Here is a 57,671-nt window from a genome sequence, read left to right on the forward strand (position 1 = left end):
GTTTGTGAAAACTAAGGAACCGCCTAGTACTGAACGGTATGCTAGGTGGTGTGAGAGGTCGGCTAATCAATTAATGATTAGCCTCCTACTCGATTGCGGTTCTATTTGTGCTTGCAGGATGCTGTGTGTCTAAAGCCGCTCAGAACATTAAGAAGAAAACTGAGAGTATTTCTTCGGTGAGATGCCGACTGCCTTTGTAAATGTCTTCAGGAAGTTACTGTAATCGTTGAACCCGCATTCTTCACATACCTCATTGACCGATTTCCCTTCAGCAAGCAATGACTTTGCGATCGTGATTCGTTTGGCAGTAATATATTTGTTGATCGTTGTCCCGGTCGCAGATTTGAAAATACGGCACAGGTAGGAAGGACTCAGATAGAAATTTTCGGAGAGTTCTTCGATTGTCAGTGGATTCTGAATGTGCTGGTTGATATAAGTCAGAATCCGGTCAACCTGTTGGTGCTGCGTCGAGCGAAAAGAAGATGTGACAGGGAGGTTGTTGTCAGAGAAAATTTTATTCAAAAATACCATTAATTCTGTGAACGTGGCTTTCTCTATAAGATCTGCGCCGAATCCGTCTGTGCTGACAAGTTTATGAATGAAGTACTGAAAGAGCTTTTGCTCCTCGGCATTCAGAGAGCGCTTGTGCAGGTTTGGATTGGAAGCATCACGAGAAGAAAAGCAGTTATCCAGATTGGTCTGCCCAGAAGAAAGCTGTTTTAAAAAGTCTGGAAAGATAGATAAAACAATCCGCTCATGGACTTTCTCGTCAATATAAGTTAAATGGTGGCTTTCATACTGATTAATGAAGAAAATATCCCCTGGTTCGATGCTGTAGAACCGGTTATCAATGAGAAACTGTTTGCCGCCGGAAATAGAAAAATAAATTTCATAGCTTTCGTGAATATGTACATCCATGGTCTTTTCATCATTGTATAAGTGGGCAACAGCAAAAGTTTTCTGATCTAAACAAGAAGCGATTGCTTCTTTACATGAACGTTGTAATTCCATATCAAACCTCCTCAAAATTTGATAAAATTATAACAGATTTTGTGAATTTTTACAATTCGTCTTTGGATGATTGTACTCTTTTAAAAAGTATTTGCTGCCTTTTTCGGAAAACACCTACCGCCGTATATTGACATTCCAGGAGCGTCAATTTATAATCAATAATTAGGGGACTAACAAATGGAGGATAATATGGAACGGGACATTGCGATTGGCAGAATAATCGGCATTTTGTCAAATCAGATCAAGAGACAATTTGACAGTTCTGCCTCAAAGACAGGTGTGACCGGAGTGCAGGGACGGGTGTTGCATTATCTTTTGGGACAGCCAAGAGAACAGGAGATTTTTCAGAAGGATCTGGAGGAAGAGTTTAATTTAAGAAGATCTTCAGCTACGGGTATCTTACAGCTTATGGAGAAGAACGGATATATCGAACGGGTTCCGGTGGAATATGATGCGAGATTGAAGAAAATAGTAGTACTTCCGAAAGGGCTGGAGGCAAGTGCGGCAGTGGATGAGGATATCCGATATGTAGAATCTAAGCTGCAAGATGGACTGACAGAGGAAGAATTGGAAATTTTTCGACGGGCAGCAAAGAAGATGCTAAGAAATCTCCAACAGTCGAGGGATGGAGAAGAAAAAGGATAATTTTATCTTGCAAGGGAAAAGAGCGGATAGCTGCAAGGCTAAAAATAGAATTGACAAGTGGAAATAACCGTGCTATTCTGTTACGGTGTAAAATAAAGTGCCGGATGGGCTATAAATTTTTTCTGTTTCTGATTTAAACAGAAAAGATTTATAGCCTTTTTGTGTACTAAAAAAGGAAAAGATAAAGGAGGAGTTGTTAAATGAAACAATCAGAAAATCAAATGGGAACGAAAGCAATTTTTCCTCTCTTGATGGGGATGTCTGTTCCGCCGATGATTTCGATGCTGATTCAATCTTTATACAATATCGTAGACAGTATTTTTGTAGCTAAGCTGGGAGAGGAGGCGCTTACAGCAGTCTCTCTCGCTTATCCGCTTCAGAATTTAGTACTTGCCGTGGCGGTAGGACTTGGTGTAGCAACGAATGCAGCGATTGCAAGAAATCTTGGAGCAAAAAAAAGTGAGGAGGCAAATGATGCGGCGGCACATGGGCTTGTGCTGACAGGTATTCATTCGATATTTTTTATTTTGCTTGGAATCTTTTTTACAAAACCATTTTTGCAGATGTTCACAGATAATCCGACGGTGCTGGAGTGGTCCTGTCAGTATTCTTATATTGTGATCTGCCTTTCGTTTGGATCGCTCTTTCATATTGAGATTGAAAAGATGTTTCAGGCGACAGGAAATATGTTTTTACCGATGATCATGCAGGGGGTGGGAGCGATTGTGAATATTATCCTTGATCCGATCATGATCTTTGGACTGTTTGGATTCCCAGCGATGGGAGTACGGGGAGCAGCGACAGCGACGATTCTTGGACAGTTTTCCGCGTGCATGTTATCCATCATCTTGTTTTGCAGACACAGTGGAGGACTTCAGATTCATATGAAGGGATTCCGCATGAAAGGAAGGATTGTCAGACAGCTGTATCTTGTAGCGGTTCCATCTACCGTGATGATGTCCCTTCCGTCTATCCTGATCGGTGTTTTAAATGGAATTTTAGGAGCTGTTTCCCAGACAGCAGTTGCGGTACTTGGAGTGTATTTTAAACTTCAGATGTTTGTCTATATGCCGGCAAATGGAATCATTCAAGGAATGCGTCCGATCATCAGTTACAATTATGGAGCAGGGGCCAAGAAGAGACTTCATGAGACAATTAAGGTCAGTGTGCTGGTGACAGCGGTCATTATGGCAGTGGGAACGATTCTGTTTATGGGATTTCCAGAGCCGGTTCTTTCTTTGTTCAGTGCCACAGAAGAAATGCAGAAGATGGGAGCACAGGCGCTTCGGATCATCGGAACTGGATTTATTGTATCTGCATTGGGAACAGTATTTGCCGGTGTGTTTGAGTCGATGGGAAAAGGAATTGCGTCTCTGATCGTATCTCTGTTACGACAGCTGGTCATCATTGTTCCATGTTCTTTGATGCTGATCAAGGTGATGGGAGTTGCGGGAGTGTGGTTGACATTTCCAGTATCAGAGGCAGTGGCAGCAGTTGTTGCCTCTATTCTTCTGTACCGTATGATGAAGAAAATTTAGCATGCATAGTTTAGGGCGGCGGATAGCACCTGTCCACAATCTTAAAGAAAGATTCAGAAAAACAAGGTGGAATTTTTCAGAAAAAAGTAGTAAAATATAGGAAAGATACAGAAAATAAAACCGATACGCACAAGAAGGGGGCGTCAGTATGAATCAGGAATTGATCAGACAGTTAAAATATGTGAAGCAATGCATCGTAAACAAAGAAATGCGTGGAAATGACTGGGAGGAACAACAGGAGGCTGTCAACAAGTTGGAAGAAGTCATTAATTATCTCAAAGATGAAGAAGGGAAAGCGGTCGAGTTCGATTCTTGATCGGCGAGACGTGGCAGCCGACTTAAAGAATGTGAATCGTATATAGAAGAAAGTAACGGCAGAGAAGGGAAGACCGATTTTGCCGGATGAAAAATCCCCCCTGGGCAGACAAGGCGATAAGCGGAAATCTGCTCAGGGATTTTTTGTTCCTGTTTTCAGTTGTGGACAGGAACAATTTTTATTTGCGGAGGAAATTGCTGAGATATTGCTATTCACTTTCTGGATATGATATAGTTGTTGTGGAAAAGGAATATACTGACCATTTTTGGAAGGACAAAACAGAAGAGAATAAGGGAGAGACATATGGCACAGAAGAAGATAACAGCATTGATTTTTGATATGGACGGACTGATCTTTGACTCAGAGCGCGTTGTGCAGCGTTCCTGGAACCGAGCAGGAGAGGTGCTCGGAATTCCCGAAATGGGAGAACATATTTATCATACGATTGGATTTAATGTGGTGAGAAGAGAACAATATTTTCGCACAGCCATCCGGGAAGATTTTCCGATGGATAGGTTTAATGAACTGACAAGAGCATTTTTTAAAGAAATCGTAGCATCTGAAGGTCTGGCGATGAAACCGGGGGTGAAAGAGCTGATTGCCTATGCAAAAGAGAATGGGTATAAGCTTGCGGTCGCCTCGTCTTCGAGAAGAGAACATGCGGTGAACTTGTTGACAGAAGCAGGAGTATACTCGTATTTTGACGGTAGTGTTTTCGGGGATATGGTAAAAAATGCGAAGCCGGATCCGGAAATTTATCGGACTGCCTGTGAAGTGATCCAGGCAGTGCCGGAGGAGACGGTAGCATTGGAGGATGCACCGGCGGGTGTGAAATCTGCATCAGGGGCAGGTCTGCGGGCGATTATGATCCCTGATCTTGTACAACCAGATGAGGAGACGATGAAGGATGTCTGGAAAAAGTACAATACACTTCTGGATGTCTTGGAGTTATTAAAAGAACAAGAGGCAGATAACAAAAGGAATATGTCCGGGGGGAAGGAATAAAAAGAGAAAAAGGAGAGGGAGATGAAAATGAGAGAAAAATCAAGAGAAAATCATAGTGGAAGTCAGGCTTTGGCAGGACATCGCAAAGCACTTTTTCTGACGATTCTGGCGCTGGCATGGCCGACACTTTTGGAACAGATGCTGCAGACACTTGTACAGTATATTGATGCGGCGATGGTCGGAAGAATCGGCGCAGAAGCCACGGCAACGGTCGGGATGAGCACGTCGGTCACATGGCTTGTGAACGGACCGTTGTTTGCAATGGGAATTGGATTTATGGCATTTATTTCAAGGGAAATGGGAGCAGAAGCATTTGATAATGTGAAGAGGGCATCTGTGCAGGCAGTGATCGTTACCGTGGTGACCGGAATCGGAGTTGGGGTATTGACACTTGCTGTCAGTCCGATTCTTCCAACGTGGATGGGAGTAGATCCGGCGATCAAAAAGGATGCGTCCCTCTATTTTGCGATCATCTGCCTTCCGATGCTCTTCCGCAGTGCGATCATTATTTTCGGAGCGCTGCTTCGGGCAGTGGGAGATACAAAGACACCAATGTATGTCAATGTTTGTATGAATCTTGTGAATATCGTCCTGAATTACCTTTTTATCTATGATACAAGAATGATCAAAATCGGTGGAGCCAGTGTGAAAATGTTTGGATTCGGATATGGGGCAGTCGGAGCCGGAATCGGAACGGCAGTCTCCTTTGTAGTTGGCGGAATCTTTATGACGATCGCACTTTATAAAAACCGATATGTATCTCCGGCGGGATGTGAAATCCGCCCGGAGAGGGAAATTATGGAACCTTGTATTCGCGTTGGATTTCCGGTTGCGATGGAACGCATGGCTACCTGTCTTGGTCATGTCGTGTTTGCATCGCTTGTGACAGGACTTGGAACAGTGGCTTTTGCGGCGCACTCGATTGCACTGACAGTAGAACAGGCGTTTTACATCCCGGGATATGGAATGCAGGCCGCAGCAGCTACTTTGGCAGGAAATGCCATTGGTGCAAAAGACCAGAAACGGCTGCACGAATTGACAAGGATGTTGATCGTGATCATTCTTGTGATTATGACTGTATCCGGAGCGCTCTTGTTTTTCATGGCACCACAGCTTTTGCAGCTGTTTACGAAGGAAAGTGATGTCATTGCACTTGGAACGGTTGTCCTTCGTATGGTTGCAGTATCAGAGCCACTATTTGGTGTATTGATTATCCTCGAGGGAATTTTCAATGGGGTAGGAGATACGGTAAAGCCGTTTTACTATGCGCTATTCAGTATGTGGTGTGTGAGAGTGTTAGGAACATTCTTCTGTGTCAAAGTATTCCATCTTGGACTGTATGCAGTGTGGGGATGCATGATCGCTAATAATGTCTGTCTGGGAAGTTTGTTTATCCTGCGATATCTGCGGGGAGGCTGGAATCCACTGAATAAAGAGAAAAGTAGAAAATAAAAATAGTAGTAGGAATCGTGATAAGTTCAGGAAGGCAATGTGGTAGTGAGGCGATCATATGAAGAAAATTGTAATAATCCCAGATTCTTTTAAGGGAACGATCAGCAGCCAGGAGGCAGGCAGAATTATTGAGGAAGAGGCAAAAAAGAGATGGCCGGATGTGGAAACAGTTCGGATGGAAATAGCGGACGGAGGGGAGGGAAGCGTGGATGCTTTCCTCTCTGTTTTAGATGGGGAGAAAAAACAAGTAAAGGTGAGGGGACCTTATGGCGAGCAGGTGGAAAGTTTTTATGGAAAAATAAAAGAAACAGCAGTCATTGAAATGGCAGCAGCGGCAGGACTTCCTCTTGCAGGGGAGCGCTTAAATGCCGGGGAAGCTACAACTTATGGGGTTGGAGAGTTGATTTTAGATGCGCTTCAGGGAGGAGTGAAGAAAATCATATTAGGACTTGGGGGAAGTGCTACAAACGAAGGGGGTGCTGGTGCGCTTGCGGCATTGGGAGTTAAATTTTTGAATGAAAGAGGAGAAGAATTTATTCCGGTTGGGAATACTTTGCATTGTATTAAAAAAATTGATCTGTCAGAGCTTGACCAACGAATAAAGGAAACGGAAATTTTGGTTATGTGTGATGTCAGTACCGTTTTGTGCGGAGCAAACGGAGCAACTGCAATATTTGGACCACAGAAGGGGGTAGAACCGGAGGACGTTTCCAGATTAGATGACGGATTGAGACATTTTGCAGAGAAAATATATGAGGTGACCGGAAAGGAAATTTTGCAATTAGAAGGAGGCGGAGCTGCTGGAGGAATGGGAGCTGGTATCGCAGCGATTCTTGGGGGAAAGCTGATGAGTGGAATTGATGTTATGCTGGATACGATCACATTTGAGGAGGTTTTGAAAGATACATCCATGGTAATTACTGGGGAGGGAAAGATTGATGGACAGAGTTCCTATGGAAAAGTAATTTCAGGGGTAGCGAAACGGGCAAAGAAATATCAGGTTCCGGTGATCGCACTTGCGGGGGCAGTCACAGAAGATGCAGATCTGTTGTATGAGATGGGAGTCAGTGCAATGTTTGGGATTAATAGAAGAGCATTGTCATTTGAGGAACTAAAAGCGACAACGAAAATAGATTTGAGAAAGACAGCAGAATCGATCTTCCGTTTGATGGATCTGTCCTCAAAAGTTTAGTTTTTTTTCACTTGACGATGAATGAAATTTGACAGATAATAGAGTTCGATTTAGAGAGAGGAACATAGCAGGACGAAACAGGCGCACTTGCGGCTGTCGGAAGAGGAAAGAAGAAAAAGTATATTGAAATAGAATAAAAGAAGAGGAGAATTTATGAAGAGTTTTTATACAAATGGAACGATTTTGACCATGGAAGATGACGTACTGTATGCAGAGGCAGTGTGTGTGGAGAATGGGCGGATCAAGGCGGTCGGAACAGCCGGGGACGTGTTGAAGCTTCGGGAGGATGCAGATGAGATGATTGATCTGAACGGTGCGGTGCTGATGCCGGGATTTATTGATGCACATTCTCATTTTGTCGGTGCAGCCAATGCGATGACGCAGTGTGATCTGTCTCTTTGCAAGGATTTCGGAGAGATCATAGAATTGATGAAAGCGTTTAAAGAAAAGAGAAATCTGCCGGGGGATGCATGGATCATCGGATGTAATTATGACCAGAACTTTCTTGCAGAAGGAAGACATCCGGATAAGACGGTGTTAGATCAGATCAGCAGTGAGAATCCAGTTCTCTTAATCCATGCATCTTCTCATATGGGTGTGACAAACAGCCGTGGACTGGAGGTTCAGGGGATTACGGAAGCGACAGAGGACTGTCCGGGTGGACGTTACGGAAGAGTCGCAGAAACGAGAGAACCGGATGGTTATATGGAAGAGAAGGCATTTCTGGCATTCCAGGAAAAGCTTCCGATGACATCGATGGAGGAGTTGATGCGACTGATCGGGGAAGCGCAGAAGATGTATGCAAGCTACGGGGTGACAACGGTACAGGATGGAATGGTTGCAAAGCCGTTGTTTCAGCTGTTAAAGTATGCATCGGGTGCAGGACTTCTGAAGCTGGATGTCGTTGGCTATGCTGATGTAATGACTGCAGCAGACTTGCCGGAGACGGAGCCGGAATATGCGGGACAGTATAAAGATCATTTTAAAATGGGCGGCTTTAAAGTGTTCCTTGATGGTTCTCCGCAGGGAAGAACAGCGTGGATGACAACACCTTACGAGGGAGACGACACATACTGTGGATATCCGATCCACAGCGATGAGAAATTAAGAGAGTATATTGCAGTCGCTTTGGATAAAAAGCAGCAGCTTCTCGCACATTGTAACGGGGATGCGGCGGCAGAACAATATATCTCACAGTTTGAGAAAGAATTAGAAGCAAGAGGAGAGAAAGACAGCAACCGTGCAGTGATGGTACATGCGCAGCTTGTCAGAAAAGATCAGCTGGGGCGAATGAAAGCAATCGGGATGATTCCGAGTTTTTTCGTGGCGCATACTTACTACTGGGGAGATATCCATATCAAAAATTTTGGAGCGCAGAGGGGAAGCCAGATTTCACCGGTAAAAGATGCGCTTGAGGATGGAATGAAGTTTACATTTCATCAGGATACACCGGTAGTTCCGCCAGATATGATGCGGACAGTTTCCTGTGCAGTGAACCGTGTGTCAAGAACCGGTCAGGTGATTGGGGAAAATCAGAGAATCCCGGTGCTTGATGCGCTGAAAGCGATCACAAGTTATGCGGCATACCAGTATCACGAGGAGCAGGAAAAAGGAACAATCGCTGTTGGAAAATATGCGGACTTTGTCGTGCTTGATAAGAATCCTCTGGAGACAGATGTGAAAGCACTTGCGGATATCCAGGTGCTTATGACATTGAAAGAAAATGAAGTAGTCTATCGCAGAGAAGAAGTGCAAAAAGAGAACGTAAGAGAAGGAGAGGCAAGTCATGAATAAGCGCAGCAAAGGGATTGCACTGGCAGTGATCACTGCAGTTATGTGGGGGATTATGGGGATTTTCGTGAGAGATCTCTCGAAATACCAGTTTTCCAATATTGAGATTTCTTTCTTTCGATGTGCTCTGGCGGGGGCGGCGTATTTTGTATTCCTTCTGATCACAAAGCCGGCAGCGCTTAAAATCAATCTGAAAGGGATTATTATTTGCATCGTGTATGGGGCAGTCGCCTACAGTATCAGCTTTGTCAGCTATAGTGTGGCAGTATCGAGAATTCCGGTTGGGGTTGCGACAGTACTGATGTTTATGAGCCCAATCTGGGTTGCAATCCTTGGAAGGTTTATGTTTGGGGAAAAACTCGAGAAAAGCAAGATTATCACGATCTTTGTCTGTCTGATTGGCGCTATACTTGTGGCAAATCTGATCGGAGGAGGAAATATCAAACTGGATGCGATCGGTATTCTTGCGGGAGTGGTCAATGGAATCGGTGTCGCGTTGCAGATCTTGCTTCCAAAGTTTTTCGCGAAAGATTATGACCGAGATACACTGCTTGTCTACGGATTTCTTGGAGCGGCAGTGGTTCTGTTGTTTGGAATGGATTTTGGTGCAGTTGCAGGACATTTTGCGGCGGCTCCGGTGACCAATCTTTTGTGGGATCTGTTTGGGATTGGAATCCTCTGTACGATGGTGGCGAATGTGGCATGTGTGAAATCTACTCAGTATGTAGAGGCGACAACAACGAGTATTTTATCTGCGCTGGAAGTTGTTGTAGGGACATTGGTTGGATTCCTTGTGTTCCATGAGCATCTGACTATTTTGCAGATGATCGGGGCGGTCATTATCGTTGTAGGTGCGATTGGATCTGAGCTGGTTCAGGGAAAGAAGAAGACGGAATTAAAAAAGTAGAGGGTTCTATAATACCATTAATTTAATTATTGACGATTGAGAAGAAACAAAACGTCCAAGAAGCTTGTGTGTTTACAAGCTTTTGGACGTTTTTTGGGTTCTAAGTACAGTATCATGGATTTTGGACAGACTCGTATTCAGTGTGTTAAAGTCTTAAAACGATATAGGCAAATGAGAATAAAAACATCTATGTGCTTGTAGTGTAATAGCAAGAGAATACCTTGACAAGTATATACTTTATCTCGTATGCTTTTAGAAAGCCCTTTCACGGGGAAATGTAATAAGGAGAGGAAATGGAATCAAGAAACATGAACATTTATGATATAGCAAAAGAAGCAGGAGTCTCAATCTCTACGGTGTCGAGAGTGCTCAATCATAAGGGTAACGTAAATCCTGCGACGAGAGAGAGAGTAGAGGAGGTACTTGAACGCAATCACTATACACCAAGTGCCATTGCACGAGGCATGGTCAGTAAGTCTATGCGTACGGTTGCAGTGCTTACGGTGGATATTCGTGTGCCGCACTATGCTCGGACGGCATACACGATTGAGCGGGAATTAAGTCACAGAGGATATGAAGTTACTCTCTGCAATACAGGTGGAGAGGCAGAGGAGACAGAGAAATATCTGCAGACGATGTTGGAGAAAAAGGTAGATGGAATCGTTCTAGTCGGATCTGTGTTTAATACGATCTGTAAGAAACCGGAAATTAAAAAGCTTCTGCGGACGGTTCCGGTTGTTTTGGCAAATGGAAAGCTGGAAATGGCTAATTCCTATTCGGTTCTTGTAGACGATAAGTATGGAATTGCACTTGCGGTAAATGAATTGCTCAAAAAAGGACACAGAGATATCTATTATGTAAAGGATATGGATACTGTCAGTGCCCGGCTCAAATGGGAAGGGTTTGTCGATACACTGCAGCATGCCGGAATTGCTGAGGCAAAGAAGAAGGTATTACATACAACATCTGATCTGGAAGGTGGAATGCGGGCAGTCAGAGAGCTGATCCAAAGCGGAAAGAAATTCTCGGCATTGGTCTGTGGAGAAGATATTACAGCGGCAGGTGCAGTGAAAGCACTTTTGCAGGAAGGTTACCGGATTCCGGAAGACGTGGCTGTGACAGGGTACAATAATTCAGAATATGCAAGGATCTGTGAGCCGACACTTACAACGATTGACAATAAACCGGAACTTGTTGCAATGTTCAGTGTACAGCTTTTGACAAGTCTGATCGAGAAGACAGATGCATATTCTTCCTGCACGATCCAGCCGGAACTTGTAGCGGGAAAGACAGTCTGAGTTCTTCAGGCCTTATAGGCTGAAGAACTCTTTGATCTGTTCTGCAATAATGTTCATTAATTTTGTCCTCGCTTCGATACTTGCCCATGCGATATGAGGAGTAATAAGAAGGCGGTTACTGTCAGAAAAGCCGCGGAGCGGATTGTCTGTGCGCATGGGCTCTTCAGACAGAACGTCTAGACCGGCAGCTCGTATTTCATCTGTTTCCAGCGCCCGTTTCAAATCTTTCTCCACGACGATCGGACCGCGACCAAGATTTAAGAAAATAGCGCTTTTCTTCATTTTTCGAAATGCCGAAAAATCGATGAGATTTTCCGTATGCTTATTTAACGGTGCATGTACGGATACAATGTCGGCAGTCTCAAGGAGCAGATCAAGGGAAACTTGATGAAAACCTTCTTGAGGAGCCGCGCCTGAAGGTGAAGAGTAAATCACGTTTGCTCCGAATGCGTTTGCAATGGAGGCAACTCTTCGACCGATATTTCCAAGACCAATGATTCCCCATGTCTTGCCTTTCAGTTCATAAAAGGTCTTCTCAAAGTGTGTGAAGATCGTATCATTTGTATAATGGTCATTTTTGACATAATCGTCATAATATCTCAAATGTTCCAGAAGATAAAACAGCATGGCAAAGGTGTGCTGTGCAACCGATTCCGTAGAGTATCCGGCAACATTCCGCCATGCAATGCCACGTTTGTCTAAATACTCTTTATCAAGATTGTTCGTGCCAGTAGCTGTTACACAGACTAATTTAAGATTTTTTGCAGTTCCAATCGAAGCCTCGTTGATCAGGATCTTATTTACAATAATCACATCGGCATCCAAAACGCGCCCGGGAACTTCCTCCGGAGTAGAAAAAGAGTATTTGACAACCTCTCCGAACTGGTCAAACTGGGAGAGGTCAAGATCATCGCCGATTGTCTTCGCATCTAAAAATACAAGTTTCATGTAGTAGTCTCCTTTCTGTTCGCTGCATGGCAGGTTGTTGCCTGTAGACAGTTTCTGCGACAGCGATAGTTTATAAAAGTTTACCATGAATGTACTAGTTATGTAAATTCTTTGTTTTTGAATATCTTTGAGAATGCCATTGGTGCGACAAATTCCTGATGTAGAACAAGATATTGTGAAAGCCCTTTCTTAAAAATGATTTAAAAACCTTTCCTAAACATAATAAATGTTAAAAATAAATCGTTATTTTGCACTAAAACAAATATAAAAAACAGACATAATGACGAAAATAGTTGTTTTTCATCACATATATTGACAAAATATGATAGATAACTATAATGAAAAATAAGGAAAGCGCTTTTACAAAGTTTCAAAAAATAATTAGTTTGTTTTGAAATTGACAATTGTAAAAGGCAAAATGTTTCAGAAAGTTGAAAGGAGATCACATAATGAGAGTTCAATATGATGTGATGGTGCAGGAATTTGCACGTGTATTAGAGAAAAAAGGATTTCGGAGAGAGGATGCAGAGAGTGCAGCAGTGATTTTTGCACAGAACAGTCTGGCTGGTGTGTTTTCTCACGGACTCAATCGCTTTCCGCGTGTCGTAAGTTATCTGGAAAAAGGAGAGATCGATCCAGATGCGCGCGCAACATGCGAGATGAGTATGGGTGCGATTGAGCGATGGGATGGACATCGTGGATTTGGTCCGCTGAATGCAAAGCGTGCAATGGACCGAGCATGTGAACTTGCAAAAGAATATGGAATCGGATGTGTTGCTCTTGGAAATAACAATCACTGGATGAGAGGAGGCACTTATGGATGGCTGGCAGCGGAGAATGGATGCATCGGAATCTGCTGGTCTAACACAATGCCGAATATGCCTGCATGGGGTGGAGCAGACAGAAAGATCGGAAATAATCCGCTGATCATGGCAGTTCCTCGCTCAAATGGAGAACATGCAATGGTAGACTGTGCCGTGTCACAATTTTCTTACGGAAAGATTGAAGATTGTCGTCTGCGCGGTGTGCAGCTTCCGGTTCCGGGTGGATATGACACAAAGGGAGAACTCACAACAGATCCGGCAGAGATTGAGAAGACATGGCGCGTACTTCCGATGGGATATTGGAAGGGAAGTGGACTTTCTATTATGTTAGATTTGATTGCGACGGTTCTGACAAATGGAAATTCAGTACAGAAAATCGGAACATTCGGAGATGAAGTCGGGCTGACACAGATTATGATCGCAGTCGATCCGACAAAATTCCAGACAGCAGAAGAGACAGATAAGATTGTGGACGAGATTCTTGCAGATATCAAATCTTCGGAGCCGGTTACCGAAGGCGGAGAAGTCTTCTATCCGGGTGAACTGGAATTGAACAGCATTCGTGACAACAAAGAACATGGAATCCCAGTTATTGAGGAAGTATGGGAATCTGTTCTGAAAATGTAAAGTGACAGATACTAGGAGGAAAAGTTATGGAATATATCATTGGTATTTTGCTGCTCATCTCATTTGTCGGACTGGCAGTCTACGCGGTTCGCGGCGGAAATTTGATGATGGGTATGCTCATTATGGGAGTCATCTGGACAGTTCTCCCACTCATTGGAAATACATTTGCAACAAATCCTGATTTTATAGCGGCTTACCCGGGAGTGACGGATATTTCTTTCGTAGATGCGATCACGAAAGTATTCCAGTCAGGACCAGAAGGATGGGGAAGCGTACTTGTAAATGTTGTGTTTGGCGCATGGTTTGGCCGTGTGCTGTTAGAAACTGGAATTGCGGATGCATTGATTCGAAAAGCCGTAGAGCTTGGTGGAGATAAACCGATCGTTATATGTGTGCTTCTGTCAACTGTGACAACAGCCATCTTCTCTACATTATTCGGAGCAGGTGCAGTAGTTGCGATCGGTGTGATCATTCTTCCGATCCTTATGAGTCTTGGAATTCCGAAAACGCTTTCCATCGGTTCGTTCATGATGAGTGTCGGTGCAGGAATGTATTTAAACCCGGTGCTTTCTGGTCAGTTCCTCGCATTCTTCCTCGGGGAGGATGGAAAACAACTGATCACATACGATGATCCTGCACGCTTAAGATGGGCGGTGATCGGCCTTGCAGTACAGCTTGTTCTAGTAATCACAATGTGTGCATTTACACTGAGAAAGAAAAAGACAGTACATGCGTGGAGTGCTTCGGCGGCGAGAAAAGCCCGTCCGGGATATGTGCCGACACCGGCTCTGATCGCTCCGATTCTTCCGGTGCTTCTGCTTGTTATTTTCAATGTGCCGATCATTCTTGGATTTATTATAGGAAGCTTCTACGCACTGATCATCTGTGGAAGATTAAAGACATTCCGCGGGGCATGCCGTGTGCTGAATAAAGATTTCTATGACGGTGTAGTAGACACTGCTCCGCTTGTAGGATTCCTTCTGATGATCCCGATGTTCAACAAAGCAGCAGAACTTTGTGTTCCGTATTTCAATGCACTGCTTGGAAATGTTATTCCGAACAACACACTAATCATCAGCATCGCATTTGCAGTACTGGCACCGCTTGGATTGTTCCGTGGACCGTTTACCTTATTTGGATGTGGGGCAGCTACGCTCGGAATTTTAAAAGGAATCGGATTTTCCACTCCATATCTGTATGCACTGATGGTCATTCCTTCAATCACGATGAATGTATCAATCTGTATGACACAGAGCTGGATCGCATGGGGTGTAAGCTATGCAAAAGTTTCTACAAGAGAACATTTGAAGAAGACATTGCCGGTTGCATGGATCATCTGCGCAATTATGCAGGCAATCACATATATCATGTTTGGTTAAGGAGAGGGTGAAAATGAGTAATAGAAAAGTACGCATGGGAATAGATGTCGGCGGAACCCATACAAAGGCAGTTGCGATCGACAATGCAACACATCAGATCATCGGAAAGTCTTCCGTGAAAACATCGCACGATGACAAAGCAGGTGTGGCAGCCGGTGTTGTTCAGGCATTTCAAAATTGTCTGAAAGAAAACCAGATCGATCCGAAAGATGTTATCTTCGTTGCCCACTCTACGACGCAGGCAACCAATGCGTTGATCGAGGGTGATGTAGCGCATGTAGGTGTAGTCGGAGTCGGGCCGAAAGGGGTAGGCGGATGGCTTGCAAAAGCACAGACAAATATGAAAGACATCAATTTAGGATCCGGAAGATTTATCCGTCTGCACAATCGCTTCATCTGTGATGAGAAACTGTCTGACCAGCTTGTGACAGATACGATCAAATCTCTCGTAGGAGAAGGGGCGCAGGTAATTGTTGCCAGTGAATCTTACGGTGTAGACGATATGGAAAATGAGACAGGGATCTGTGCGATTGCGAAAAATATGGGGCTCGAAGCGACGGCGGCAAGTGAGATCACAAAGCTTTACGGACTTACACGCCGTACACGGACAGCTGCGATCAATGCTTCTATCCTGCCGAAAATGCTGAACACTGCTAATTCTACAGAGCAGAGTGTCAGAAGCGCAGGTGTGGAAGTGCCTCTGATGATCATGAGAGGTGACGGAGGTGTTATGGAGATCAGCGAGATGAAGAAACGTCCGGTACTGACAATGCTTTCCGGACCGGCAGCCTCTGTGATGGGAAGTCTGATGTATCTGCGTGCTTCTAACGGTGTATATTTTGAAGTAGGTGGTACGACAACGAATATCGGTGTCATCAAAGACGGACGTCCGGCCATCGATTACTCCGTTGTAGGAGGACACAGAACTTATATCAGCAGTCTGGATGTGCGTGTGCTTGGTGTGGCAGGTGGAAGTATGGTACGTGCGGATAGAGGCGGTATCAAAGATGTAGGACCACGTTCGGCGCATATCGCAGGGATGGATTATGCCGTATTTACTCCGGAAGAAGAAATCGTAGATCCGAAAGTTGTCTTCTTCAGCCCGAAGGAAGGAGATCCGGATGACTATGTGGCGATTGAATTGAAGAGTGGGAAACGGATCACAATCACAAATACTTGTGCGGCAAATGTCCTTGGACTGATCAAGCCGGAATATTTCGCATATGGAAATGCCAATGCGGCAAGAAAAGCAATGCAGCCGCTTGCGGATTACATGGGAAAAACAGTGGAAGAAGTCGCAACGCAGATCCTGACAAGAGCTTACGAAAAGATTCAGCCGATCATCATGGATCTGGCAGAAAAATATCGTTTGGAAAAAGATCAGATCAGTCTTGTCGGAGTCGGCGGAGGTGCCGCATCTCTGATCGGGTTCTGTTCAGATAAAATGGGACTTCGTTACTCGATTCCGGAAAATGCGGAAGTAATTTCTTCTATTGGTGTTGCGCTCGCGATGGTACGTGATGTTGTAGAGCGTGTTGTGCCAAATCCGACACCGGAAGATATCCGCTCCATCAAGGCGGAAGCAATTGACAAGGCAGTAGAAAGTGGTGCGGCAGCTGACAGCGTGGATGTCCACATTGAAATCGATCCGCAGACATCGAAACTGACTGCAATCGCACTTGGATCTACAGAAGTGAAGACAACAGACTTACTGAAAGAATGTACGCCGGGGGAAGCATGCGAGCTTGCGGCAGAAGATTTAAAAGCATCCAAATCAGAAGTCAAAGAAGAATGTGCGACAAAGAACTTCTATGTATTTGGGATGGAACGAAAAGGAAAACATCCAGTCCGTATCCTCGATAAAAAAGGATTTATCAAAGTGCAGAGAAATGATGCAAAAGCAGTTCTCTGCAAGGCGGGAAGCTACCGTAATATCGTTTCCCAGCTCTGGGAAGAACTGGCGATCTATCAGCAGGATGCGATCTTAAGACCGGACTATTATATTTGTGCCGGCGCAAGAGTCATGGACTTTGCAGGTTCTATCGATCTGGATAAGATTATGATGCTGATGGAAGTAGAGATGCAGATGATCAATCCGGGAGAGGATGTGATCATCGTGGGAGCAAAGAACAGTTTGTAAAAGAGAAAGGAGTGCCTTTTATATGGAAGGAAGCAGAAAAAAAGAAAAGTGGAATCGTTTGGTAGATGCATTTTCCCTAAAAGGCACTTCTTATGTGGTTCCGCAGTATCCTCAGGTGGAGCCGGAGCAGATGGCAGAGGAATTGTCAGAGATATCGGAAACGGTCTGGGGAATGTATGCCTTTGGACGGGAACCGCTGGAAGGGAAATTTACAAGAGAGCAGAAATATCGTTATATCGCAAAAGCTAATGCCTGCGGAAGAGAATGGGCAGATCGAGTTGCCAAAGAGTATGGGACAAACGATCCGAAACTTCTGGCAGAACGTATGGGAATGAAAGTTTTAAAGAAAAAGACTCCGACAGGAGGGGGAATCGTGTTGTTTGCACAGTTTGTCCAGCCGGATGAAATCACAATCTTTACAGACTGTATCGCAAAGGCACAGCATATCTACAAAGTGTGCGGCTGTCCGCTCTTAGAGGCAGAAAAACTGACCTCGGTACTGCTTTCCCATGAGCTCTTTCATGCGGTAGAAGAGCGGCATGAAAAAGAAATCTATACCCGCACAGAGAAGGTAGAGCTGTGGCGCCGTCCGTTTTCCAACCGTTCGTCGATCGTCTGCTTGTCTGAGATTGCGGCAATGGCATTTGCGGCACAGATGACAGGGATCGAGGTATCGCCTTATATGCTCGATGTTCTGCTTGTGTATGCTTATGATCAAAATGCTGCGTGGGGGCTGTACGAGGAAGTGTGTAGTCTGCGGGCAGAAGAGCAGAAACTGCAGGAAAAAAGAGAAAACAAGAATATTTGTCTGGACTGAGAGCCGGACAGACAGGGGGCAAATCATGCTGACAACAACAATGAAATACGCTGAAAAATATAATTATCTTGATGAGAAATTTCAGAAGGCATTCCGCTTTCTGCGGGAGACGGATCTTCTGGCACTGCCTGTCGGGAACGTTCTGATCGACGGGGAAGAGATCTATGCAAACGTGCAGAGCTATACGACAATGACACCGGAAGACTGTCTGTTTGAAGCACATCGCAAATATTTCGATATTCAATATGTCGCAGAGGGGGAGGAAGTCTTCGGTTATGAGCCTTTGGATAGTCTGACTCCTGCGATGGAATATGACGAAGAGAGAGATCTGATTTTCTATGAAGAGCCGGATCAGAGCAGCTCCATCGTCTTAAAAGCAGGAGATTTTGCGATCGTGCCTCCGGAGGATGGTCATGCACCACGGAGAATGACAAAAAACGGAGCATGCCAGGTGAAGAAAATTGTAGTTAAAGTAAAAGTATAAGTAATGTCATGAAAGAAAAAGTCTTATGCCAGTTGTGGTGTAGGGCTTTTTTTCATGGGAATCACTATGGGATTCTATGTGACAAGAAACATGTGTTGCGTGAAAAAAATCAGCAGACTTTGTAGAAAAATGGGGAGGAGTATGATAAAATGAAACCATATTTTTATGAGGAGGGATTACTATGAAATATTGTCAGCAATGCGGTGCACAATTGGAAGAGGAAATGAAGTTCTGTGTATATTGCGGTGCGAGTGCAGAAGATAGTGCGAATGCACAGCAGGAGCAGAATCCATGGAACAACTACAACAGCAGTCATCAGTCTCAGGAAACGTATGGCCAAAATCGGTCTGGACAGAACGGGCAAAATATGAACTGCCAGAATAATGGCTTTCAGAATAATAATGCCGCAGGTTATGGTCAGATGCCGGGACCTTACGGAGGAGGCAGTTATGGGATTGAGAGAAGAAGTATTCCGCTAAGTGTCATTTTGACGATTGTCACATGTGGACTTTATGGATTATACTGGATCATTAAATTAAATGATGAGATCAATCAGCTTGCCGGAGAGCCGAATGCAACTTCCAGCGGAATGGTAATCTTACTTTCTATCGTCACATGTGGAATCTATGAGTTTTACTGGCTGTATAAGATGGGAGAGCGCGGCGATAAGATCAAAGGAGTGAATTCAAGTTCCGGTATTCTCTATATTGTCATTGCTATTTTAGGACTGAGCATTGTTGACTTGTGCCTGATCCAGGATACGGTCAATAAGAAGGTGGGAAATTAGGAACGGTTTAGGAAAAGAGCAAGATGAAGAAAAAAGCAGGGACAATATGGACCGTGCTGGCAGTCGGAGTGATCTATTTTTGTTGGCTGAAGGTGACAGGGATCGGGATTCCGTGCATATTTCGTAAGATCACAGGGTGGTATTGTCCGGGATGTGGGATAACCACTCTGATTTTATGTATTTCTGAGCAGGATTTTGTGGGGGCTTTTCGGGCAAATCCATTTTTGTTTGTGACAAGTCCGTTTCTTCTGGGAGAACTTGCTGCAGAGTGGATCCGGGTAAAAAGAGGGAAAAAGATGCCAGGATGGAATGAAAAGCTGTTAGTTGTATATACGATTTTTTTGTGTGCATTTGGAATTTGGAGAAATGTAGCATAGATTCGGTGTTGTGGTGGCAGAGAAAGAGGATTGACGGAAGCTTTTGAAAATGTTAAGATGAAGCAGTTTCAAAAGGAGGAAAAAAGATGAAAGATAAAAAGAATAAAAAAATATGGATTGCCCTTGCAGTCTTTGTAGTTGTGATCGCTTTACTTGCAGGAGCTTACATGATGTTCCGGCCGCAGGCACAAGAAGGAAGCAAGTCGGTGACGATCACAGTTGTAAATAAAGATGGAGAAAAGAAAGAGTATCAGATCAAGACAGATGCAGAATATCTTCAGCAGGCGATGGATGACGCAAAAGAAGAAGGGCTTACTTATTCAGGGGAAGACAGTGAGTATGGTCTTATGGTAGATACGGTAAACGGTGAGGAAGCCGTTTTTGAGAAAGACGGTGCCTACTGGGGCTTTTCTGTCAACGGTGAATACTGCAATTACGGGATTTCAGAGCAACCGGTAGCGGACGGAGATGCATTTGAGATTGCATATACAGTAGGAGAGTAGCAATGAAAACAAGAGAGCTTGTTGGAAACGCATTTCTTGCGGCGATTCTGGTCATAGTCCAGGTCGCCTTTTCTTTCCTGCCGAATATCGAATTTGTATCACTTCTGATCATTCTTTATACACTTGTATTTGAAAAACGTACAGTAGTGATCATCTATCTATTTGCGCTTCTGGAGGGAATCCTCTATGGCTTCGGGGTGTGGTGGATCATGTATCTGTATGTGTGGACGATTTTATATCTTCTTGTGCGGATATTCAGAAAGAACAACAGCCTGCTTCTGTGGGCGGTTCTGAGTGGATTTTTCGGACTGGCGTTCGGCATGCTGTGTGCGGTTCCGTATGCAGTGACAGGAGGAATTGGAGCCGGAATTGCATGGTGGATCAGCGGGATTCCGTTTGACATTCTGCATGGAATCGGCAATTTTATCACAGTTCTTATTTTTTTTAGACCACTTCAGTATATCCTGCGGAAAATCAAGTAAAAAAACTTGACAAATCCGCAGGGTGCATGGTAAGCTATACTGGCGAATGGAAGTAGGTCTTTTTTTTATGCCTAAATTTGGGTAGTCTCGCAAACTACCATGTAACACAGAATTCAATTTAAAAAAAGCGAGGTGGAAGTTGTGCGCACAAGAATCACATTGGAATGTACAGAATGTAAACAACGTAATTACAACATGACAAAGGATAAGAAATCTCATCCGGAACGCATGGAAACAAAAAAATACTGTAAGTTCTGCAAATCACACACATTACACAAAGAAACGAAATAGTCGTTGAAAGGAAGTGAATGTTATGGGCGAAAAAACTAAGGATAAGAAAAAATCCGAGAAAAAAGCTCAGAAGACAAGCTGGTTTCAAGGCATGAAATCTGAGTTTAAGAAAGTTATTTGGCCAGACAAGAAAACACTTGCGAAACAAACGGCAGCAGTCGTTTCAGTGTCCGTTTTTTTAGGGGCATTGATTTCAGTTATCGATGTTATCGTAAAATACGGTATTGATTTATTGGTGAAATAGGAACGGATATGTGAACTGTTAGCAATAATGAAAGGTGATTTTATGTCAGAGGCAAAATGGTATGTAGTTCATACCTATTCCGGGTATGAAAACAAGGTGAAAGCCAACATTGATAAGACAATCGAAAACAGACATCTGGAGGACCAGATTCTTGAAGTCCGTGTTCCGATGCAGGAAGTGATCGAGCTGAAGAACGGTGCCGAGAAAGCGGTTCAGAAGAAGATGTTCCCTGGATATGTTATGATTCACATGATTATGAATGATGACACATGGTATGTCGTAAGAAATACACGAGGCGTGACAGGATTTGTAGGACCGGGATCTAAGCCGGTTCCGCTCACAGAAGAGGAAATGCTGCCGCTCGGAATCCAGAGTGAAAGCATTGTCGTTGATTTTGAGGAAGGCGATACAATCACTGTTGTTGCCGGAGCATGGGAAGGAACAGTCGGAGCAGTTCAGACAGTAAACCCAGCAAAACAGAGTTTGACAATCAATGTTGAATTGTTTGGTCGTGAAACACCAGTCGAATTAAGTTTCACAGAAGTTAAAAAGATGTAACAATAAGATATGGTCTTTGGAACGGAACAAAGACTATCACTTAACAAATCGAGTGGGAGGGAAATCCCCGCGAATACCACAAGGAGGTACTGAAAAATGGCAAAAAAAGTTCAAGGTTATATTAAATTACAGATTCCAGCAGGAAAGGCAACACCAGCACCACCGGTTGGTCCAGCTCTTGGTCAGCACGGTGTAAACATCGTTGAATTTACAAAACAGTTCAACGCAAGAACAGCAGATCAGGGAGACCTTATCATTCCTGTTGTGATCACAGTTTACAATGACAGAAGCTTCAGCTTCGTAACAAAGACACCACCGGCAGCAGTATTGATCAAAAAAGCATGTAACATCAAATCTGGTTCAGGTGTACCGAACAAGAACAAAGTTGCTACAATTACTCAGGAACAGTTAAGACAGATCGCTGAGACAAAAATGCCAGACTTAAACGCTGCAACAATCGAAGCTGCTATGAGCATGGTAGCTGGAACTTGCAGAAGTATGGGTGTTAAAGTAGAAGAATAAGAAGATTGTAAACAGTTAATGTGGGAGGGCTAGCTCCCGATACTACCACTAGGAGGTTATTTAATATGAAAAGAGGAAAAAAATATATTGAGGCTGCTAAGTTGATCGAGAGAGGAAATCTCTACGACAAAGAAGAAGCAGTAGCATTAGTGAAAAAATCTGCAGTAGCAAAATTCGATGAGACAATCGAAGCACACATCAGAACTGGATGTGACGGACGTCACGCTGACCAGCAGATCCGTGGTGCGGTTGTATTACCACACGGAACAGGTAAAAAAGTTCGTATCTTAGTATTTGCAAAAGACGCAAAAGCAGAAGAAGCAAAAGCAGCTGGAGCAGATTACGTTGGAGCAGAGGATTTAATCCCAAGAATCCAGAACGAAGGATGGTTTGATTTTGATGTTGTAGTTGCTACACCAGACATGATGGGTGTTGTAGGACGTTTAGGACGTGTACTTGGACCAAAAGGTTTAATGCCAAACCCGAAGGCTGGTACAGTAACAATGGACGTTACAAAAGCAATCGCAGATATCAAAGCCGGTAAAATCGAGTACAGATTAGATAAAACAAACATTATCCATGTGCCATTAGGAAAAGCTTCTTTCACAGAAGAACAATTAGCGGACAACTTCCAGACGCTTATTGATGCAATCAACAAAGCAAAACCAGCAGCAGTTAAGGGACAGTACTTAAAGAGCGTGACTCTTACTTCTACAATGGGACCTGGTGTAAAAGTAAACCCAGCAAAATTAGTTTAATTTGTTATTGACATCAAATATATAAAGATGCTATAATAGCAGAGCAATAACTGCCGAAGACAGTAGGTGCCGTAAGGCATAAGGAGAAAACGCCTACCGAGGAGATGTAAATTCTAAATATGAATTTTCTAGCCTCTCTGTCTTTTGACAGAGAGGTTTTTATATCGGCGGTATAAATCTATAAGGAGGTATACCATTCATGGCAAAAGTTGAGTTAAAACAACCGATCGTACAGGCTATCGCGGAAGACATCCAGGGTGCTCAGTCAGCAGTTTTAGTTGATTATCGTGGATTAACAGTAGCAGAAGATACTGAGTTACGTAAACAGTTAAGAGAAGCTGGTGTAATCTACAAAGTCTGCAAGAACACAATGATGAGAAGAGCATTCGAGGGAACAGAGTTCGCTGAACTTGATTCTTACTTAGAAGGACCAAGCGCGATCGCAATTTCTAAAGACGATGCAACAGCTCCGGCAAGAATTCTTTGCAAATTTGCAAAAGACGCAAAAGCATTAGAATTAAAAGCTGGTGTAGTAGAAGGAACTGTTTATGACAGCGCAGCTTTAAACGAGTTAGCGAAGATTCCTTCAAGAGACGAATTACTTTCCAAATTCCTTGGAAGCATTCAGTCACCAATTACAAACTTTGCTCGTGTTATTAAACAAATCGCTGAAAAAGATGGCGAAGTTGTAGAAGCGGCAGCAGAGGAAGCAGCTGAAGTAACAGCTGAATAATCTATAAAAATCAAAAAACGAAAATAAAGCAAATTTTATGGAGGTAAGTAAAATGGCAAAATTAACAACAGCTGAAATGATCGAAGCGATCAAAGAATTATCAGTATTAGAATTAAACGAATTAGTAAAAGCATGTGAAGAAGAATTTGGTGTATCTGCAGCAGCAGGTGTTGTAGTTGCAGCAGCAGCTGGAGACGGAGCTGGAGCAGCAGAAGAGAAAGATGAGTTCGACGTAGAATTAGTTTCTGCTGGAGCATCTAAAGTTAAAGTAATCAAAGTTGTTCGTGAAATCACAGGACTTGGATTAAAAGAAGCTAAAGAAGTAGTAGACGGAGCTCCTAAGGTAGTTAAAGAAGGCGTTTCTAAAGCAGAAGCTGAAGAAATCAAAGCTAAATTAGAAGCAGAAGGTGCTGAAGTTAACTTAAAATAATTGTATTGTGAAAACACTACAATAAAATAAGATGAGGCTGTCATCCTTGCAGAAAATGCAGGGTGGCAGCCTTATTTGCATATGGGGAAAAGTGCTTTAAACTTTAAAAAAAGTATCTTGTTGAGTCATAAAATGAGGTGCTATAATGAGAAAAGAGCAGGCGAAAACAGATGAAAGATGCTGAAAGAGAGGTGGGGAAACGATATGTTTACACAAAAATTTATGCAAGAGATAGAGCGTAGCTTTGAAGCGCAGCTGAACCGTCTTGGAGAGAGGAGAACAGAGGTGGAGACTGCCCTTTCCAAATGCAGTGACGATGAGGCGGAGGCGCTGAAATGTCTTTATGCTTCGATGCCGGTCAGTGATGCGGCAGATTATGAGGCGGAATTGTTTTTATCTTATGCAAAGCATGGAGTGTTTTTATGGGAGGCAGGTCCATTTGCGGGAACGATTCCGGAGGAGATTTTTGCGGGCTACATACTCCACCATCGAGTAAATAATGAAGATCTGACACCGTGTCGGCCATTTTTCTATGAAAAGTTGCATAAGAGGATTGAGGGGCTTTCGATGGCGAAGGCGATTTTGGAGATCAATTACTGGTGTGCCGAGGAGGCGACGTATCGCACGACAGATGACAGAACTGCAAGTGCAGAGTGCGTGTACCGTTCCGCATATGGCAGATGTGGGGAGGAGTCCACCTTTGCAGTATCTGTGTTCCGAAGTGTCGGGATTCCGGCAAGGCAGGTGTATGTTCCGCTTTGGTCTCACTGTGATGATAATCATGCGTGGGTGGAAGTCTGGAGCGATGGCATGTGGAAGTTTCTGGGAGCGTGTGAGCCGGAGGAAGTTCTGAATAAGGGGTGGTTCACGAATGCATCCTCCCGGGCAATGATGGTACATTCCCGCTGGCTGCTCCCGGTCAGACCGAAGGAAGAGCTGGTCGGACGAACAGGTATGGCTCTTGTGGCTAATCAGTTGAAAACGTATGCAAAAACGACCAATGTGGAAGTGACGGTGCTCAATGCTGATGATACTCCGGCTTCGGGAGCAGAGATCCGCTTTGAAGTGTTGAACTATGCAGAGTTTGGAGAAATTGCCTGTGCCCGTACAGATGCAAAGGGAAAGAAAGTGTTGGAGACTGGATTTGGCACTTTGCAGGTGACTGCATACAAGGATGGAGCCTATGCGGAACAACTCGTAGATGTGGCAAAGCAGCACAGCTGTATACTGAGACTGGGGCAGACAGACTGTCAGCTAGATGTATGGACGGAGATGATCGTGACCGCTCCGAAAGATTCTCCGGTCAATCGTTGCGTGCAGTCGGAAGAAGAAATTTTGTTTGGAAGAGAAAAAAGCAGAAAAGCGACCAAAAAACGCATGGCAAAGGAAGCGGCTTTTTATGATGAAGAGGTGGCGGTAAAGGCAGCCGAATGTATGCCGGAACGGTTTCGGGCGCGTGCAGTGGAGATTATGAAGTTTGCGTGTGGAAATCAGAGGGAGATTGCAAAATTTCTTGAAAAGGAGATGGAACCTGCACTCAAGATGGAGCTGTTAAATAGTCTTCGGGAAAAAGATTATCTGGATATTACCGCAGATAGTTTAGAAGAACATTGCAGGCAGGCGGCAGTCTTTGCGGGAAAATGGGACAAAGAGTTATTTGTACCGTATATCTTATGTCCGCGCGTGGATAATGAGATGATTCGTCCATTCCGAAGGTTTCTGCTGTCATGGCTCTCGGAGGAAGAGAGGCAGAAGATGGCGGAGGAGCCAAAGTATGTGTGGGAATTTGTCTGTGCACATCTGAAGTCCGATGAGCAGTTAGAGTATGGAAATCTGATCACTTCTGCACAGGGCGCACTCACCACCGGATATGGAAGTGCACTGACCAAACGGGTAGTAAGTGTGCAGATATTAAGAACACTTGGAATCCCTGCCCGTCTGAATCCATCTGATCGGATACTGGAAGTGTGGAAAGATGGTGCATTTGTGGCATTGGAAGAGTATGAAGGACAGTCGGAAGTGCGGACAGCAGGGATTGTTGTCGAGCAGCAGGAAGGAAAGACATGGACATACTATCAGAACTGGACGATCGCGAAATTTGATGGAACGAAATATCAGACATTGCGGCTGAGTGATGAGAACGGGCTTCCGGTCTATGGGGAGATCCCTCTGTTCCCGGGACAGTATAAGATTCTCACAGCGAACCGTTTGCCAAATGGAAATGTGTTTGCCAAACAGTTTGTGTTTGTATTGAAAGAAGGGGAAAAACGGCATATTGTTCTCGAACAGAAGGAGGCAGATGTCAAAGACATGCTGGAAGAGAATGCGATCACAGACTTTACAGTGCAGAAAGAAGACGGAACGCCATGTTATCTTTCGGAACTGGTAAAAGAAAAGAAAGGGCTCTTCCTCTGGCTGGAAGAAGGAAAAGAGCCGACCGAGCATATTTTAAATGAGATTCGACAGAGGAGTGAGGCATATAATCAACTGCCTGCGAATCTGTATTTTGTAGTTCGGGATATGGAAGTAAAAAAGGATCCGACGCTTGCAAAGACACTCGCAGAGCTGGAGCATGCCCAGTTCTTTGTTGATGATTTTGGAGCAGATATGGATGTGCTGGCAAGAAGGATGTATCTGGAGCCCGGTAAACTGCCATTGATCGTCATTGTTGATCAGGAAATGAGAGGAATCTATAGTGTTGCAGGGTATAATGTGGGAAGCGCAGATATGATTCTGAAAATTTTAAATAGGTAAGGATAGATAGAAAAAGGAAATGTGACTTGTGGATTTCCATATGTGGGAAGTTCAATCGGTTGAAAAAAGCAGGAGTTGTCTCAAAGTGACAAACCCTGCTTTTTTACAACAGAAGATTTTTATTCCCGGACAAGTGAAGCTCGGTTCGGTTGAGGATTGCGTTTCACAAGTTTTTTGCCGGAAGAGAATGCGATCAGCAAGCCGAGACCCATGAGCAAAAGGGCAAAGAATAATTGTAATCCATCTGTTAAGAAGGCAAATCCTCCGGTTACGAATAATTTCTTACAGATGGCGTACACGCTCATTCCTAAGGATGTCATGGTCACAACTAACATCATTGTCATTGGTGCGTATAACATGAATCCCTTTCTGCCTGTTACTTTTAAGAACACAGATAAAGAAATCAATACCATAGCGGCTAATAATTGATTTGCAGAACCAAACAGTGGCCAGATGTTATTATATCCACCTAAGCTTAACAGATATCCGCCGGCCAGTGTGATGATTGTTGCAAAGTATTTGTTTGTCAGAACTTTTACAGCCGGTGAAACGGCTTTGCCTTCTTCGATTTCAAATAATTCCTGAAAAGAGAGTCTTCCGATACGTGCAACAGCATCTAAGGAAGTTAAAGCCAAAGCAGAAACGAACATAGTCATGATGCATAATCCCCATTCTTGAGGCATTCCAAGCTTACTGATCAATCCCGTTACTCCTACGGAGAATTTCGTAAAAGGAGTAGCGGTGTCTGCCAATGCCATAGCGGCCAGATCATTATTTAATACACCGGTGTCTGCTAAATTTGTCAAAGAGCCTACAATTACAATTACTAATACAGCTAACAGAGATTCCAAAAGCATACTGCCGTAGCCCACTTGCAGCATGTCTTTTTCATTTCGAATCTGTTTGCTGCTCGTCTCGCTTGATACTAAAGAATGGAATCCGCTTACTGCACCGCAGGCAATGGTGACAAACAGTGTCGGGAATAAATAGCTTCCACTCTCAGAGACAAAACCGGTGAAGACCGGTGTTGAGATCGTAGGATTTGAAATCACAACTCCGATGACAGCTGCAATGATCATTCCTACAAATAAGAAGGTAGTCAAATAGTCACGCGGCTGTTTTAAGAGCCACATAGGAGTGACACTTGCGAAGAAAATATAAACAAACACTAAATATAACCAGCTTTGTTTTTGGAGATAAACAGGAAAAGCAATTCCTGTTGCAAGCATAGCGACAATTAGTATGATTCCTAAAATGGCTTGTTTCCAGCCATCGATTTTCGTTTTGCGTAAAAATAATCCAAATGCAATCGCCACAAAAACATAGAGAATAGAAATAGAAGCAGCCGCAGCATTTGGTTGCAATTTGGAGCCGTCAGCGCTAAAACCATGAAAAGTTCCTGCAACCATATCTGCAAAAGCTGCAATGACTAATAATGTAAATAACCAGCAGAATAAGAAAAATAACTTTCTTCCGGTTTTTCCGATATACACTTCAATAATCTGACCGATGGATTTTCCGTCTGATTTTACAGAAGTATAAAGAGAGGCAAAATCCTGAACGGCTCCAAAGAAAATACCTCCGACTATAATCCATAAGAATGCAGGCAGCCAGCCAAACATCATTGCCATTACAGGACCGGTGACAGGTCCGGCGCCGGCGATAGAAGAAAACTGATGGGCAAAGACCTCCCATTTATTGCTAGGGACATAGTCAACCCCATCCTCTTTTTTTACTGCGGGTGTTTTTGCAGTTACATCAATTCCCCATTCTTTTACTAAGTAGCGACCATACAGCAGATAAGCTCCGATTAATACAATGACCGTAATTCCTAATAATAATAATCCATTCATACAGTTCCTCCTTTACATTTTCCTTTTTGATAACAGCATGAATATAAAAATAAAAAACTTCGTCTAGACTCCCAAGGGAAGGAAACGAAGACGAAATCACAGATTTGTTTTGTAGTACTACTTAGATTGCATAAAAATGCAGTTTAACTTTTGCTTATTTCTTATTTTGTCCCAGTACTGAAAGCTTTTTGTGAAGAAAAAGCAAAAAGAGTTATCTTGATATTGCATTTGTATTCATGTGTTGTGTATATATTACAGTAAAAGCACTAAGGTGTCAATTATTTTTAAAAATAAAATAAAATTAAACTACATATCAATGTTAAAGATGAAAAAGTCAAACAGTTATTGACAAAAAAGATGAAAAAGGTGTAATCTGATAACTAAATAATTTTAGGAGGAGTTACAATGGAAGTGAAATTTATACCTACAGAACAATTAAAAGAAAAGCCGGATGAGAATGCTTTAGGTTTTGGAAACTATTTTACAGATTACATGTTTACTATGGACTGGACGAAAGAAAAAGGATGGCACAATGCAGTAATTGAGCCTTATGGATCAATTCAATTAGATCCGGCTTCCATGGTTTTGCATTATGCACAGGAAACTTTTGAAGGTTTAAAAGCATATAAGACAAAAGAAGGAAAGGTTCTTTTATTCCGCCCAGACATGAATGCAAAAAGATTTGCAAATTCTAATCGTCGTCTTTGTATGGAAGTATTGCCGGAAGAAATGTTTGTGGATGCAATTGCTACTTTGGTTTCCCGTGAAAAAGAGTGGATTCCAACGATAGAAGGAACCTCTTTGTACATTCGTCCATTCATGTTTGCAACGGAAAGCGCAGTGGGAGTACATCCGAGCAATGCGTATAAATTTATGATTGTTCTTTCTCCTGTTGGAGCATATTATCCGGAGGGAGTAAATCCGGTTAAAATCTATGTAGAAGATGAATATGTGCGAGCTACGAAAGGCGGTACAGGATTTGCGAAGTGTGGAGGGAATTATGCCGCAAGTATCGCGGCTCAGGTGAAAGCGGAAAAGTTAGGTTATACGCAAGTGCTGTGGCTGGACGGGGTAGAAAGAAAATATGTAGAAGAAGTAGGGACGATGAATGCAATGTTTATCATTGACCGAAAAATCATCACTGCACCGTGTGATGGAACTGTTTTGCCGGGAGTAACCCGTGACTCTGTAATTCAATTATTAAAATCGTGGGGCTATGTAGTAGAAGAACGTCCGTTAGCGATTGATGAATTAATGGAAGCAGGAAGAAATAAGACTTTACAGGAAGCCTTTGGAACCGGTACAGCGGCGGTAATCTCTCCGATTGGCGAATTGAGTTATAAAGGGGAAAGCATCATCATCAATGATTTTCAAACAGGAGAAATCACACAGAGATTATATGATACATTGACTGGTATCCAGTGGGGAAAACTCGAAGATTCCTTCCACTGGACGTATGAAGTGAATTAGATTTAGTTCGTATTGATTTTGTAATAAATGTATTTTAGAGTGGAATATTAAAGTGGCTTGCCTGCGCGTTTTGCGATCAATTCTCCGGCAATGCTGATTGCGATTTCGGCAGGGGTTTCGGCATTGATGGACAGACCGATCGGGGACTTGCAGCGATCGATCTCTTCCTCGGTGAATCCATCTGCCAAAAGTTTTTCGCGGAGTGTCTCGCGTTTTCGTCGGCTTCCCATGACGCCGATGTAGGAGACGGGGGTCTGCATCACTTGTTTTTGGACAATGTAGTCACAGAGATGTCCGCGTGTCATAATGCAGACATAGTCTTCCGGATGAAAATCAATCAGCTCTGACAGCTGTTCAAAGTTTCCGGTGATGCAGCGGCAGGCAGAAGGGAATAGCTCTGGGTTGGCAAATTCTTTTCGGTCATCGAAGACGACACAGCGAAAATCCAAATGTGTCAGTACCGGAACAAGTTCCTGCGCCACATGACCGCCTCCGAAGACATAGACAGTCCCGGATTTGACAAGTGGCTCGATATAATAATGTCGGCCGTCAATACTGTATTCGGACGGCTCTTCTGGAAATGCATATCCAGAATCTGCTAAATTGTGCAGTGAGGCGTCTGTGGCATCGGTCATATACTGGAAGGTCCAGTTGGATTCTTCCGTCAGATCGAGGAGGAGCCAGAGTTGTTTTGCCCGATCCCAGTTGGCGAGCAGTGAATGGCACTGATCTAGAAAGACGGTATTCTCATGGGAGACATACTGAAAATAGGCAGTGACCTGACCGCCGCATACCATTCCGAGATCGGCAGCATCATTTGGTCTTAAGACAAAGCTTTTTAAAAAAGAAGTCTGCTGCCGGATTCCAAGAATCGCTTGTTTCGTTGCTTCGTATTCAATGGAGCCGCCGCCGATCGTTCCGTGGGACATTCCGTCAGCGAGGACGATCATGCGGGAGCCGGCGCCGCGGGGGGCAGAGCCGGAGCTTTTTGTCACAGTCACGATCATACAATCATTTCCCGATTTTCCGTTTTCTAAAAGGATTTCAAAAAGTTCTTTCATAGTTTTCATAAGCTTCTCCAATCTAAGTTATTAAGAGGGAATCTTCTTCTCCAATCTAAATTTTTAAGATGTAATCTTTCTCTCGAATCTCGGCTTTTAAGATTTAATCTTTTTCTCCGATTTAAGTTTTTAAGAGTTGATCTTTTTTTCGATAAAAATTTCTTGAAACAGCTCTGAGGCGTAGGCGGAAAGCTGTTCTTCTGCGTGTAGATAATTCTGTAAAAATGTTTTTCCTTCTTTCGTGAGAGAGGAAGAACCGCCTCTGTCCCCGCCTGTTTTTGTGTGCAGCAGGGAAAAGCCGAGATGATTTTCGACGGACTTGATCGTCTTCCAGCCTTTGCTGTAAGAAATCTGCATATGTCGGCATGCAGTCTGCATGGAGCCGGTATGCTCGATCAGCATCAGGAACCGGGCGGTCTCGGATGTGAAAAATGGGGTTTCTCGGCAAAGCTGAAATTCTCCGACGGCATAGATTGGAAGTGTCTCGTTTTTATTGAATCGTTCAGTATCGGAATCTACAGTGTCTGCGGATAAAATGATACCGGAATCGCTGACGGAAACTTCTGCTGTGCGGGCGGCGACGGACGGCTGACGCAGCGCACCGCGCAGTCCGTTTTCCCCGGTGTATGTCAGTATTTCTGAAAATAATTCTTTCCGGAGCAGGATCGGGTGTCCCCGGTGACCTTCAAAGACTGGGCGGACACAGGGGGCATCCTCAGACAGCATGATCTCCAAAGTCTGTGACAGAAGGATCGGATATTTGGCAGGGAGGATAAATATGCTGTCGCAGAGATCCTCCATGTAGTCAAGCCCGGTACAGATTTGGTCAAACATGGAGAGTGTTTCATACTGAGGACTGTACAGACAGATTGTCTGCAGCCCGGATATTTCTTTTTCCACCTGGTCGGCTTCTTCTCCGGTGATCACGGTGATTGGGGAAATTCCTGCCCGTTTTAGAGCCAGGATCACGCGGCGGATGACAGAGACGTGATCCAGTTCCAAAAGTGGAAGGAAAGTGCTGTCCTGCTTCCCTCTCTTTGCCGCTAAAATAATCGCACCTGTTTTCATAAAGTTTCAAAAACTCCTTGTAATTTCTAAGAAAATTATATATGATGTATTTCGATATGTAAATAAAAACATAACGAACGGAGTGAGAAAATTGAAATTATGTAAAACAGAAGAGGCAGTCGGACAGATTTTGTGCCATGATATCACACAGATCATTCCGGGTGTCGTAAAAGATGCCGTGTTCCGAAAGGGGCATGTGATCAAAGAGGAAGATATCCCCGTACTGTTAAGTGTCGGAAAAGAACATATTTATGTGTGGGAAAATGATGACACGATGCTTCATGAAAATGAGGCGGCGGAGGTTTTATACGAGATTTGCAGAGGGGAAGCGATGCACGGCTCAGAGGTAAAAGAAGGGAAGATTGAACTGATTGCAGACTGTGACGGCGTGCTGAAGATTGACAGAGAGAAGCTTCTTGCAGTCAACAGTCTTGGGCAGATGATGATTGCTGCAAGACATGGAGATTTTCCGGTTAAGGCCGGGGAGAAGATTGCGGGGACAAGGATCATTCCGCTTGTGATCGAGAAGGAAAAGATGGAGCGGGCAAAACAAGTGACAGAAGGCGGACCGATTTTTTCCATTCTTCCGTATGTGCAGAAGAAGATCGGGCTTGTGACGACTGGAAGTGAAGTCTACAAGAGGAGGATCCAGGATAAATTTTCGCCGGTGATCAAGGAGAAGCTGGCAGAATATGGCATGGAGGTCGCAATGCATGAAATCTGCAGCGATGACCATGAACAGATCACAGCTGTGATCCGGGCGATGCTGGATGCCGGGATGGATATGGTCATCTGTACTGGGGGGATGAGCGTCGATCCGGATGACCGCACGCCGCTTGCGATTAAAAACACAGGCGCAGAGATCGTCACTTACGGAGCGCCGGTGCTGCCGGGAGCGATGTTTCTTCTCGCCTACTATGAGGGAGAAAGACCGGTTGTCGGATTGCCGGGCTGCGTGATGTATGCGAAACGGACCATCTTTGATCTGGTGCTTCCGAGGCTTCTGGCAGGAGAGAAGATCAAGGCAGAAGAATTTTACGCACTTGGAGAAGGCGGGCTCTGTCTGTCCTGCCCGGTCTGTACATTTCCAAACTGCGGATTCGGAAAAGGAGGATATTAATGAGCGGATTTACACATTTTGATGCGAGTGGCCATGCTGTGATGGTTGATGTCAGCGAGAAGCAGGAAACACAGCGCGAAGCGACAGCGAAAGGAAAGATCTATATGAGTCCGGAATGTTTTGCGCTTGTCAAAGCAGGAGAAATGAAGAAGGGCGATGTCCTCGGTGTGGCAAGGATTGCCGGGATCATGGGAGCCAAAAAGACATCGGAGCTGATTCCGCTCTGCCATATTTTAAATCTTTCTAAAGCGGAGATCACATTCACATATCTGGAGGAAAGCTGCGCGATCGAGGCGGCGTGCACGGCAAAGACGGTCGGTAAAACCGGCGTGGAGATGGAGGCGCTGACGGGAGTTAATATCGCGCTGCTTACAATCTATGATATGTGTAAGGCGGTGGATAAGGCAATGCGTATTTCCGATATCCGGCTGTGCAGAAAGACCGGGGGCAAGAGTGGGACACTTATTTTGGAAAGCGAGGACGAATAGGTGAAAGATTCGTATGGAAGAGTCATTGATTATATGCGGATTTCCATCACGGACCGATGCAATCTGAGATGTCGCTACTGCATGCCGGATGGGATTAAAAGCATTCCGATGGAGCAGATCCTTACACTGGAAGAGATTGCAGAAGTCTGCCGGATTGCCTCGGAACTTGGAATTACAAAATTCAAGGTGACCGGAGGGGAACCACTTGTGAGGAAAGGTTGTATGGAACTGATCCGTATGCTGAAAGCACTGCCGTACACAGAGCAGGTGACGTTGACGACAAATGGGATTCTCCTTGCAGCGTATGCGAAAGAATTAAAAGAGGTGGGGATTGACGGCGTCAATGTAAGTCTGGATACGCTGTGCGCAGAAAAATTTGCGGAGATCACCGGATATGACAGGCTAAAGGATGTGTTGGAAGGAATCCGTACCGCACATATGCTTGGACTGAAAGTCAAGATCAACACGGTACTTCAAAAGGGCGTCAATGAGGGAGAATGGGAAGCGTTACTCCAGATTGCAAAGGAAACACCGATCGATGTACGGTTTATTGAGATGATGCCGATTGGGCACGGCAGCAGGAAGGCATCTGTCTCCAATCAGGAGTTGTTGGAAAAGATCCGTGGAAAATATGGCGAAATGACAGAAGAAGCAAAGAAGCAGCAGAGCGGTGGGCGAGGAGCATTTTCTGGGCATGGCAATGGACCGGCAGTATACTACCAGATACCAGGATTTCAGGGAAGTGTTGGATTTATTAGCGCATTGCACGGAAAATTCTGTGACAGCTGCAATCGGATACGGATGACAGCGGAAGGCTTCATAAAGCCATGCCTGTGTTATGATACCGGGATTTCAATAAAAGAAGCGGTCAGAAACCATCAGCCGGAGGAAGTGAGGCGGCTGCTTGTACAGGCAATTTCAGAGAAACCGGAAGCACATTGTTTTGAAAAGAAAGAGGAAATCACAGAAAAGCGGGAAATGTCCCGGATAGGAGGATAATATGGGAATCATCAGAGGAATCTGTACCAGCGATGTCAGAGGAATTCAAAAAAGCGAAGTGCAGGAAGCAGATATTGAAGTAGACTGGGGGATTGTTGGCGATGCACACGGGGGAAAATGGCACCGTCAGATCAGTCTGCTTTCGTTGGAGCGCATTCAGGAATTTCGTGAGCGGGGGGCGGATGTGGAATTTGGCGCATTCGGAGAAAATATTATCGCGGAAGGGTACGATTTTAAAAATCTTCCGGTTGGTTCGCGCTTCCAGATTGGCGAAGTGATCTTGGAAATGACACAGATTGGGAAAGAATGCCACAGTCATTGCCAGATCTTTCAGAAAATGGGAGACTGTATCATGCCAAGAGAAGGTGTGTTTGCACAGGTAATACACGGAGGACATATTAAAGTCGGAGATGAGATTAGATTGTTGGAGCAGCAAGAGAAAGGAAGGCAGCCCCTATGTGTTTAAGAGAGATTTTTACAAGAAGTAAAAGGGAAAAAGTAAGACGGGCGGGCGCTGGAGTACTTGCAGGGTGTCTGTTGGTCGGAGCTGCAGTTGGAATGACGGGCTGTGCCGAAAAGAATGAGAAAGCAGCAGAACAGGCTCAAGTAAAAGAAGAGCAGAAAAAAGAAAAAACGGATTCCGATAAGAAAGAAGAGACGGAGATTCAGGTGTTTATCGCGGCCAGCCTGAATACGGTCATGACAGAACTAGCCCAACATTATGAGAAAGAGCATCCGGAAGTGAAGATCACTTACAATGCGGATAGTTCGGGGACACTTCTCACACAGATTGAAGAAGGATACGAATGCGATATCTTTTTCTCCGCAGCGCAAAAGCAAATGGATCAGCTTGAGGCAGACGGGCTGATTGTGGATGGGACAAGAAAAAATGTAGTGAACAATCAGGTTGTCCTTCTTACAAGAAAGGACAGCGGTACCGAGGTTACCGGACTGGAGGATCTGGACAAGGCAAAGAGCATTGCCCTTGCCGGGGGAAGTGTACCGGTTGGAAAGTATACAAGAGAAGCGCTTGTCAGCCTTGAGATCCTTCCGGAGACAGAGGATGTATCAAAGATTCGGACAGAGGAAGTGTCAAAAGCACTCGGAGGCGTGGAAATCAGCGAGCAGGATAATGTCAGCAAAGTTCTGATCGCTGTCACAGAAGGTTCCTGTGAGGTTGGGACAACTTACTATTCAGATACATACGGCTATGAGGATCAGGTAAAGGTACTTCAGACAGTCAGTTATGATCTGACGGGAAATGTCATTTATCCAATCTGTCAGGTGGAAAATAAGGAAGCGGATGATGCACAGAAAGAAGCGGCGGCAGAGTTTTTAGAATATGTCGTCTCAGACGAAGCAAAAGCGATTTTTGAAAGTTATTATTTTGATACACAGGTAGAATAGAGAGAGTATCGTATTAGGAGGAAGGGAACATGGAAGAAGTCAGAAGGATCATGGCAGAACTGGACTGGAGTCCGCTTTGGATTTCTATGAAAACCGGTGTGGTTGCGACAGTAATCTCGTTTTTTTTAGGAATCTACGCGGCTAGAAAATCTGTGCAGGCGGGGCCGAGAATAAAAGCGGTTCTGGATGGTATACTGACACTTCCGATGGTGCTTCCTCCCACGGTTGCAGGTTTTTTCCTGCTGCTCATATTCAGCGTGCGGCGACCGTTTGGGGCATTTCTATATGGCAATTTTGACATCAAAGTCGTACAGTCCTGGGCCGGATGTGTGATCGCTGCGACGGTGATCGCATTCCCGCTGATGTATCGGAATGCACGGGCGGCATTTGAGCAGATCGATATCAATCTGATCCATGCGGCGCGGACACTTGGAATGTCAGAGTTTCGTATTTTCTGGACGGTAGTTATGCCGACCGCAGGTCCGGGAGTTACAGCGGGAACGATACTGGCATTTGCCCGGGCACTCGGAGAATATGGGGCGACTTCGATGCTGGCGGGAAATATTCCGGGAAAGACAGGGACGATCTCACAGAAGATCGCGATGGTCATTCAGGATGGTGATTATCTGACGGCAGGTGTATGGGTAGGGATCGTGATGGTCATCGCGTTTGGAATGATCTTCGTGTTGAATCTTGTGCTTGGAAGACGGATGAGACATATCAAGAGGTGGTAGTATGGCGATAGAAGTAAGGATACATAGAGAATTTGATGATTTTAAGCTGGATGTGCAGTTTCAGTCGGAAAGTAGAAGAATCGGGATCCTCGGAGCATCTGGATGTGGAAAGAGTCTTACACTAAAAAGCATTGCGGGGATTGAAAGACCTGAAACCGGGAAGATAGAATCCGCGGGGAAGGTCTTTTTTGATTCTGCAAAAAAAATATGGATGCCGCCGCAGGAGCGAAATGTCGGTTACTTGTTTCAGAATTATGCACTTTTCCCAACGATGACTGTGGAAAAGAATATTGGGATTGCACTTCGTTGTGGAAAAAAGGAAAAAGAAAAAAAAGTGCGGGACATGATTGAACGATTTTCCTTGCAGGGACTGGAAAAGAAACTTCCGGGGCAGTTGTCAGGAGGCCAGCAGCAGCGGACGGCGCTTGCGAGGATCATGATTTATGAGCCGGATATGATTCTGTTGGATGAGCCTTTTTCTGCATTGGACAGTTATTTGAAGGAACAGACACAGAGAGAATGCCTGGAACTGCTTCAAGATTATCCGGGCACTGTTATTTTAGTTTCGCACAGTCGGGATGAAATTTATCGTTTTAGTGAAGAAGTGCTGGTGATGGATGGCGGAAAAGCTGTTATCCAAAAAACGGTCAAAGAGTTGTTTGAGCATCCGCAGAAAGTAGCTGCGGCGAAGCTGACCGGATGTAAAAATATTGAAGAGATTGTATGGAAAGACGGGAAACACCTGTATGTGCCGGGATGGGATATGGTGATTCCTGCTGGAATGGGAAACGTAGGCGGTGCACAGGCAATCGGGATTCGGGCGCATGAATTTACAACAGAGCGTACAGAGTCAGACGGCGAACTTGTATTTCCGGTTTACAAATCGGAAGTGAAAGAGGATTTATTTGAGTATCATGTACAGTTTTTTACATCGGAACGTGCAAAAACTCCAGTTGTGTGGAAAGTTTCCAAGAAACTCTGGGATGTTGGTGAAAAAGGTGTGCCGAAGAGGCTGCATCTGAGGAGAGAGCATATATTGTTTTTGGAGAGAGAGTAGGAAGTTTCCGGAAAGAGTAGAAAATATGCTAGAAAAAGCGTATGATAGCAGAAAGAAGCATATGGAAAGAAGTTTTGAAAATAGGAGAAAGAAATATGAAATTATTTGACTTGCATTGTGATACGCTTGTTACCCTGGGAGAGAAAAAGGCAGATTTTTTCTGTTCGGAAACACAGTTCTCATTATGTGAGCTGGAAAAGTTCAGGTGCTTTTGCCAAACGATGGCGATTTTTATTCCGGATCAAGTCCGAGGAGAGGAGGCATTTGCATATTTTCTCAAGTACAAAGAATATTTGGATCAGCTTTTGCAGAGACAGGCAGAAGTTGTGGAAAAAATCAACTGTGGAGCAGATATCAGACGGATTACCGGGCAAGGAAAGTGCGCGGTAATTTTGGCGGTAGAAAGTGGTGCGGCGCTTGGAGGAAGGATAGAACGTATAGATGATCTGGCGGAGAGCGGCGTAAAAATCATGACGCTTGTCTGGAATGGAAAAAATGAGCTTGGGTCAGGACATGATACCGGGGAAGGGCTTACGCCGTTTGGAAAAGAAGTGATCAGAAAGATGGAAGAGAGGAGAATGATTGTAGATGTCTCTCATTTAAATGATCGAGGATTTGATGAAGTCTGTGAAGTGGCTGCGCGTCCGTTTGTTGCAACTCACTCGAATTTACGGTCAATCTGTTCGCATCCGAGAAACTTGAAAGAAGAACAGTTTTGTGAAATGGTTATGCGAGGAGGATTGGTAGGGATCAATCTTCATCAACCGTTTTTAAGTGATACAGGAGAGGGGAAAGAGGAGGACGTGTATCGGCATATTGACCGCATGTTGGAGTTAGGTGGAGAAAATGTGATCGCATGTGGAAGTGATTTTGATGGAGCAGATATCCATTTGTCGTTAAATACGCCTGTGAAATATGCAGAACTTGCAGAGAAGATGTTAAAAAGAGGGATCAAAGAAGCGGTAGTAGATAAAATCTTTTTTGAAAATGCAGAGCGATTTTTCAGAGAAAATGTATAGGGGGATGTGCAGGGGAGGAAAAGTCCTGCCCTTTTTAAATTGCTGAAAAAAACACTTGACAACAGAAAGTTTTCATGATACAGTTAAAAATGCGCTATTGTGGATAATAATGCCCGTAGTGCGCATATGAAAACACTCATAAATGCTTGTTTTCATTGTATATTCAAGGAAAATACAACGCAACCAAATAAATATACAAGGAGTGAAACGTCAATGGAGAAAAATAGAATTCGTCCCATCACAAATGGAAAAAGTTCCCGTATGAGCTATTCTAGACAAAAAGAAGTATTGCAGATGCCGAATTTGATCGAAGTCCAGAAGGATTCTTACCAGTGGTTTCTGGATGAGGGATTAAAAGAAGTATTCCGCGATATCTCTCCGATTGCTGATTACAGCGGTCACTTGAGTCTGGAGTTTGTAGACTTTACATTATGCGAAGATGATGTGAAGTATACGATCGAGGAATGTAAAGAGCGTGATGCAACTTATGCAGCACCGCTGAAAGTCAGAGTAAGACTTTATAATAAGGAAAAAGATGAGATCAACGAGCATGAAATCTTTATGGGAGATCTGCCGCTCATGACAGCGACCGGTACTTTTGTAATCAATGGTGCTGAGCGTGTTATCGTAAGCCAGTTAGTTCGTTCCCCTGGAATTTATTATGCGATTGCCCATGACAAAATCGGGAAAGAATTATTTTCATCAACAGTTATCCCTAACCGTGGGGCATGGCTGGAGTATGAGACAGACTCCAATGACGTTTTTTATGTTCGTGTAGACAGAACAAGAAAGGTACCGATCACAGTGCTGATTCGTGCACTTGGATTTGGTACGAATGCAGAAATTATTGAATTATTCGGAGAAGAGCCGAAGATTCTTGCAAGCTTTGGAAAAGATACGGCTGAGAATTATCAGGAAGGTCTTCTGGAATTATATAAGAAGATCCGTCCGGGTGAACCTCTTGCAGTAGACAGTGCAGAGAGCCTTATCACAAGCATGTTCTTTGACGCGAGACGCTATGACCTTGCAAAGGTTGGACGTTATAAATTCAATAAAAAACTTGCACTGAAGAACCGTATTTCTGGACAGAAAGCGGCAGAGACAGTTGTAAGCCCTCTGACAGGTGAAGTGCTTGTAGAGGAAGGACAGCTCATCACAAGGGAACTTGCAGAAGCAATCCAGAATGCAGCAGTTCCATATGTATGGGTACAGGGAGAAGAACGTAAGATCAAAGTTCTTTCCAATATGATGGTAGATTTAAAGGCGATCGTAGATATCGATCCAAAGGAAGTTGGAGTGACAGAGGCAGTCTTCTATCCGGTACTGGCAGGCCTTCTGGAAGAGACTGCAGGAGATGTAGAAGAACTCAAAGATGCAATCCGCAAGAACATCAATGAGTTGATTCCGAAACATATTACAAAGGAAGATATTCTTGCTTCCATTAACTACAATATTCACTTAGAGTATGGACTTGGAACAGACGATGATATCGACCACTTAGGAAACAGACGTATCCGTGCGGTTGGAGAACTGTTACAGAACCAGTACAGAATCGGTCTTTCCAGACTGGAGAGAGTTGTTCGTGAGAGAATGACTACACAGGATCTGGATGGTATTTCTCCACAGTCTCTGATCAATATCAAGCCTGTAACGGCAGCAGTGAAAGAATTCTTCGGTTCTTCACAGCTTTCACAGTTCATGGATCAGAACAACCCGCTTGGTGAGCTGACACATAAGAGACGTCTCTCTGCACTTGGACCAGGTGGTCTGTCACGAGACAGAGCCGGATTCGAGGTGCGTGACGTTCACTATTCTCATTATGGAAGAATGTGTCCGATCGAGACTCCTGAAGGTCCGAACATCGGTTTGATCAACTCTCTTGCAACCTATGCGAGAATTAACGAATATGGATTTATCGAGGCTCCGTATCGTAAGATTGATAAGACAGATCCGGCGAACCCGGTTGTCACAGAAGAAGTTATCTACATGACAGCAGATGAAGAAGATAACTACCATGTAGCACAGGCGAATGAGCCTTTGGATGAAGAAGGACATTTCCTTCACAAAAATGTTTCCGGTCGTTACCGTGAAGAGACACAGGAGTACGAGAGAAAGATGTTCGATTACATGGACGTTTCTCCGAAGATGGTGTTCTCAGTAGCGACAGCACTTATTCCTTTCCTGGAAAACGATGATGCCAACCGTGCGCTGATGGGATCCAACATGCAGCGTCAGGCAGTGCCGCTTCTTACAACAGAAGCGCCGGTAGTCGGAACAGGTATGGAAGTGAAAGCCGCTGTCGATTCTGGTGTATGTGTTGTTGCAGAGCAGGCAGGAACTGTGGAGCGCTCTACATCAAAAGAGATTACGATCAGACATGAAGACGGAACAAAGAAAACATATAAATTGACAAAATTCCTTCGCAGTAACCAGAGTAACTGCTACAATCAGAGACCGATCGTAGTCAAAGGAGAAAAAGTAGAAGCAGGTCAGGTAATCGCAGATGGACCATCTACATCAAACGGAGAGATGGCTCTTGGTAAGAACCCACTGATCGGTTTCATGACATGGGAAGGATACAACTACGAGGATGCTGTACTTCTGAGTGAAAGACTTGTACAGGATGATGTTTACACATCTGTACATATCGAAGAATACGAGGCAGAAGCTCGTGATACGAAGTTAGGGCCGGAAGAAATCACACGCGACATCCCGGGTGTTGGAGATGATGCACTCAAGGATCTTGATGAGAGAGGTATCATCCGCATCGGTGCAGAAGTGCGCGCAGGAGATATTCTTGTTGGAAAAGTAACTCCGAAGGGAGAGACAGAACTGACAGCGGAAGAGAGACTGCTCCGTGCGATCTTCGGGGAAAAGGCGAGAGAAGTAAGAGATACTTCCCTGAAAGTGCCTCACGGAGAATACGGTATCGTAGTAGATGCAAAAGTATTTACAAGAGAAAATGGTGACGAGTTATCTCCTGGAGTGAACCAGGCAGTCCGCATTTACATTGCACAGAAGAGAAAAATCTCTGTCGGTGATAAAATGGCCGGACGTCATGGTAACAAGGGTGTTGTTTCCCGTGTACTTCCAGTAGAAGATATGCCGTTCCTTCCAAACGGACGTCCGCTTGACATCGTGCTGAACCCACTTGGTGTGCCTTCACGTATGAACATCGGACAGGTACTTGAGATCCACTTAAGTCTTGCTGCGAAAGCATTAGGATTTAACATTGCAACGCCGGTATTCGACGGTGCAAACGAAAATGATATTATGGACACTCTGGATCTTGCAAATGATTATGTAAATCTTGAGTGGGAAGAATTTGAACAGAAACATAAAGAAGAGTTGCTGCCGGAAGTTATGCAGTATCTGTCAGACAACAGAGAACACAGAAAACTCTGGAAAGGTGTTCCGCTCTCAAGAGACGGTAAAGTTCGTCTCCGCGACGGTAGAACCGGAGAATATTTTGACAGCCCGGTTACGATCGGACACATGCACTATCTGAAGCTGCATCACTTGGTAGACGATAAGATCCATGCACGTTCTACTGGTCCTTACTCACTGGTAACACAGCAGCCATTAGGTGGTAAGGCACAGTTCGGTGGACAGAGATTCGGTGAGATGGAAGTTTGGGCACTGGAGGCATACGGTGCATCTTACACACTTCAGGAAATCTTAACTGTAAAATCAGATGACGTTGTCGGTCGTGTGAAGACATACGAGGCGATCATCAAGGGAGATAACATCCCAGAACCAGGAATTCCGGAATCCTTTAAAGTACTCTTAAAAGAACTTCAGTCACTTGGACTTGATGTCAGAGTACTCAGAGAAGACCAGACAGAAGTAGAGATCATGGAGACGATCGATTACGGTGAGACGGATTTACATTCAATCATCGAAGGAGACAGAAGATATAATTCAGAAGAAGAATCTTACGGGGAACACGGGTTCAGCAAACAGGAGTTTGACGGAGAAGAACTTGTGGACATCGAGGAGGATCTGACGGATTTTGATGCAACTGATGACATCGATTTTGAAGCAATTCTTGACGAAGAATAGAAGAAGGGAGTGCCACAAATGACAGCCACAAATAATGAAACATCATATCAGCCAATGACGTTTGATGCAATTAAAATTGGATTGGCATCACCTGAGAAGATTTTAGAGTGGTCAAGGGGAGAAGTTACAAAACCTGAGACAATTAACTATAGAACATTAAAACCAGAGCGTGACGGTCTGTTCTGCGAAAGAATTTTCGGACCAAGCAAAGACTGGGAATGCCACTGTGGAAAATACAAAAAAATCCGCTACAAAGGCGTTGTCTGCGACCGCTGTGGTGTAGAGGTAACAAAGGCGAGTGTCCGCCGTGAGCGTATGGGTCATATTGACCTTGCCGCTCCGGTGTCTCACATCTGGTATTTTAAAGGAATTCCGAGCCGTATGGGACTGATCCTTGATCTTTCTCCGAGAACACTTGAGAAAGTATTGTATTTTGCTTCCTATATCGTACTGGATAAGGGAGAGACAAACTTACAGTACAAACAGGTGTTATCTGAGCAGGAATACCAGGATGCAAGAGAGGCATGGGGAAATAATTTCCGTGTCGGAATGGGAGCAGAAGCAATTCAGGAATTGCTTCAGGCAATCGATCTTGAGAAAGAATATGTAGAGCTTCAGGCAGGATTAGAAGGAGCAACTGGACAGAAGCGTGCAAGAATCGTGAAGCGTCTGGAAGTTGTAGAGGCGTTCCGTGATTCCGGAAACAAACCGGAATGGATGATCATGACTGTGATCCCGGTTATTCCGCCGGATTTACGTCCGATGGTACAGCTTGATGGTGGACGTTTTGCTACTTCTGACTTAAATGATCTTTACAGAAGAATCATCAACAGAAACAACCGTCTGAGAAGACTGTTAGAGTTAGGTGCGCCTGACATTATCGTCCGCAATGAAAAGAGAATGCTTCAAGAAGCAGTAGACGCCCTGATTGATAACGGACGCCGCGGACGTCCGGTAACAGGACCAGGAAACAGACCGTTAAAATCACTTTCCGATATGCTGAAAGGTAAATCCGGACGTTTCCGTCAGAACCTGCTCGGAAAACGTGTTGACTACTCTGGACGTTCCGTTATCGTTGTAGGACCGGAACTGAAGATTTATCAGTGTGGTCTTCCAAAAGAGATGGCGATCGAGTTGTTCAAGCCGTTCGTAATGAAAGAGCTTGTAGCAAACGGTACCGCTCACAATATTAAAAACGCAAAAAAAATGGTTGAGAGATTACAGCCGGAAGTATGGGATGTCTTAGAAGACGTGATCAAAGAGCATCCGGTTATGTTAAACCGCGCCCCTACTCTTCACAGACTTGGTATCCAGGCATTTGAGCCGATTCTTGTAGAAGGTAAGGCGATCAAGCTTCATCCGCTTGTATGTACAGCGTTCAACGCTGACTTCGATGGTGACCAGATGGCTGTGCACCTTCCGTTGTCTGTAGAAGCACAGGCAGAATGCCGCTTCTTACTCTTATCTCCAAATAACCTTCTGAAACCTTCAGACGGTGGTCCGGTAGCAGTTCCGTCCCAGGATATGGTACTTGGTATCTATTACCTGACACAGGAAAGACCGGGAGCAAAGGGAGAAGGAAAGTACTTTAAGAACTTAAATGAGGCAATCCTCGCGTATGAAAATGGCGTGATCACGCTTCACTCTAAGATTAAAGTGCGTGTTACAAAGACAATGCCAAACGGTGAAGTGAAGACTGGAAATGTAGAATCTACACTGGGAAGATTTATCTTTAACGAGATCATCCCACAGGATCTTGGATTTGTAGATAGAAGCATTCCGGGAAATGAACTGCTTCTGGAAGTAGACTTCCATGTAGGAAAGAAACAGAATAAGCAGATTCTTGAAAAAGTAATCAATACACACGGTGCAACAAAGACAGCCGAAGTATTAGACTTAATCAAGGCGACAGGATATAAGTACTCTACAAGAGCAGCCATGACTGTTTCGATTTCTGATATGACAGTGCCTCCGCAGAAGCCGGAGATGATTCAGAATGCACAGGATACTGTGGATAGAATCACAAAGAACTTCAAGCGTGGTCTGATCACAGAAGAAGAACGTTACAAAGAAGTTGTAGAGACATGGAAAGAGACTGATGATAAGCTGACAGAGGCACTGTTATCAGGACTTGATAAATACAATAACATCTTCATGATGGCAGATTCCGGAGCCCGTGGTTCTGACAAGCAGATCAAACAGCTTGCAGGTATGCGTGGATTGATGGCAGATACAACAGGTCGTACGATCGAGCTCCCAATCAAGTCAAACTTCCGTGAAGGTCTTGACGTATTGGAGTACTTCATGTCTGCCCATGGAGCTCGTAAAGGACTTTCTGATACAGCGCTTCGTACAGCCGACTCTGGATACCTGACAAGACGTCTTGTTGACGTATCACAGGAACTTGTTATCCGTGAAGTAGACTGTGTGGAAAAAGGTGCTGAGATTCCAGGTATGTATGTAAGAGCATTCATGGATGGAAACGAAGTTATTGAAAGCTTACAGGAACGTATCACAGGACGTTATTCCTGCGAGACTATCTGTGACAAAGATGGAAATGTGCTTGTAAAAGCAAATCATATGATCACACCGAAACGTGCAGAGAACATCATGAAATACGGTGTGAATGCACAGGGCGGAGAGATTACAGAAGTGAAGATCCGTACGATTCTTTCTTGTAAGTCACACATCGGAATCTGTGCAAAATGCTACGGTGCAAATATGGCAACGGGAGAACCGGTACAGGTTGGAGAAGCAGTCGGTATCATTGCCGCTCAGTCAATCGGTGAGCCGGGTACACAGCTTACGATGCGTACATTCCATACCGGTGGTGTTGCCGGTGACGATATCACACAGGGTCTTCCTCGTGTCGAGGAGCTTTTTGAGGCAAGAAAGCCGAAGGGTCTTGCAATCATCACAGAATTTGGTGGAGTTGCAACCATCCATGATACTAAGAAGAAACGTGAGATCATTGTGACAAACAACGAGACAGGAGAATCCAAAGCATATCTGATCCCTTACGGTTCCAGAATCAAAGTGCAGGATGGAGCAGTGTTAGGAGCAGGTGATGAGCTGACAGAAGGTAGTGTGAACCCACACGATATTCTGAAGATCAAAGGACTCCGTGCAGTACAAGATTACATGATCCAGGAGGTACAGCGCGTATACCGTCTCCAAGGTGTAGAAATCAACGATAAGCATATCGAGGTCATTGTACGTCAGATGCTGAAGAAGATCCGCATCGAGGAAAAGGGTGATACAGAATTCTTACCAGGAACAATGGTAAATGTACTTGAATTTGACGATGTGAACGAGAAGATGATCGCAGAAGGAAAAGAGCCTGCAACAGGTGTTCAGGTAATGCTTGGTATTACAAAAGCTTCTCTTGCAACAGATTCCTTCTTATCAGCAGCTTCCTTCCAGGAGACAACAAAAGTCCTGACAGAGGCGGCAATCAAAGGTAAAGTGGACCATCTGATCGGTGTGAAAGAAAACGTATTGATCGGTAAACTCATTCCAGCAGGAACAGGTATGAGAAAATACCGTGATGTAAAACTGGATACAGATATGGCAATGGAAGATGAGATTTCTTTAGAAGACTTTGAGACATTTACATTATCTGAGGAAAGTGTAGCAGAGCTGGAAGCACAAGATGTATTGGTCGAGGATTTATTTAATTCGATAGAAGAATAAAAGAGGAGGGTGAGGCTGAAAAAGTCTTGCCCTCTTTTGCTACGCGGAAGACGTTCTGCTGGATATTACATAAGAGGTTTGAAGAAGGAGACATGTATGGTTGACTGGATCATAGGAATTGGAGTTGCTGTGCTGGTTGTTTTGATTATCAGACAGCAGTTTCGAAAGAAAAGAAATGGACAAAGTGGATGTGGATGAGGCGGTTGCAGCGGTTGTGCCGGAACTTGTCCGACGGACAGAAAAGATCAGAATTGACAGTAGAAAGAAGAAGAGAATATAATAAAAAATAGAGGGTTCTGCTGGGAGAATTTATTAGTGAAAGGGAAACCAGCCAGACATAAATTAAGAGATAGCAGGAGGAAGAAAAATGTTTCAAGATAAGCTGAACCGTGTATTGAATGCGATGAAAGACGCAGGACTGGAACAAATGATTGTTGCAGATCCTGCATCGATCTACTATCTGACAGGAAGAATGATCCTGCCGGGAGAGAGGATGCTAGTACTGTATCTGAACCAGAATGGAGATCACAAGCTGATCCTATCTAAACTTTTCCCACAGGAAGGAGAAGTTGGAGTGGATGTCATCTATTTTGATGATGTGGAGGACAGTGTGGAAATCCTTGCACGATATGTGGAAAAAGAGAAAAAAGTAGGAGTGGACAAGATTTGGCCGGCAAAATTTTTACTTCGTCTGATGGAGCTGGAAGCAGGAAGTGCGTTTGTCAATGCTTCTTTTGTACTGGACGATATTCGGCAGATCAAAGATGCAGATGAGATTTGTAAAATGAAAGAAGCTTCCAGACTGAATGATATGGCAGTGGAGCGACTGATACCGCTTGTGAATCAGGGGATGACAGAACAAGAGTTGGCAGAAGAATTGCAGAAGATATATCTAGAACTGGGTGCAGAAGGATATTCTTTTGAGCCAATCTGTGCTTATGGGGCAAATGCGGCAGATCCACATCATATGACAGATACGGTCAGTGTCGGCAAAACAGGAGATTCGGTTGTGCTTGATATTGGCTGTAAGAAGGATGGATATTGCTCTGATATGACGAGAACCGTCTTTATCGGTGAGGCTTCTGAGCAGGCAAGAGAAGTGTATGATACCGTGCTTCAGGCAAATCTGAGGGCGATTGCGGCAGTAAAACCAGGTGCGCGTTTCTGTGATGTGGACAAAGCAGCCCGAGATTACATTACAGAGAAAGGCTATGGACCATATTTTACACACCGCACAGGACACTGCATCGGACAAGAAGTGCATGAGGCGGGGGATGTTTCTTCTGTGAATGAAAACGTGTTGAAGCCGGGAATGATCTTCTCCATCGAGCCGGGCATTTACCTTGAAGGGAAAGTGGGAGTCCGTATCGAAGATCTTGTTCTTGTGACAGAAGAAGGGTGCGAAGTGCTGAATCGAGCAGATAAAGCATTGAGAATTATCTAAGATGGTAGTAAAAAATATGTTGAATATGCAGCTGATGATCTTTCTTCTTGTGATCATTGGTTTCTGCATCCGAAAAAAGGGGATTGTGGGCACAGAGGGGCGGAAGAACATGGTAGACCTCTGTCTTTTTGTCACACTTCCGTTTAATATTATTCATTCATTTTTTATGGAATGGGATTGGGGGATGATGGTTTCCTGCGCGATCGTATTATTCCTGTCAATTGGATATAATGTAGTCAGTATTGTGACGAGTTTTGTATGCTACCGAAAAGAACCACATTACAGGCAGAAGACACTTCGGTATGGGACGATCGTGTCAAACGGCGGTTTCCTAGGAAATCCAATTATTGAGGGGATTTACGGAAGCAGCGGACTTTTTTATGCATCTATTTTTATGATCCCTGTCCGGATCGTGATGTGGACGATTGGAATGTCTGTGTTTATGAAAGGAAGCGGGCAGGAAGAAAAAGCAGGGAAACGCAGCCTGTTTCGAAAAGTGATGACCAATCCCTGCATTGTGGCGGTGTATACCGGGGCAATTCTGATGGGGAGCGGAATCAGCCTTCCGACCTTTCTGGAAAATACTATTTCGGGGATCAGCAGCTGTAATACACCGCTCAGTATGATGCTGGTAGGGATGATGCTTGCCGAAATGAATCCGAAGGGACTTTTGACCAAGTCCGTTGCCTTTTACACATTTGTCCGGCTGATTGTTGTGCCAGGGATTGTGTTTGGATTGACGGCACTACTTCCGATCGATCCGCTTCTTCGGGGAATCACAGTGATCATTGCAGCGATGCCGACACCGATTACAGCAGTACTTCTGTCAGGAAAACATGGCGGGGATGAACAGTGCGCTGCGGGAATGCTGTTTGTATCTACGCTTCTGTCGCTCGTGACGTTGCCGATCTGGTGCATGTTTTTATAGAAAAGCAGGGAAAGCAGAAAAAAGTTTGCAGGATTGCGACTTTTTTTTGCTTTTTTTGTCTGGGTGCTTGACATTTGGGGAAAATCGTAATAGACTAATAGAGCGTGCATAGGAATATGTATATTTTTTATGCACAAAAAGAGTGAATAAAAGCTCAGCAACCAGGAGTTCTTCGCGAAAAGAAGAACAGGAAATATCATAGGAGGTGAAAGGAATGCCAACATTTAATCAGTTAGTAAGAAAAGGACGTCAGACATCTGTAAAGAAATCTACAGCTCCAGCTCTTCAGAAAGGTTACAACTCTTTAAAAAAGAAAGCAACTGACACATCTGCACCACAGAAAAGAGGTGTGTGTACAGCAGTTAAAACAGCTACACCTAAGAAGCCTAACTCAGCTCTTAGAAAGATTGCCAGAGTTCGTCTTTCTAACGGTATCGAAGTAACAAGCTATATCCCAGGAGAAGGACACAACCTTCAGGAACACAGCGTTGTTCTGATCCGTGGTGGTAGAGTAAAAGACTTACCAGGTACAAGATACCACATCGTCAGAGGAACACTTGATACAGCAGGTGTTGCTAAGAGAAGACAGGCGCGTTCTAAATACGGTGCTAAGAGACCGAAAGACGCAAAGAAATAAGAATCAGTAACAAAAATCGTATCACAAACAGAACTATGATTCCAGTAGGTTGCGGGTTATATCGATAGAGATAGTAAGTCCCGCACGAACACATTATCATTAGAAAGACACATGTGAGTACCGATGAATTAATTAAGTAATTTTGAACATTTCAAAACAATGATTAAGGAGGGAAGGACCGTGCCACGTAAAGGACATACTCAAAAAAGAGACGTATTAGCGGATCCATTATACAATAACAAAGTGGTTACAAAGCTTATCAACAACATCATGTTAGATGGTAAGAAAGGTGTAGCTCAGAAGATTGTATACGGAGCATTTGAAAGAATCGAAGCAAAAGCTGAGAAACCAGCGATTGAAGTATTCGAAGAAGCAATGAACAACATTATGCCAGTGCTTGAAGTAAAAGCAAGACGTATTGGTGGAGCAACATATCAGGTACCGATCGAAGTAAGAGCAGACAGAAGACAGGCTTTAGCACTTCGTTGGATCACATTGTATTCTCGTAAAAGAGGAGAGAAGACAATGGAAGAAAGACTGGCAAACGAACTTTTAGATGCAGCTAACAACACAGGTGCATCAGTGAAGAAGAAAGAAGACATGCACAAGATGGCAGAGGCTAACAAAGCATTTGCTCATTACAGATTCTAAGGGAGGAAAAAGTCTTGGCTGGAAGAGAATATCCATTAGATAGAACTAGAAACATCGGTATTATGGCTCATATTGATGCTGGTAAAACAACAACAACTGAGCGTATTCTTTACTATACTGGTGTTAACCACAAAATCGGTGATACTCACGAAGGTACTGCTACTATGGACTGGATGGCTCAGGAGCAGGAAAGAGGTATCACAATCACTTCAGCTGCTACAACATGTCACTGGACACTGCAGGAAAACTGCAAGCCAAAAGCTGGTGCGTTAGAGCACCGTATCAACATCATTGATACTCCGGGACACGTTGACTTTACAGTAGAGGTTGAGCGTTCACTCCGTGTACTTGACGGTGCAGTTGGTGTATTCTGTGCAAAAGGTGGAGTAGAGCCTCAGTCAGAAAACGTATGGCGTCAGGCTGACACATACAACGTACCAAGAATGGCATTCATCAACAAGATGGACATCTTAGGTGCAAACTTCTACGGAGCAGTAGAACAGATCAAAACAAGATTAGGTAAAAACGCAATCTGTATCCAGCTTCCAATCGGAAAAGAAGATGAATTCAAAGGAATCATCGACTTATTTGAAATGAAAGCATATATCTACAACGATGATAAAGGTGATGATATTTCCATCACAGATATCCCGGAAGATATGAAAGAAGACGCAGAGCTTTACCGTACAGAATTAGTTGAGAAAATCTGTGAATTAGATGATGACTTAATGATGGAATACCTGGAAGGAGAAGAACCTTCAACAGAAGCATTAAAAGCAGCTTTAAGAAAAGGAACATGTAACTGTGATGCTGTTCCGGTATGCTGTGGTACTGCTTACAGAAACAAAGGTGTTCAGAAACTTCTTGATGCAGTTATCGAATTCATGCCTTCACCACTTGACGTACCTGCTATCCAGGGTATTGATGAAGACGGAAACGATGTTGTAAGAGAATCATCTGATGAAGGACCGTTCTCAGCATTAGTATTCAAGATTATGACTGACCCATTCGTAGGTAAGTTAGCATACTTCAGAGTTTACTCTGGAACAATGAACTCAGGTTCTTACGTATTAAATGCAACAAAAGGTAAGAAAGAACGTGTTGGACGTATCTTACAGATGCATGCAAATAAGAGAGAAGAGCTTGACAAAGTATACTCAGGAGATATCGCAGCAGCGATCGGATTTAAGTTCTCTACAACTGGAGATACAATCTGTGACGAGCAGCACCCGGTAATCCTTGAGTCTATGGAATTCCCAGAGCCGGTTATCGAGTTAGCGATTGAACCAAAGACAAAAGCTTCTCAGGGTAAATTAGGTGAATCTTTAGCAAAACTTGCAGAAGAAGACCCGACATTCCGTGCTCATACAGATCAGGAAACTGGTCAGACAATCATCGCTGGTATGGGTGAGCTTCACCTTGAAATCATCGTAGACAGACTTCTTCGTGAATTCAAAGTAGAAGCAAACGTAGGTGCACCACAGGTTGCTTACAAAGAATCCTTTACAAAAGCAGTTGATGTAGACAGCAAATATGCAAAACAGTCAGGTGGACGTGGACAGTACGGACACTGTAAAGTTAAATTTGAACCAACAGACGTCAACGGTGAAGAGACATTCTTCTTCGAGTCAACAGTTGTCGGTGGTGCAATTCCGAAAGAATACATCCCGAAGGTTGGAGAAGGTATCGAGGAAGCTATGAAGTCTGGTACACTTGGCGGATTCCCGGTAGTAGGTATCAAAGCTACTGTATATGATGGTTCTTACCATGAAGTCGATTCAAGTGAAATGGCATTCCACATTGCCGGATCTTTAGCTTTCAAAGAAGCTATGGCAAAAGCTGCACCAGTTTTACTTGAACCAATCATGAAGGTAGAAGTAACAATGCCAGAAGAATACATGGGAGATGTTATCGGTGACATCAACTCTCGTCGTGGACGTATCGAAGGTATGGACGACCTCGGCGGTGGTAAGATTGTTCGTGCATATGTTCCATTATCTGAGATGTTTGGTTACTCTACAGACTTACGTTCTAAGACACAGGGACGTGGTAACTACTCAATGTTCTTTGAGAAGTATGAGCCAGTTCCGAAGAACGTACAGGAGAAAGTGTTATCTAACAAAAACGCTTAATCAACCGTAAAATATATCGTATCTGACAACCGGATATGGCTTCTGAGATTTTCTTGGGCAGATTCGGTTGTTTGATATAAAAAAATCAGAAAAAGGCTTGAAAAACAATGCGATTTGAAATATAATCGAAGTAGTCGAGTTAAACTGAAACTAATAGAATTGTCTTCGTTAAGAAGACATATAATAAGGAGGATTATTCAAAATGGCTAAAGCTAAATTTGAAAGAAGCAAACCACATGCTAACATTGGTACAATCGGACACGTTGACCATGGTAAAACAACTTTAACAGCTGCTATCACAAAAACTCTTGCAGCAAGAGTAGAAGGTAACACAGCAACAGATTTCGAGAACATCGATAAAGCTCCAGAAGAAAGAGAACGTGGTATCACAATCTCTACATCACACGTTGAGTACGAGACAGAGAACCGTCACTACGCTCACGTTGACTGCCCAGGTCATGCTGACTACGTTAAGAACATGATCACAGGTGCTGCTCAGATGGACGGTGCTATCCTTGTTGTTGCTGCAACAGATGGTGTTATGGCTCAGACAAGAGAGCACATCTTACTTTCTCGTCAGGTAGGTGTTCCTTACATCGTAGTATTCATGAACAAATGTGACATGGTAGACGATGAAGAGTTATTAGAATTAGTTGAAATGGAAATTCGTGAATTATTAGACGAATACGAATTCCCAGGAGATGACACTCCAATCATCCAGGGATCTGCTCTTAAAGCTCTTGAAGATCCAAACGGAGAATGGGGAGACAAGATCATGGAACTTATGGCAGCTGTTGACAGCTACATCCCAGATCCAGAACGTGCAACAGACAAACCATTCTTAATGCCAGTAGAGGACGTATTCTCTATCACAGGACGTGGTACAGTTGCAACTGGTAGAGTTGAGCGTGGTACACTTCACGTATCTGACGAAGTTGAAATCGTTGGTATCAAAGAAGAAACACGTAAAGTTGTTGTAACAGGTATCGAGATGTTCCGTAAACTTCTTGACGAAGCTCAGGCTGGTGACAACATCGGTGCATTACTTCGTGGTGTTCAGAGAACAGAAATCGAAAGAGGACAGGTTCTTGTTAAACCAGGTAGTGTTACATGTCACACAAAATTCACAGCTCAGGTTTACGTATTAACAAAAGACGAAGGTGGACGTCACACACCATTCTTCAACAACTACAGACCACAGTTCTACTTCAGAACAACTGACGTAACAGGTGTTTGCCACTTACCAGAAGGTACAGAAATGTGCATGCCTGGAGATAACGTAGAAATGTCTATCGAACTGATCCATCCAGTAGCTATGGAACAAGGTTTACGTTTCGCTATCCGTGAAGGTGGACGTACAGTAGGATCAGGAAGAGTTGCTACAATCATCGAATAATTAAAAGATGAATAAATTTTGAGGGATTGCCGTAAGGCAGTCCCTTTTTGCATGACAGGTTGCCAGTTTGTATGATAAAATATTTTTGTATTTTAAGTAAGAGAGAAAAGGGATAACTACAAAATGTTAAAACAGTCTTACACATTTCAAAGTCCAATCGGTATCCTGACAATTTCAGAAGCAGATGGATATCTGACAAATCTTTTTTTAGAAACGGAAAATGTTATTTTGTTATCGGAGAAGCAATCCGAACATCGCTATCATCTGCATTCGGATGTTCTATATGAAACGTACTGCCAGATTCAGGAATATTTCACGGGAGAGCGAAGGAATTTTACAATTCCAATCAAGGCAGAAGGGACAGCGTTTCAGAAGCGAGTATGGGAAGAGTTACGCAAAATCCCATATGGGGAAACGAGGAGTTATGCAGAGATTGCAGCAGGTATAGGAAATCCGAAAGCAGTCCGCGCAGTCGGACAGGCAAATAATCGAAATCCGATTTTGCTCCTTGTTCCATGCCACCGTGTGATCCATAAGAATGGAGATATATCTGGATTTGGATGTGGGGATGATGTGAAGCGATATTTACTGGAACGGGAAGGGAGAAGAAACGAGAGATGGAAATGAGAGCAGATGGGATTATTTTTGATGTGGACGGTACGCTGTGGGATTCGACAGAGATCGTGGCAGGTGCATGGAATCAGGCGATCATAGAAGAGGGGATCACAGACGTTCATTTAACTGGAGAGATTTTGAAGGGATTATTCGGGAAGACGATGGATGTGATTGCGAGAAATATTCTTCCCGAGGCTACAGAAGAACAGAGGGAGCGTATCCTGGAGCGATGCTGTCGATATGAGCACGAGGCGCTGGCTGCCAGTGAAGAGGACATTACTTATCCACAGGTAATAGAAGTTATGCAAACATTGGCGGAGAGGTATCCTCTGTTTATTGTCAGCAACTGTCAGAGCGGTTACATTGAGTTATTCTTAGAGAAAACAGGGCTTGGCAAGTTTGTGACAGATATGGAATGCTTTGGGAACACAAAACGTCCAAAGGGAGAGAATATCAGAAGCGTTGCAGATAGAAATGGACTAGATTTTCCGGTCTATGTCGGAGATACGCTCGGGGACTATGAAGCGTGTGAGATTGCCAAGGTACCGATGATATTTGCGGGATACGGGTTCGGTGAGGCGCCGGATGCTGAGGCAGAAATAGGGCAGTTTCAGGAACTTCTTGAGATCTTTTAAGAGCAGTTTATATACTTTTTGCAAAAGGATCAGGGATATAAGAAAATGACTTTTGCAAAACAGGATATGATATGAGAAAAATATAGAGGCTTTTCGGTAAAAAAGTGTTATACTAAAAGGAGTATGACACTTTTTCTGTATTAGGAGAGATAGGAGCAAATGGATGACACAAAAGAATAATTTATTGAGAAATGCCTCTTTTTTGATGATTGCGGCATTAATTTCAAAAGTGATCGGGTTACTGTATAAAAGCCCGCTGTCGGAGATTGTTGGAGAAATTGGGATTGGTTATTATGGGCTTGCACAGAATGCGTATCTGATTTTGCTGATGATCGCATCTTTCAGCATTCCTCAGGCAGTATCGAAAGTGATTGCGGAACGGCTGGCATTTAAGGAATATAAGAATGCACAGAAGTTCTTCAGAGGTGCGCTGATCTATACAATGATCTTAAGTGGTGCAAGTGCGCTGTTTTGTCTGTTTGGAGCAAAATACATGATTCCAAGTAATCAGCCGGGAGCGACTCTTGCACTTCAGGTATTAGCGCCGACGATTTTCTTATCAGGGATCCTTGGGGTATACCGTGGATATTTTCAGGCGCATAGCAACATGCTTCCGACTTCTTTCTCCCAGATTATTGAGCAGATCCTCAATGCAGCAGTCAGCATTGGGGCGGCATGGCTTTTTATCCATTTCTTTTCCGATGGAACAAAAGAAGGAATTGCAAAATGGGGGGCAGCAGGAGGAACCGTTGGAACCGGAGCCGGCGTATTGATCGCGTTGCTTTTTATGGCAGCTGCCTATGAGGTCAACCGAAAACAGATCGCACGGCATGTGAGAGCAGATCAGACTGGGAAGGAAGATAGTTATCGAGAGATTTTCCGTGTTTTATTTCTGATTGTAACACCGATTATTTTCAGTTCGTTCATCTATAATATCAACGGTTATATAAACGGTGTCATGTATTCAGAACTGGCAGGCAGGCAAGGGGTAAATTCGGAGGTGGTGAGTACACTCTATGGTGAGTATTCAGTCTATTTTCTTACGATCATCAATATTCCTCTGACGCTTGCTGGAGCGGCGCCTACGTCGATGATTCCGGAGGTGTCTGCACTGTATGCACAGCATAGGAGAAAGGCTGCCAGAAGGAAGATCGATGAGGCAACTCAGTTATCGATGTTTATTTCAATTCCGGCGGCTGTAGGGCTTGCAGTATTGGCTTATCCGATCACAAGGCTGTTGTTTCCGAATACGAATGGAACCGCCGGCACTTTGCTGCTCATCGGCGCAGTAACGATTATTTTTAATACAAATTCAAATGTATCGAATGGTGTTCTGCAGGGAATCGGCAAGGCAAATCTGCCGATGTGGAATGCGGCGATCGCATTGGTCATCAATGTCGGGCTGCTTGTTGCGCTTCTTCAACTGACTTCACTTGGGATTTATGCAGTGCTGGTGGCAACGATTGTCTATTCAATTGTTATCTGTATTTTAAATGATATTTCAATGAAGAAGTACATTCATTATAAAAACCCATGGGGAACTGCCTATCTCTGTCCGCTTCTGGCATCTATTCCGATGGGAGTGGCAGCAGGTGGGATTTATTATCTTTTGGAGCTTGTTACCGGATCTAATCTGATCAGTCTTTTGTTTGCCATTGCCATCGGAGGAATGATTTATCTGAGTTTTTATACAACGATCATGACTAAGCTGAAAGCTGTGGAGAAAAGGCGGCGTATGGAGCAAAGATACAAAAGGGAACGGGCAAGAGAGAGGCGGTAGATGAAACAAAGTGAGATGTTCTGCATAGAATAATGATAAAGAAATTTATCGGGAGTAGAAACATGCCATATTCAATTATGTTAGATGCCGGGCACGGTGGACGTGACCCGGGAGCAGTATATAACGGTAGACAGGAGAAGGATGATACACTGAAGCTTACGTTAGCGATCGGGCAGATTTTACAGAATAACGGATTAGACGTAGAGTATACAAGGACAACAGATGTGTATGAGTCGCCGTATGAGAAGGCAATGGAGGCGAACAAAGCCGGAGTAAATTTTTTTGTGTCCATTCACCGGAATTCCTATCCGACTGCCAACGCAGTATCAGGGGTAGAGTCACTTGTCTATGACAAATCTGGGATTAAGTATGAGATGGCACAGAATATCAATGAGCAGCTGGAATCGATTGGATTTGTGAATCTCGGGGTCAAGGCAAGACCGAATCTGATCGTGTTGCGCAGAACAAAAATGCCGGCAGTTCTTGTGGAAGTTGGGTTCATCAATTCAGACACAGATAATCAGCTGTTTGATGATAATTTTCAGGATATTGCAGAGGCGATCGCGTCAGGTATTCTTGATACCTTGGAGAGCAGCAGTGGCGGAACCG

At 44.0% G+C, this 57,671-nt stretch carries 53 protein-coding genes and 1 other annotated feature (1 of these 54 running past the window's edge); of the genes, 48 read left to right on the forward strand and 5 right to left on the reverse strand.

What is annotated here, in order from left to right:
* Positions 1-147 precede the first annotated feature (147 nt).
* The gene (locus EDD74_RS07570; protein ID WP_116441461.1) at positions 148-1,011 is read right to left on the reverse strand and encodes an AraC family transcriptional regulator; all 864 of its coding nucleotides are present in this window, start codon (positions 1,009-1,011) and stop codon (positions 148-150) included.
* Positions 1,012-1,200: 189 nt separating this feature from the next.
* Between EDD74_RS07570 and EDD74_RS07575 the strand changes: the two genes are divergently transcribed.
* The 9 genes from EDD74_RS07575 (at position 1,201) to EDD74_RS07610 (ending at position 11,155) form a co-directional block, all read left to right on the forward strand.
* Entirely contained in the window at positions 1,201-1,656 is a 456-nt protein-coding gene (locus tag EDD74_RS07575) for a MarR family winged helix-turn-helix transcriptional regulator (RefSeq protein WP_009263142.1), read from the forward strand.
* 200 nt (positions 1,657-1,856) lie between these two features.
* Positions 1,857-3,194 (forward strand): MATE family efflux transporter, encoded by a 1,338-nt coding sequence (locus EDD74_RS07580; protein ID WP_116441460.1) that lies wholly within the window; start codon positions 1,857-1,859, stop codon positions 3,192-3,194.
* A 148-nt stretch (positions 3,195-3,342) separates the two neighbouring features.
* Positions 3,343-3,510 (forward strand): hypothetical protein, encoded by a 168-nt coding sequence (locus EDD74_RS15065; RefSeq protein WP_008976757.1) that lies wholly within the window; start codon positions 3,343-3,345, stop codon positions 3,508-3,510.
* Positions 3,511-3,813: 303 nt separating this feature from the next.
* Positions 3,814-4,515, forward strand: a complete 702-nt coding sequence (locus EDD74_RS07585) for an HAD family hydrolase (protein ID WP_116441458.1) — start codon at positions 3,814-3,816, stop codon at positions 4,513-4,515.
* A gap of 21 nt (positions 4,516-4,536) precedes the next feature.
* Complete coding sequence (locus EDD74_RS07590; RefSeq protein WP_008976755.1) at positions 4,537-5,967, forward strand: MATE family efflux transporter; 1,431 nt, start codon at positions 4,537-4,539, stop codon at positions 5,965-5,967.
* A 58-nt stretch (positions 5,968-6,025) separates the two neighbouring features.
* A complete protein-coding gene (locus EDD74_RS07595) occupies positions 6,026-7,159 on the forward strand; it encodes a glycerate kinase family protein (protein ID WP_116441457.1) in 1,134 nt (377 codons plus the stop codon).
* A gap of 153 nt (positions 7,160-7,312) precedes the next feature.
* Positions 7,313-8,953 (forward strand): amidohydrolase, encoded by a 1,641-nt coding sequence (locus EDD74_RS07600; protein ID WP_116441456.1) that lies wholly within the window; start codon positions 7,313-7,315, stop codon positions 8,951-8,953.
* Complete coding sequence (locus EDD74_RS07605) at positions 8,946-9,857, forward strand: DMT family transporter (RefSeq protein ID WP_116441455.1); 912 nt, start codon at positions 8,946-8,948, stop codon at positions 9,855-9,857. The genes EDD74_RS07600 and EDD74_RS07605 overlap by 8 nt, the downstream gene beginning before the upstream one ends.
* A 293-nt stretch (positions 9,858-10,150) precedes the next feature.
* The gene (locus EDD74_RS07610; RefSeq protein ID WP_008976746.1) at positions 10,151-11,155 is read left to right on the forward strand and encodes a LacI family DNA-binding transcriptional regulator; all 1,005 of its coding nucleotides are present in this window, start codon (positions 10,151-10,153) and stop codon (positions 11,153-11,155) included.
* 12 nt (positions 11,156-11,167) lie between these two features.
* Here EDD74_RS07610 and EDD74_RS07615 read toward each other — a convergent pair whose 3' ends face one another.
* The gene (locus EDD74_RS07615) at positions 11,168-12,103 is read right to left on the reverse strand and encodes a D-2-hydroxyacid dehydrogenase (protein ID WP_116441454.1); all 936 of its coding nucleotides are present in this window, start codon (positions 12,101-12,103) and stop codon (positions 11,168-11,170) included.
* A 449-nt stretch (positions 12,104-12,552) separates the two neighbouring features.
* Between EDD74_RS07615 and yiaK the strand changes: the two genes are divergently transcribed.
* The 17 genes from yiaK to EDD74_RS07700 all read left to right on the forward strand — a co-directional run bounded on the left by yiaK (position 12,553) and on the right by EDD74_RS07700 (position 26,813).
* A complete protein-coding gene (gene yiaK, locus EDD74_RS07620; protein WP_008976744.1) occupies positions 12,553-13,554 on the forward strand; it encodes a 3-dehydro-L-gulonate 2-dehydrogenase in 1,002 nt (333 codons plus the stop codon).
* A gap of 26 nt (positions 13,555-13,580) precedes the next feature.
* Positions 13,581-14,933, forward strand: a complete 1,353-nt coding sequence (locus EDD74_RS07625) for a citrate transporter (RefSeq protein WP_116441453.1) — start codon at positions 13,581-13,583, stop codon at positions 14,931-14,933.
* 13 nt (positions 14,934-14,946) lie between these two features.
* Positions 14,947-17,073 carry a hydantoinase/oxoprolinase family protein gene (locus EDD74_RS07630; protein WP_116441452.1) on the forward strand — a complete coding sequence of 709 codons (2,127 nt, stop codon included), beginning with the start codon at positions 14,947-14,949 and terminating at the stop codon, positions 17,071-17,073.
* 22 nt (positions 17,074-17,095) lie between these two features.
* The gene (locus tag EDD74_RS07635; RefSeq protein ID WP_116441451.1) at positions 17,096-17,890 is read left to right on the forward strand and encodes a hypothetical protein; all 795 of its coding nucleotides are present in this window, start codon (positions 17,096-17,098) and stop codon (positions 17,888-17,890) included.
* Positions 17,891-17,915: 25 nt separating this feature from the next.
* Positions 17,916-18,374, forward strand: coding sequence for a NanQ anomerase/TabA/YiaL family protein (locus EDD74_RS07640; RefSeq protein WP_116441450.1), 459 nt, complete (start codon positions 17,916-17,918; stop codon positions 18,372-18,374).
* A gap of 181 nt (positions 18,375-18,555) precedes the next feature.
* On the forward strand, positions 18,556-19,161 hold the full coding sequence (locus tag EDD74_RS07645; RefSeq protein WP_008976739.1) for a DUF4234 domain-containing protein: 606 nt from the start codon (positions 18,556-18,558) through the stop codon (positions 19,159-19,161).
* Positions 19,162-19,184: 23 nt separating this feature from the next.
* Positions 19,185-19,538, forward strand: coding sequence for a DUF2752 domain-containing protein (locus tag EDD74_RS07650; RefSeq protein WP_008976738.1), 354 nt, complete (start codon positions 19,185-19,187; stop codon positions 19,536-19,538).
* Positions 19,539-19,624: 86 nt separating this feature from the next.
* Positions 19,625-20,041, forward strand: a complete 417-nt coding sequence (locus tag EDD74_RS07655; protein WP_009263124.1) for a DUF4430 domain-containing protein — start codon at positions 19,625-19,627, stop codon at positions 20,039-20,041.
* Between the two features lie 2 nt (positions 20,042-20,043).
* Entirely contained in the window at positions 20,044-20,523 is a 480-nt protein-coding gene (locus EDD74_RS07660; protein ID WP_008976736.1) for a hypothetical protein, read from the forward strand.
* A 141-nt stretch (positions 20,524-20,664) separates the two neighbouring features.
* Positions 20,665-20,814 (forward strand): 50S ribosomal protein L33, encoded by a 150-nt coding sequence (rpmG, locus tag EDD74_RS07665; protein WP_008976735.1) that lies wholly within the window; start codon positions 20,665-20,667, stop codon positions 20,812-20,814.
* 22 nt (positions 20,815-20,836) lie between these two features.
* Positions 20,837-21,058 (forward strand): preprotein translocase subunit SecE, encoded by a 222-nt coding sequence (gene secE / locus EDD74_RS07670; protein WP_008976734.1) that lies wholly within the window; start codon positions 20,837-20,839, stop codon positions 21,056-21,058.
* A gap of 42 nt (positions 21,059-21,100) precedes the next feature.
* Complete coding sequence (gene nusG / locus EDD74_RS07675; RefSeq protein ID WP_008976733.1) at positions 21,101-21,616, forward strand: transcription termination/antitermination protein NusG; 516 nt, start codon at positions 21,101-21,103, stop codon at positions 21,614-21,616.
* A gap of 96 nt (positions 21,617-21,712) precedes the next feature.
* The gene (gene rplK / locus EDD74_RS07680; protein WP_008976732.1) at positions 21,713-22,138 is read left to right on the forward strand and encodes a 50S ribosomal protein L11; all 426 of its coding nucleotides are present in this window, start codon (positions 21,713-21,715) and stop codon (positions 22,136-22,138) included.
* A gap of 65 nt (positions 22,139-22,203) precedes the next feature.
* Positions 22,204-22,896: a 50S ribosomal protein L1 gene (rplA, locus tag EDD74_RS07685; protein ID WP_008976731.1), complete on the forward strand. Its 693-nt coding sequence runs from the start codon at positions 22,204-22,206 to the stop codon at positions 22,894-22,896.
* Between the two features lie 35 nt (positions 22,897-22,931).
* Positions 22,932-23,067 (forward strand) — a sequence feature (ribosomal protein L10 leader region).
* 28 nt (positions 23,068-23,095) lie between these two features.
* The gene (gene rplJ, locus EDD74_RS07690; protein WP_008976730.1) at positions 23,096-23,629 is read left to right on the forward strand and encodes a 50S ribosomal protein L10; all 534 of its coding nucleotides are present in this window, start codon (positions 23,096-23,098) and stop codon (positions 23,627-23,629) included.
* Between the two features lie 52 nt (positions 23,630-23,681).
* The gene (rplL, locus tag EDD74_RS07695) at positions 23,682-24,059 is read left to right on the forward strand and encodes a 50S ribosomal protein L7/L12 (RefSeq protein WP_009245166.1); all 378 of its coding nucleotides are present in this window, start codon (positions 23,682-23,684) and stop codon (positions 24,057-24,059) included.
* A gap of 204 nt (positions 24,060-24,263) precedes the next feature.
* Entirely contained in the window at positions 24,264-26,813 is a 2,550-nt protein-coding gene (locus EDD74_RS07700) for a transglutaminase-like domain-containing protein (protein WP_116441599.1), read from the forward strand.
* 119 nt (positions 26,814-26,932) lie between these two features.
* Here the strand turns inward: EDD74_RS07700 and EDD74_RS07705 are convergent, their stop codons facing one another.
* A complete protein-coding gene (locus EDD74_RS07705) occupies positions 26,933-28,666 on the reverse strand; it encodes a carbon starvation CstA family protein (RefSeq protein WP_116441449.1) in 1,734 nt (577 codons plus the stop codon).
* Positions 28,667-29,071: 405 nt separating this feature from the next.
* Between EDD74_RS07705 and EDD74_RS07710 the strand changes: the two genes are divergently transcribed.
* Positions 29,072-30,136 carry a branched-chain amino acid aminotransferase gene (locus tag EDD74_RS07710; protein WP_116441448.1) on the forward strand — a complete coding sequence of 355 codons (1,065 nt, stop codon included), beginning with the start codon at positions 29,072-29,074 and terminating at the stop codon, positions 30,134-30,136.
* A 47-nt stretch (positions 30,137-30,183) separates the two neighbouring features.
* On the opposite strand, the gene EDD74_RS07715 is transcribed toward EDD74_RS07710, so the two are convergent.
* A complete protein-coding gene (locus tag EDD74_RS07715; RefSeq protein WP_116441447.1) occupies positions 30,184-31,206 on the reverse strand; it encodes an XdhC family protein in 1,023 nt (340 codons plus the stop codon).
* Positions 31,207-31,326: 120 nt separating this feature from the next.
* On the reverse strand, positions 31,327-32,265 hold the full coding sequence (locus tag EDD74_RS07720) for an NTP transferase domain-containing protein (RefSeq protein ID WP_116441446.1): 939 nt from the start codon (positions 32,263-32,265) through the stop codon (positions 31,327-31,329).
* A 91-nt stretch (positions 32,266-32,356) separates the two neighbouring features.
* On the opposite strand from EDD74_RS07720, the gene EDD74_RS07725 reads away from it, so the two are divergent.
* The 21 genes from EDD74_RS07725 to EDD74_RS07825 form a co-directional block, all read left to right on the forward strand.
* Positions 32,357-33,385 (forward strand): molybdopterin-binding protein, encoded by a 1,029-nt coding sequence (locus tag EDD74_RS07725; protein ID WP_116441445.1) that lies wholly within the window; start codon positions 32,357-32,359, stop codon positions 33,383-33,385.
* Positions 33,385-33,873: a cyclic pyranopterin monophosphate synthase MoaC gene (moaC, locus tag EDD74_RS07730; protein WP_009263115.1), complete on the forward strand. Its 489-nt coding sequence runs from the start codon at positions 33,385-33,387 to the stop codon at positions 33,871-33,873. Before EDD74_RS07725 ends, moaC begins: the two co-directional genes overlap by 1 nt.
* The gene (gene moaA, locus EDD74_RS07735) at positions 33,874-34,872 is read left to right on the forward strand and encodes a GTP 3',8-cyclase MoaA (protein WP_116441444.1); all 999 of its coding nucleotides are present in this window, start codon (positions 33,874-33,876) and stop codon (positions 34,870-34,872) included.
* Position 34,873: 1 nt separating this feature from the next.
* A complete protein-coding gene (locus tag EDD74_RS07740; RefSeq protein WP_008976719.1) occupies positions 34,874-35,338 on the forward strand; it encodes an MOSC domain-containing protein in 465 nt (154 codons plus the stop codon).
* Positions 35,329-36,279, forward strand: coding sequence for a molybdate ABC transporter substrate-binding protein (gene modA / locus EDD74_RS07745; protein WP_116441443.1), 951 nt, complete (start codon positions 35,329-35,331; stop codon positions 36,277-36,279). Before EDD74_RS07740 ends, modA begins: the two co-directional genes overlap by 10 nt.
* A 29-nt stretch (positions 36,280-36,308) precedes the next feature.
* On the forward strand, positions 36,309-37,013 hold the full coding sequence (modB, locus tag EDD74_RS07750) for a molybdate ABC transporter permease subunit (protein ID WP_016441033.1): 705 nt from the start codon (positions 36,309-36,311) through the stop codon (positions 37,011-37,013).
* 1 nt (position 37,014) lies between these two features.
* Positions 37,015-38,070, forward strand: coding sequence for a sulfate/molybdate ABC transporter ATP-binding protein (locus EDD74_RS07755; protein WP_116441442.1), 1,056 nt, complete (start codon positions 37,015-37,017; stop codon positions 38,068-38,070).
* A 95-nt stretch (positions 38,071-38,165) separates the two neighbouring features.
* A complete protein-coding gene (locus tag EDD74_RS07760; protein ID WP_116441441.1) occupies positions 38,166-39,089 on the forward strand; it encodes a dipeptidase in 924 nt (307 codons plus the stop codon).
* Between the two features lie 213 nt (positions 39,090-39,302).
* A complete protein-coding gene (gene rpoB, locus EDD74_RS07765) occupies positions 39,303-43,151 on the forward strand; it encodes a DNA-directed RNA polymerase subunit beta (protein ID WP_008976712.1) in 3,849 nt (1,282 codons plus the stop codon).
* 18 nt (positions 43,152-43,169) lie between these two features.
* Positions 43,170-46,844: a DNA-directed RNA polymerase subunit beta' gene (rpoC, locus tag EDD74_RS07770; protein WP_008976711.1), complete on the forward strand. Its 3,675-nt coding sequence runs from the start codon at positions 43,170-43,172 to the stop codon at positions 46,842-46,844.
* A gap of 96 nt (positions 46,845-46,940) precedes the next feature.
* Positions 46,941-47,042 (forward strand): FeoB-associated Cys-rich membrane protein, encoded by a 102-nt coding sequence (locus tag EDD74_RS07775; RefSeq protein ID WP_009263107.1) that lies wholly within the window; start codon positions 46,941-46,943, stop codon positions 47,040-47,042.
* Between the two features lie 169 nt (positions 47,043-47,211).
* Complete coding sequence (locus tag EDD74_RS07780) at positions 47,212-48,288, forward strand: M24 family metallopeptidase (protein WP_008976710.1); 1,077 nt, start codon at positions 47,212-47,214, stop codon at positions 48,286-48,288.
* A 1-nt stretch (position 48,289) separates the two neighbouring features.
* The gene (locus EDD74_RS07785; protein ID WP_008976709.1) at positions 48,290-49,216 is read left to right on the forward strand and encodes an AEC family transporter; all 927 of its coding nucleotides are present in this window, start codon (positions 48,290-48,292) and stop codon (positions 49,214-49,216) included.
* A 214-nt stretch (positions 49,217-49,430) separates the two neighbouring features.
* Entirely contained in the window at positions 49,431-49,853 is a 423-nt protein-coding gene (rpsL, locus tag EDD74_RS07790; RefSeq protein WP_009263105.1) for a 30S ribosomal protein S12, read from the forward strand.
* A 180-nt stretch (positions 49,854-50,033) separates the two neighbouring features.
* A complete protein-coding gene (gene rpsG, locus EDD74_RS07795; RefSeq protein ID WP_009263104.1) occupies positions 50,034-50,504 on the forward strand; it encodes a 30S ribosomal protein S7 in 471 nt (156 codons plus the stop codon).
* A 14-nt stretch (positions 50,505-50,518) separates the two neighbouring features.
* Positions 50,519-52,636 (forward strand): elongation factor G, encoded by a 2,118-nt coding sequence (fusA, locus tag EDD74_RS07800; protein ID WP_016441028.1) that lies wholly within the window; start codon positions 50,519-50,521, stop codon positions 52,634-52,636.
* A gap of 202 nt (positions 52,637-52,838) precedes the next feature.
* Positions 52,839-54,032: an elongation factor Tu gene (tuf, locus tag EDD74_RS07805; RefSeq protein ID WP_008976705.1), complete on the forward strand. Its 1,194-nt coding sequence runs from the start codon at positions 52,839-52,841 to the stop codon at positions 54,030-54,032.
* 123 nt (positions 54,033-54,155) lie between these two features.
* Complete coding sequence (locus EDD74_RS07810) at positions 54,156-54,659, forward strand: methylated-DNA--[protein]-cysteine S-methyltransferase (RefSeq protein ID WP_116441440.1); 504 nt, start codon at positions 54,156-54,158, stop codon at positions 54,657-54,659.
* Positions 54,650-55,282, forward strand: coding sequence for an HAD family hydrolase (locus EDD74_RS07815; RefSeq protein WP_016441010.1), 633 nt, complete (start codon positions 54,650-54,652; stop codon positions 55,280-55,282). Before EDD74_RS07810 ends, EDD74_RS07815 begins: the two co-directional genes overlap by 10 nt.
* 163 nt (positions 55,283-55,445) lie before the next feature.
* Positions 55,446-57,062, forward strand: coding sequence for a putative polysaccharide biosynthesis protein (locus EDD74_RS07820; protein WP_116441439.1), 1,617 nt, complete (start codon positions 55,446-55,448; stop codon positions 57,060-57,062).
* Positions 57,063-57,124: 62 nt separating this feature from the next.
* On the forward strand, positions 57,125-57,671 hold the 5' portion of the coding sequence (locus EDD74_RS07825) for an N-acetylmuramoyl-L-alanine amidase (RefSeq protein WP_009263098.1). It continues 248 nt past the right edge of the window; 547 of the gene's 795 nt are visible here — the first part of the coding sequence; its start codon is at positions 57,125-57,127; its stop codon lies beyond the right edge, outside the window.

The sequence above is a fragment of the Faecalimonas umbilicata genome, assembly GCF_004346095.1.
Lineage (GTDB): Bacteria > Bacillota > Clostridia > Lachnospirales > Lachnospiraceae > Faecalimonas > Faecalimonas umbilicata.

Bases quoted from the DNA above. Each gene is read 5' to 3' on its own strand.
- EDD74_RS07570 (WP_116441461.1), bottom strand. From the start codon at position 1,011: ATGGAATTACAACGTTCATGTAAAGAAGCAATCGCTTCTTGTTTAGAT.
- EDD74_RS07575 (WP_009263142.1), top strand. From the start codon at position 1,201: ATGGAACGGGACATTGCGATTGGCAGAATAATCGGCATTTTGTCAAAT.
- EDD74_RS07580 (WP_116441460.1), top strand. From the start codon at position 1,857: ATGAAACAATCAGAAAATCAAATGGGAACGAAAGCAATTTTTCCTCTC.
- EDD74_RS15065 (WP_008976757.1), top strand. From the start codon at position 3,343: ATGAATCAGGAATTGATCAGACAGTTAAAATATGTGAAGCAATGCATC.
- EDD74_RS07585 (WP_116441458.1), top strand. From the start codon at position 3,814: ATGGCACAGAAGAAGATAACAGCATTGATTTTTGATATGGACGGACTG.
- EDD74_RS07590 (WP_008976755.1), top strand. From the start codon at position 4,537: ATGAAAATGAGAGAAAAATCAAGAGAAAATCATAGTGGAAGTCAGGCT.
- EDD74_RS07595 (WP_116441457.1), top strand. From the start codon at position 6,026: ATGAAGAAAATTGTAATAATCCCAGATTCTTTTAAGGGAACGATCAGC.
- EDD74_RS07600 (WP_116441456.1), top strand. From the start codon at position 7,313: ATGAAGAGTTTTTATACAAATGGAACGATTTTGACCATGGAAGATGAC.
- EDD74_RS07605 (WP_116441455.1), top strand. From the start codon at position 8,946: ATGAATAAGCGCAGCAAAGGGATTGCACTGGCAGTGATCACTGCAGTT.
- EDD74_RS07610 (WP_008976746.1), top strand. From the start codon at position 10,151: ATGGAATCAAGAAACATGAACATTTATGATATAGCAAAAGAAGCAGGA.
- EDD74_RS07615 (WP_116441454.1), bottom strand. From the start codon at position 12,103: ATGAAACTTGTATTTTTAGATGCGAAGACAATCGGCGATGATCTTGAC.
- yiaK (WP_008976744.1), top strand. From the start codon at position 12,553: ATGAGAGTTCAATATGATGTGATGGTGCAGGAATTTGCACGTGTATTA.
- EDD74_RS07625 (WP_116441453.1), top strand. From the start codon at position 13,581: ATGGAATATATCATTGGTATTTTGCTGCTCATCTCATTTGTCGGACTG.
- EDD74_RS07630 (WP_116441452.1), top strand. From the start codon at position 14,947: ATGAGTAATAGAAAAGTACGCATGGGAATAGATGTCGGCGGAACCCAT.
- EDD74_RS07635 (WP_116441451.1), top strand. From the start codon at position 17,096: ATGGAAGGAAGCAGAAAAAAAGAAAAGTGGAATCGTTTGGTAGATGCA.
- EDD74_RS07640 (WP_116441450.1), top strand. From the start codon at position 17,916: ATGCTGACAACAACAATGAAATACGCTGAAAAATATAATTATCTTGAT.
- EDD74_RS07645 (WP_008976739.1), top strand. From the start codon at position 18,556: ATGAAATATTGTCAGCAATGCGGTGCACAATTGGAAGAGGAAATGAAG.
- EDD74_RS07650 (WP_008976738.1), top strand. From the start codon at position 19,185: ATGAAGAAAAAAGCAGGGACAATATGGACCGTGCTGGCAGTCGGAGTG.
- EDD74_RS07655 (WP_009263124.1), top strand. From the start codon at position 19,625: ATGAAAGATAAAAAGAATAAAAAAATATGGATTGCCCTTGCAGTCTTT.
- EDD74_RS07660 (WP_008976736.1), top strand. From the start codon at position 20,044: ATGAAAACAAGAGAGCTTGTTGGAAACGCATTTCTTGCGGCGATTCTG.
- secE (WP_008976734.1), top strand. From the start codon at position 20,837: ATGGGCGAAAAAACTAAGGATAAGAAAAAATCCGAGAAAAAAGCTCAG.
- nusG (WP_008976733.1), top strand. From the start codon at position 21,101: ATGTCAGAGGCAAAATGGTATGTAGTTCATACCTATTCCGGGTATGAA.
- rplK (WP_008976732.1), top strand. From the start codon at position 21,713: ATGGCAAAAAAAGTTCAAGGTTATATTAAATTACAGATTCCAGCAGGA.
- rplA (WP_008976731.1), top strand. From the start codon at position 22,204: ATGAAAAGAGGAAAAAAATATATTGAGGCTGCTAAGTTGATCGAGAGA.
- rplJ (WP_008976730.1), top strand. From the start codon at position 23,096: ATGGCAAAAGTTGAGTTAAAACAACCGATCGTACAGGCTATCGCGGAA.
- rplL (WP_009245166.1), top strand. From the start codon at position 23,682: ATGGCAAAATTAACAACAGCTGAAATGATCGAAGCGATCAAAGAATTA.
- EDD74_RS07700 (WP_116441599.1), top strand. From the start codon at position 24,264: ATGTTTACACAAAAATTTATGCAAGAGATAGAGCGTAGCTTTGAAGCG.
- EDD74_RS07705 (WP_116441449.1), bottom strand. From the start codon at position 28,666: ATGAATGGATTATTATTATTAGGAATTACGGTCATTGTATTAATCGGA.
- EDD74_RS07710 (WP_116441448.1), top strand. From the start codon at position 29,072: ATGGAAGTGAAATTTATACCTACAGAACAATTAAAAGAAAAGCCGGAT.
- EDD74_RS07715 (WP_116441447.1), bottom strand. From the start codon at position 31,206: ATGAAAACTATGAAAGAACTTTTTGAAATCCTTTTAGAAAACGGAAAA.
- EDD74_RS07720 (WP_116441446.1), bottom strand. From the start codon at position 32,265: ATGAAAACAGGTGCGATTATTTTAGCGGCAAAGAGAGGGAAGCAGGAC.
- moaC (WP_009263115.1), top strand. From the start codon at position 33,385: ATGAGCGGATTTACACATTTTGATGCGAGTGGCCATGCTGTGATGGTT.
- EDD74_RS07740 (WP_008976719.1), top strand. From the start codon at position 34,874: ATGGGAATCATCAGAGGAATCTGTACCAGCGATGTCAGAGGAATTCAA.
- modA (WP_116441443.1), top strand. From the start codon at position 35,329: ATGTGTTTAAGAGAGATTTTTACAAGAAGTAAAAGGGAAAAAGTAAGA.
- modB (WP_016441033.1), top strand. From the start codon at position 36,309: ATGGAAGAAGTCAGAAGGATCATGGCAGAACTGGACTGGAGTCCGCTT.
- EDD74_RS07755 (WP_116441442.1), top strand. From the start codon at position 37,015: ATGGCGATAGAAGTAAGGATACATAGAGAATTTGATGATTTTAAGCTG.
- EDD74_RS07760 (WP_116441441.1), top strand. From the start codon at position 38,166: ATGAAATTATTTGACTTGCATTGTGATACGCTTGTTACCCTGGGAGAG.
- rpoB (WP_008976712.1), top strand. From the start codon at position 39,303: ATGGAGAAAAATAGAATTCGTCCCATCACAAATGGAAAAAGTTCCCGT.
- rpoC (WP_008976711.1), top strand. From the start codon at position 43,170: ATGACAGCCACAAATAATGAAACATCATATCAGCCAATGACGTTTGAT.
- EDD74_RS07775 (WP_009263107.1), top strand. From the start codon at position 46,941: ATGGTTGACTGGATCATAGGAATTGGAGTTGCTGTGCTGGTTGTTTTG.
- EDD74_RS07780 (WP_008976710.1), top strand. From the start codon at position 47,212: ATGTTTCAAGATAAGCTGAACCGTGTATTGAATGCGATGAAAGACGCA.
- EDD74_RS07785 (WP_008976709.1), top strand. From the start codon at position 48,290: ATGGTAGTAAAAAATATGTTGAATATGCAGCTGATGATCTTTCTTCTT.
- rpsL (WP_009263105.1), top strand. From the start codon at position 49,431: ATGCCAACATTTAATCAGTTAGTAAGAAAAGGACGTCAGACATCTGTA.
- tuf (WP_008976705.1), top strand. From the start codon at position 52,839: ATGGCTAAAGCTAAATTTGAAAGAAGCAAACCACATGCTAACATTGGT.
- EDD74_RS07810 (WP_116441440.1), top strand. From the start codon at position 54,156: ATGTTAAAACAGTCTTACACATTTCAAAGTCCAATCGGTATCCTGACA.
- EDD74_RS07815 (WP_016441010.1), top strand. From the start codon at position 54,650: ATGGAAATGAGAGCAGATGGGATTATTTTTGATGTGGACGGTACGCTG.
- EDD74_RS07820 (WP_116441439.1), top strand. From the start codon at position 55,446: ATGACACAAAAGAATAATTTATTGAGAAATGCCTCTTTTTTGATGATT.